56 protein-coding genes and 2 tRNA genes are annotated in these 51,228 nt (G+C 67.0%); 31 read left to right on the forward strand and 27 right to left on the reverse strand.

The window, feature by feature from the left end:
* Window positions 1-42: 42 nt before the first annotated feature.
* The 3 genes from RGD00_RS17830 to RGD00_RS17840 are packed head-to-tail and all read right to left on the reverse strand — an operon-like array spanning window position 43 to window position 2,388.
* Complete coding sequence (locus RGD00_RS17830) at window positions 43-396, reverse strand: VRR-NUC domain-containing protein (RefSeq protein WP_310458631.1); 354 nt, start codon at window positions 394-396, stop codon at window positions 43-45.
* Entirely contained in the window at window positions 393-1,775 is a 1,383-nt protein-coding gene (locus RGD00_RS17835; protein WP_310458632.1) for a DEAD/DEAH box helicase, read from the reverse strand. Before RGD00_RS17835 ends, RGD00_RS17830 begins: the two co-directional genes overlap by 4 nt.
* A 55-nt stretch (window positions 1,776-1,830) precedes the next feature.
* Window positions 1,831-2,388, reverse strand: coding sequence for a hypothetical protein (locus RGD00_RS17840; protein WP_310458633.1), 558 nt, complete (start codon window positions 2,386-2,388; stop codon window positions 1,831-1,833).
* 266 nt (window positions 2,389-2,654) lie between these two features.
* Here RGD00_RS17840 and RGD00_RS17845 point away from each other — a divergent pair, with 266 nt between their 5' ends.
* From RGD00_RS17845 to RGD00_RS17865, 5 genes are all read left to right on the forward strand, one after another.
* Window positions 2,655-3,539: an ERF family protein gene (locus RGD00_RS17845; protein ID WP_310458634.1), complete on the forward strand. Its 885-nt coding sequence runs from the start codon at window positions 2,655-2,657 to the stop codon at window positions 3,537-3,539.
* 64 nt (window positions 3,540-3,603) lie between these two features.
* On the forward strand, window positions 3,604-4,287 hold the full coding sequence (locus tag RGD00_RS17850) for a lambda exonuclease family protein (protein ID WP_310458635.1): 684 nt from the start codon (window positions 3,604-3,606) through the stop codon (window positions 4,285-4,287).
* Between the two features lie 172 nt (window positions 4,288-4,459).
* Window positions 4,460-4,780: a hypothetical protein gene (locus tag RGD00_RS17855; protein ID WP_310458636.1), complete on the forward strand. Its 321-nt coding sequence runs from the start codon at window positions 4,460-4,462 to the stop codon at window positions 4,778-4,780.
* Window positions 4,777-5,136 (forward strand): hypothetical protein, encoded by a 360-nt coding sequence (locus RGD00_RS17860; protein ID WP_310458637.1) that lies wholly within the window; start codon window positions 4,777-4,779, stop codon window positions 5,134-5,136. Before RGD00_RS17855 ends, RGD00_RS17860 begins: the two co-directional genes overlap by 4 nt.
* A 76-nt stretch (window positions 5,137-5,212) precedes the next feature.
* Window positions 5,213-5,956 carry an N-6 DNA methylase gene (locus RGD00_RS17865; RefSeq protein ID WP_310458638.1) on the forward strand — a complete coding sequence of 248 codons (744 nt, stop codon included), beginning with the start codon at window positions 5,213-5,215 and terminating at the stop codon, window positions 5,954-5,956.
* 296 nt (window positions 5,957-6,252) lie between these two features.
* Here RGD00_RS17865 and RGD00_RS17870 read toward each other — a convergent pair whose 3' ends face one another.
* Complete coding sequence (locus tag RGD00_RS17870) at window positions 6,253-6,567, reverse strand: H-NS histone family protein (RefSeq protein ID WP_310458639.1); 315 nt, start codon at window positions 6,565-6,567, stop codon at window positions 6,253-6,255.
* 89 nt (window positions 6,568-6,656) lie between these two features.
* On the opposite strand from RGD00_RS17870, the gene RGD00_RS17875 reads away from it, so the two are divergent.
* The 7 genes from RGD00_RS17875 (at window position 6,657) to RGD00_RS17905 (ending at window position 11,507) form a co-directional block, all read left to right on the forward strand.
* Window positions 6,657-7,517, forward strand: coding sequence for an ArdC family protein (locus tag RGD00_RS17875; protein WP_310458640.1), 861 nt, complete (start codon window positions 6,657-6,659; stop codon window positions 7,515-7,517).
* Between the two features lie 408 nt (window positions 7,518-7,925).
* A complete protein-coding gene (locus RGD00_RS17880) occupies window positions 7,926-9,245 on the forward strand; it encodes a TROVE domain-containing protein (protein WP_310458641.1) in 1,320 nt (439 codons plus the stop codon).
* Window positions 9,246-9,320: 75 nt separating this feature from the next.
* On the forward strand, window positions 9,321-9,800 hold the full coding sequence (ssb, locus tag RGD00_RS17885; RefSeq protein WP_310458642.1) for a single-stranded DNA-binding protein: 480 nt from the start codon (window positions 9,321-9,323) through the stop codon (window positions 9,798-9,800).
* Window positions 9,801-10,023: 223 nt separating this feature from the next.
* Window positions 10,024-10,099 (forward strand) — tRNA-Arg (locus RGD00_RS17890).
* A 249-nt stretch (window positions 10,100-10,348) separates the two neighbouring features.
* Complete coding sequence (locus RGD00_RS17895) at window positions 10,349-10,576, forward strand: hypothetical protein (protein ID WP_310458643.1); 228 nt, start codon at window positions 10,349-10,351, stop codon at window positions 10,574-10,576.
* Window positions 10,577-10,607: 31 nt separating this feature from the next.
* Window positions 10,608-10,754 carry a hypothetical protein gene (locus RGD00_RS17900; RefSeq protein WP_310458644.1) on the forward strand — a complete coding sequence of 49 codons (147 nt, stop codon included), beginning with the start codon at window positions 10,608-10,610 and terminating at the stop codon, window positions 10,752-10,754.
* Window positions 10,755-10,826: 72 nt separating this feature from the next.
* On the forward strand, window positions 10,827-11,507 hold the full coding sequence (locus RGD00_RS17905) for an MT-A70 family methyltransferase (protein WP_310458645.1): 681 nt from the start codon (window positions 10,827-10,829) through the stop codon (window positions 11,505-11,507).
* Here RGD00_RS17905 and RGD00_RS17910 read toward each other — a convergent pair whose 3' ends face one another.
* Both RGD00_RS17910 and RGD00_RS17915 read right to left on the reverse strand, forming a co-directional pair.
* The gene (locus tag RGD00_RS17910) at window positions 11,508-12,242 is read right to left on the reverse strand and encodes a BglII/BstYI family type II restriction endonuclease (protein ID WP_310458646.1); all 735 of its coding nucleotides are present in this window, start codon (window positions 12,240-12,242) and stop codon (window positions 11,508-11,510) included.
* A gap of 3 nt (window positions 12,243-12,245) precedes the next feature.
* The gene (locus RGD00_RS17915) at window positions 12,246-12,494 is read right to left on the reverse strand and encodes a hypothetical protein (protein WP_310458647.1); all 249 of its coding nucleotides are present in this window, start codon (window positions 12,492-12,494) and stop codon (window positions 12,246-12,248) included.
* A gap of 143 nt (window positions 12,495-12,637) precedes the next feature.
* On the opposite strand from RGD00_RS17915, the gene RGD00_RS17920 reads away from it, so the two are divergent.
* The 3 genes from RGD00_RS17920 (at window position 12,638) to RGD00_RS17930 (ending at window position 13,911) form a co-directional block, all read left to right on the forward strand.
* The gene (locus RGD00_RS17920) at window positions 12,638-13,294 is read left to right on the forward strand and encodes a hypothetical protein (protein ID WP_310458648.1); all 657 of its coding nucleotides are present in this window, start codon (window positions 12,638-12,640) and stop codon (window positions 13,292-13,294) included.
* A 3-nt stretch (window positions 13,295-13,297) separates the two neighbouring features.
* A complete protein-coding gene (locus RGD00_RS17925; protein WP_310458649.1) occupies window positions 13,298-13,651 on the forward strand; it encodes a hypothetical protein in 354 nt (117 codons plus the stop codon).
* Between the two features lie 122 nt (window positions 13,652-13,773).
* Window positions 13,774-13,911, forward strand: coding sequence for a hypothetical protein (locus RGD00_RS17930; RefSeq protein ID WP_310458650.1), 138 nt, complete (start codon window positions 13,774-13,776; stop codon window positions 13,909-13,911).
* 50 nt (window positions 13,912-13,961) lie between these two features.
* On the opposite strand, the gene RGD00_RS17935 is transcribed toward RGD00_RS17930, so the two are convergent.
* The 12 genes from RGD00_RS17935 to iscR form a co-directional block, all read right to left on the reverse strand.
* Window positions 13,962-14,038, reverse strand: a tRNA-Arg gene (locus RGD00_RS17935).
* Between the two features lie 174 nt (window positions 14,039-14,212).
* Window positions 14,213-15,433: a cysteine desulfurase gene (locus RGD00_RS17940; protein ID WP_310458651.1), complete on the reverse strand. Its 1,221-nt coding sequence runs from the start codon at window positions 15,431-15,433 to the stop codon at window positions 14,213-14,215.
* Between the two features lie 2 nt (window positions 15,434-15,435).
* Window positions 15,436-16,023: a Yip1 family protein gene (locus RGD00_RS17945; RefSeq protein ID WP_310458652.1), complete on the reverse strand. Its 588-nt coding sequence runs from the start codon at window positions 16,021-16,023 to the stop codon at window positions 15,436-15,438.
* 3 nt (window positions 16,024-16,026) lie between these two features.
* On the reverse strand, window positions 16,027-16,527 hold the full coding sequence (locus tag RGD00_RS17950) for a YIP1 family protein (protein WP_310458653.1): 501 nt from the start codon (window positions 16,525-16,527) through the stop codon (window positions 16,027-16,029).
* Window positions 16,527-17,831, reverse strand: coding sequence for a SufB/SufD family protein (locus RGD00_RS17955; protein ID WP_310458654.1), 1,305 nt, complete (start codon window positions 17,829-17,831; stop codon window positions 16,527-16,529). Before RGD00_RS17955 ends, RGD00_RS17950 begins: the two co-directional genes overlap by 1 nt.
* A complete protein-coding gene (sufC, locus tag RGD00_RS17960; RefSeq protein ID WP_310458655.1) occupies window positions 17,831-18,586 on the reverse strand; it encodes a Fe-S cluster assembly ATPase SufC in 756 nt (251 codons plus the stop codon). Before sufC ends, RGD00_RS17955 begins: the two co-directional genes overlap by 1 nt.
* A gap of 18 nt (window positions 18,587-18,604) precedes the next feature.
* The gene (locus RGD00_RS17965) at window positions 18,605-19,219 is read right to left on the reverse strand and encodes a hypothetical protein (protein WP_310458656.1); all 615 of its coding nucleotides are present in this window, start codon (window positions 19,217-19,219) and stop codon (window positions 18,605-18,607) included.
* Window positions 19,212-20,048, reverse strand: coding sequence for an FkbM family methyltransferase (locus RGD00_RS17970; RefSeq protein WP_310458657.1), 837 nt, complete (start codon window positions 20,046-20,048; stop codon window positions 19,212-19,214). The genes RGD00_RS17965 and RGD00_RS17970 overlap by 8 nt, the downstream gene beginning before the upstream one ends.
* A 100-nt stretch (window positions 20,049-20,148) precedes the next feature.
* Window positions 20,149-20,460: a heavy metal-binding domain-containing protein gene (locus RGD00_RS17975; protein ID WP_310458658.1), complete on the reverse strand. Its 312-nt coding sequence runs from the start codon at window positions 20,458-20,460 to the stop codon at window positions 20,149-20,151.
* Entirely contained in the window at window positions 20,457-22,016 is a 1,560-nt protein-coding gene (sufB, locus tag RGD00_RS17980; RefSeq protein WP_310458659.1) for a Fe-S cluster assembly protein SufB, read from the reverse strand. The genes RGD00_RS17975 and sufB overlap by 4 nt, the downstream gene beginning before the upstream one ends.
* A gap of 60 nt (window positions 22,017-22,076) precedes the next feature.
* Window positions 22,077-23,126 carry a cysteine desulfurase family protein gene (locus tag RGD00_RS17985; RefSeq protein ID WP_310458660.1) on the reverse strand — a complete coding sequence of 350 codons (1,050 nt, stop codon included), beginning with the start codon at window positions 23,124-23,126 and terminating at the stop codon, window positions 22,077-22,079.
* Window positions 23,127-23,266: 140 nt separating this feature from the next.
* Entirely contained in the window at window positions 23,267-23,728 is a 462-nt protein-coding gene (iscR, locus tag RGD00_RS17990) for a Fe-S cluster assembly transcriptional regulator IscR (RefSeq protein ID WP_310458661.1), read from the reverse strand.
* Between the two features lie 177 nt (window positions 23,729-23,905).
* Between iscR and RGD00_RS17995 the strand changes: the two genes are divergently transcribed.
* The 5 genes from RGD00_RS17995 (at window position 23,906) to RGD00_RS18015 (ending at window position 27,171) form a co-directional block, all read left to right on the forward strand.
* On the forward strand, window positions 23,906-24,565 hold the full coding sequence (locus RGD00_RS17995; RefSeq protein WP_310458662.1) for an alpha/beta hydrolase: 660 nt from the start codon (window positions 23,906-23,908) through the stop codon (window positions 24,563-24,565).
* A gap of 4 nt (window positions 24,566-24,569) precedes the next feature.
* Window positions 24,570-24,812, forward strand: a complete 243-nt coding sequence (locus RGD00_RS18000) for a hypothetical protein (protein ID WP_310458663.1) — start codon at window positions 24,570-24,572, stop codon at window positions 24,810-24,812.
* A gap of 32 nt (window positions 24,813-24,844) precedes the next feature.
* Window positions 24,845-25,240, forward strand: coding sequence for a hypothetical protein (locus tag RGD00_RS18005; RefSeq protein ID WP_310458664.1), 396 nt, complete (start codon window positions 24,845-24,847; stop codon window positions 25,238-25,240).
* On the forward strand, window positions 25,237-25,830 hold the full coding sequence (locus tag RGD00_RS18010) for an HD domain-containing protein (protein ID WP_310458665.1): 594 nt from the start codon (window positions 25,237-25,239) through the stop codon (window positions 25,828-25,830). Before RGD00_RS18005 ends, RGD00_RS18010 begins: the two co-directional genes overlap by 4 nt.
* A 126-nt stretch (window positions 25,831-25,956) precedes the next feature.
* Window positions 25,957-27,171, forward strand: a complete 1,215-nt coding sequence (locus RGD00_RS18015) for an NADP-dependent isocitrate dehydrogenase (RefSeq protein ID WP_310458666.1) — start codon at window positions 25,957-25,959, stop codon at window positions 27,169-27,171.
* 275 nt (window positions 27,172-27,446) lie between these two features.
* Here the strand turns inward: RGD00_RS18015 and RGD00_RS18020 are convergent, their stop codons facing one another.
* Window positions 27,447-27,746, reverse strand: a complete 300-nt coding sequence (locus RGD00_RS18020) for an Rdx family protein (RefSeq protein ID WP_310458667.1) — start codon at window positions 27,744-27,746, stop codon at window positions 27,447-27,449.
* Window positions 27,747-27,887: 141 nt separating this feature from the next.
* Here RGD00_RS18020 and RGD00_RS18025 point away from each other — a divergent pair, with 141 nt between their 5' ends.
* Together RGD00_RS18025 and typA are read left to right on the forward strand one after the other, a co-directional pair.
* Window positions 27,888-28,490 carry a YitT family protein gene (locus RGD00_RS18025; protein ID WP_310458668.1) on the forward strand — a complete coding sequence of 201 codons (603 nt, stop codon included), beginning with the start codon at window positions 27,888-27,890 and terminating at the stop codon, window positions 28,488-28,490.
* 103 nt (window positions 28,491-28,593) lie between these two features.
* Window positions 28,594-30,411, forward strand: coding sequence for a translational GTPase TypA (gene typA, locus RGD00_RS18030; RefSeq protein WP_310458669.1), 1,818 nt, complete (start codon window positions 28,594-28,596; stop codon window positions 30,409-30,411).
* A gap of 365 nt (window positions 30,412-30,776) precedes the next feature.
* Here typA and RGD00_RS18035 read toward each other — a convergent pair whose 3' ends face one another.
* The gene (locus RGD00_RS18035) at window positions 30,777-32,387 is read right to left on the reverse strand and encodes an acyl-CoA dehydrogenase family protein (RefSeq protein WP_310458670.1); all 1,611 of its coding nucleotides are present in this window, start codon (window positions 32,385-32,387) and stop codon (window positions 30,777-30,779) included.
* A 120-nt stretch (window positions 32,388-32,507) separates the two neighbouring features.
* On the opposite strand from RGD00_RS18035, the gene RGD00_RS18040 reads away from it, so the two are divergent.
* The 6 genes from RGD00_RS18040 to RGD00_RS18065 all read left to right on the forward strand — a co-directional run bounded on the left by RGD00_RS18040 (window position 32,508) and on the right by RGD00_RS18065 (window position 38,193).
* Window positions 32,508-32,810, forward strand: coding sequence for an FtsB family cell division protein (locus tag RGD00_RS18040; protein ID WP_310458671.1), 303 nt, complete (start codon window positions 32,508-32,510; stop codon window positions 32,808-32,810).
* A gap of 235 nt (window positions 32,811-33,045) precedes the next feature.
* Entirely contained in the window at window positions 33,046-34,035 is a 990-nt protein-coding gene (pdhA, locus tag RGD00_RS18045) for a pyruvate dehydrogenase (acetyl-transferring) E1 component subunit alpha (protein ID WP_310458672.1), read from the forward strand.
* A gap of 15 nt (window positions 34,036-34,050) precedes the next feature.
* Window positions 34,051-35,418, forward strand: coding sequence for a pyruvate dehydrogenase complex E1 component subunit beta (locus tag RGD00_RS18050; RefSeq protein ID WP_310458673.1), 1,368 nt, complete (start codon window positions 34,051-34,053; stop codon window positions 35,416-35,418).
* A gap of 12 nt (window positions 35,419-35,430) precedes the next feature.
* Window positions 35,431-36,744, forward strand: coding sequence for a pyruvate dehydrogenase complex dihydrolipoamide acetyltransferase (locus RGD00_RS18055; protein WP_310458674.1), 1,314 nt, complete (start codon window positions 35,431-35,433; stop codon window positions 36,742-36,744).
* A complete protein-coding gene (locus tag RGD00_RS18060) occupies window positions 36,741-37,217 on the forward strand; it encodes a CAP domain-containing protein (protein ID WP_310458675.1) in 477 nt (158 codons plus the stop codon). Before RGD00_RS18055 ends, RGD00_RS18060 begins: the two co-directional genes overlap by 4 nt.
* Before the next feature lie 67 nt (window positions 37,218-37,284).
* Window positions 37,285-38,193 carry a lysophospholipid acyltransferase family protein gene (locus tag RGD00_RS18065; protein WP_310458676.1) on the forward strand — a complete coding sequence of 303 codons (909 nt, stop codon included), beginning with the start codon at window positions 37,285-37,287 and terminating at the stop codon, window positions 38,191-38,193.
* Between the two features lie 55 nt (window positions 38,194-38,248).
* On the opposite strand, the gene RGD00_RS18070 is transcribed toward RGD00_RS18065, so the two are convergent.
* Entirely contained in the window at window positions 38,249-38,962 is a 714-nt protein-coding gene (locus RGD00_RS18070; RefSeq protein ID WP_310458677.1) for a DUF1223 domain-containing protein, read from the reverse strand.
* Between the two features lie 236 nt (window positions 38,963-39,198).
* Between RGD00_RS18070 and acnA the strand changes: the two genes are divergently transcribed.
* Window positions 39,199-41,949, forward strand: coding sequence for an aconitate hydratase AcnA (gene acnA, locus RGD00_RS18075; protein ID WP_310458678.1), 2,751 nt, complete (start codon window positions 39,199-39,201; stop codon window positions 41,947-41,949).
* A gap of 330 nt (window positions 41,950-42,279) precedes the next feature.
* Here acnA and ispG read toward each other — a convergent pair whose 3' ends face one another.
* The 6 genes from ispG to RGD00_RS18105 form a co-directional block, all read right to left on the reverse strand.
* The gene (gene ispG, locus RGD00_RS18080) at window positions 42,280-43,401 is read right to left on the reverse strand and encodes a flavodoxin-dependent (E)-4-hydroxy-3-methylbut-2-enyl-diphosphate synthase (RefSeq protein WP_310458679.1); all 1,122 of its coding nucleotides are present in this window, start codon (window positions 43,399-43,401) and stop codon (window positions 42,280-42,282) included.
* An 84-nt stretch (window positions 43,402-43,485) separates the two neighbouring features.
* On the reverse strand, window positions 43,486-44,700 hold the full coding sequence (locus tag RGD00_RS18085; RefSeq protein ID WP_310458680.1) for a helix-turn-helix domain-containing protein: 1,215 nt from the start codon (window positions 44,698-44,700) through the stop codon (window positions 43,486-43,488).
* Between the two features lie 107 nt (window positions 44,701-44,807).
* Window positions 44,808-46,031: a 5-aminolevulinate synthase gene (gene hemA / locus RGD00_RS18090; protein ID WP_310458686.1), complete on the reverse strand. Its 1,224-nt coding sequence runs from the start codon at window positions 46,029-46,031 to the stop codon at window positions 44,808-44,810.
* Between the two features lie 171 nt (window positions 46,032-46,202).
* On the reverse strand, window positions 46,203-46,799 hold the full coding sequence (locus tag RGD00_RS18095) for a 5-aminolevulic acid synthase (RefSeq protein ID WP_310458681.1): 597 nt from the start codon (window positions 46,797-46,799) through the stop codon (window positions 46,203-46,205).
* Window positions 46,800-46,911: 112 nt separating this feature from the next.
* Window positions 46,912-47,925 carry a TRAP transporter substrate-binding protein DctP gene (gene dctP, locus RGD00_RS18100; RefSeq protein ID WP_310458682.1) on the reverse strand — a complete coding sequence of 338 codons (1,014 nt, stop codon included), beginning with the start codon at window positions 47,923-47,925 and terminating at the stop codon, window positions 46,912-46,914.
* Between the two features lie 22 nt (window positions 47,926-47,947).
* Window positions 47,948-49,360 (reverse strand): amidase, encoded by a 1,413-nt coding sequence (locus tag RGD00_RS18105; protein WP_310458683.1) that lies wholly within the window; start codon window positions 49,358-49,360, stop codon window positions 47,948-47,950.
* A gap of 253 nt (window positions 49,361-49,613) precedes the next feature.
* Between RGD00_RS18105 and RGD00_RS18110 the strand changes: the two genes are divergently transcribed.
* Together RGD00_RS18110 and RGD00_RS18115 are read left to right on the forward strand one after the other, a co-directional pair.
* Window positions 49,614-50,990, forward strand: coding sequence for a M20/M25/M40 family metallo-hydrolase (locus tag RGD00_RS18110; protein WP_310458684.1), 1,377 nt, complete (start codon window positions 49,614-49,616; stop codon window positions 50,988-50,990).
* 58 nt (window positions 50,991-51,048) lie between these two features.
* Window positions 51,049-51,228: hypothetical protein (locus RGD00_RS18115; RefSeq protein WP_310458685.1), on the forward strand; the 180-nt coding region annotated here is incomplete at its 3' end.

Here is a 51,228-nt window from a genome sequence, read left to right on the forward strand (position 1 = left end):
GGTCTTTGTCGATGCTCATACGTGGGTCTCCTCTGAGAGCAGTTACCACGTCAGCGCACAAAATTTAGGATAGTCCCGAAGACCTTCTGTGACACCGGCCACGGCCTGTTCGGCCGACCGCGCAACCAGGTAAAGACCGCCCGCCTTTTCGACCGCTACCTGGAACGCCCTCTGGCCCTTCCGCTGCGTGCCCTTGTCCGTCTTGACCTCGACGAACACAGGCAAGCCCAGCACCAGCCCGACGACGTCCGAAATGCCGGTCGGCCCGAGCGACACGAACACCCCGCGTTCAGTGCGCACCCGGCCGGCGTTCTGGCGCCAGAACACGCCGTGCGGGTGGAACCGCTTCGAGAGCGCCAGGAGCACCGCGTTGTGGATGTCGGTCTCGCGGTTCATAGGGCGCGCGCCTGGCGGAGCTGTTCGTGCGCGAACGCAGCTATGTCGGCGTCACCGTTGCGCTTGGCTTTGTCATAGCGCTTGCGCATGTTGTCGACGGCTGTCTGGTGGCCGAGGTAGGCCCTCATCTGGGGGATGGTCTGGCCGAGGCGCTTGCGAAGAGCGGCAGCTTCCTGTTGCTGTCGTTCGATTTCCGCTGCTTCCATCTCTTTCAATCGCACGGACTCGGCACGCGATATGCGGGTATCGCGCGCCAGTTCCGCGCCGCACTGGGGGCACTTCGACGGGCCCGCTTCGAACACCGCGACACAGGCCGGGCATTGCCGCACCGATAGGGACTCGCCGTCCTCGGTGTGCGTGTCGTCGCCCGTCCAGGCACGCTTGCCTTTGCCCCGCCAGTTTCGCTCTTGCGTGAGTGTGCCGTGGCGCAGCGTGTTGCCGACCTGGTCGAGCACCAGGCCGAATGTCTTTCCAGGCGCCGTCCTGGCCACGCGGCCGAGCTGCTGGACCCAGACCCTGGGCGACGCGGTCGGGCGCATGGACAGCATGACGCCAAGGGTGGGCAGGTCGAACCCGGCCGAGACCTTGTCGACCGAGAAGAGCAGCCCGGCGTCCGAGAGGGCGTCGATTTTGTAAGCCGCCGCCTTGTCGCTGTCCTTGCCGGTCAGCACCTCGCACTTGTGCCCCGCTTTGCGGAACCGTTCTGCGGTGTCCACCGCGTGCTTGACGTTCACGCAGAACCCGAGCGTCGGGACGCCGACGCCGTGCTCGCGGAACAGGTCGATGGAGTTCGCGAATACCTTGCCCTCTTCGAGCTTGGTCAGGACCTGGCTTTCGTCGAACTCGCCAGCCTTCACCGACACGCCGCGCAGGTCGACCAGGTTGGGCGCGAAGTAGCGAAGGGGCGAAAGGAAGCCCTGGTCCGTAAGCCACCTGGAAGACCGACCTTGGATGTGGACCCGGAAAGTGTCGAAGTTTTCGGGACTGGGGGAACCAGTGAAGCCGATGAACCGCGCCAGCGGCGCGCACGCCATGACCCGCCCATACTGCGCAGCCGACCCGCCCATGTGGACCTCGTCTATGAGCACCAGGGCTGCCGGGTTCGCGGCCAATTCGGCGCGCCGACGGTCTGCAGCCTGGACCGTCATGACCTCGACGCCCGGGAGATGGGCGGCGCGCTTGCGCAGCTGGTTGATGACCGACGAGCGGTTCGACAGGACCCAGACCCGGCGGCCGGTTCGTGAGTAAGCCTCGGCCATGGTCTCGATGAGGACGCTCTTACCGTAGCCGACCGACGCCTCAAACAGGACCCGTTGTGCGCCCTGTTTGAGAGCGTCGCTCACCTTCGCAAGGTCTTCGGCTTGGTAGTCTCGCAGCATGAAAAAGTCCCCGGCCAGACGAGGCCGGGAGGGAGTTAGGTAAAAGCGCGGCGCTTCAGAAAAAGTTGCCGTCGAATTCTTCGGCGAAGAGATCCGCAGCGCGCGCCCGTGGCTTCGGCCCGCGCTTTCCAGGTCCTTCCTTCGCCCGCTCAGGCGACGCCGCCCAGCCCAAGGCCGACGACCGACGACCGGCCAGCAGGTCGCGAACCCGGTTGTATTCCAGGCCCGTGGCATGGGCGAGCTGGGCCCGGGTTCCAGTCACGACGCGCCCGTCGCAATGCCAGAGCGTAGCGACATCGGACACCGGCCTGTCGCCCGCGTATTCGCGGATGGCGCGACGCAGCCATGCCGCCTTCCTGGTGCGCGGCAACCGGTCAAGCAGCCGGCCGATGCCCTGCGCGACACGGCCCCGCGAAATCTCCCCCGGGCACATCCGCAGCAGCAATCCCCACGCAGTGAGAGCCTCGCGTTCGCTGAGAAAACACACGTTGTCCTTGGTGCGCTTGCCGCCGAGCGCGCCAGGGAAAATCGTGTGGCGGACGCACTTCTCCAGGGTCGGAGTTTCGGAACCGCGCGCGCAGAGCAGGTCGAAGTAGGTGTTGTTGTAATCCATGGTCTGTCCTCCCTTGCGAGGCAGATAGGGAAAAGTTTCGCCCCAGAAAAACGGTCGTTGCGGGAAGAGGGCGCAATACCACAAAGCCGGTGCAAGCCGTTTCTGTTGGGAAACGGGGCGGCCCGAAAAAGCCTGAGGGCCGCCCCATTACTTTTTTCTTCGCACCCCCTCTGTGCAGGTCGAAAAATCTCCCCACCTCGCTCCTGAAGTTTTGGGAAGGCGCCCCGTTTTCCCTACTTCAAAACAGTCATCAAGGAGGAACCAACATGACGAAACATCAAACGGTCACCATCGACCAAGACACGGGCGAAGTTTTGGAGGGCACGGCCGTCGCCGTTTCCGCGCCCCAGGCCCCTGCCCCGGCCAATCCCGTGGACGCGATGCTCTCGTTCATCGAGCGCGCCGCCACGGATCCCAGCATCGACTTGAACAAGTTCGAGCGGATGCTGGACATGAAAGAACGCCTCGACGACCGCGCCCGCGAGGACCGCAACCGCGACGCGGAACGCCAGTTCTATGCCGACCTGGTGGCCGCCCAGTCCGCGCTCCCGGTCATCGTGAAGAACCGGAAGAACACCTTCAACAACACCGCCTTTGCCGACCTCGCCGCCATCGAAGACGCCGCGATGCCGGTCATCCGTGCCCACGGCTTCTCGGTGTCCGCGAAGAGCATCCCGGGCGCGGAGGCTGGCAACCAGCGCGTGGTCTTCCGGGTCGCGCACCGCTTGGGACACGTCGACCAGTTCGAGGACGACTTCCCCCTCGACAACCAGGGCACAGGCGGAAAGGCGTCGAAGACCAACATCCAGGCGAAGGGCAGCACGGTGACGTATGCGCGCCGCTACATGCTCTGCGCCTACTTCAACATCGCTATCGCCGATGGGGATGGAGCGCCGCAGCAGCGCCAGTCGGCAGCCCCGCAAATCGCGGCGCCCACCGAGCTCACGGCCAGCCAGGTCAAAACGCTTCGCACGCTCATCGAGCAGACCGACACGGACCCGAAACGGTTCCTTTCGAGCGCGAAAGCGGAGTCGCTGGAAGACGTGAAACCCGCCGACTTCCCCCGCCTGGAAGCGCTGTTGAAGCGCAAGCTCGCGGACAAGCAGGCCGCCCAAAGCACCGCACCGGCAGAAGAAAAACCGGCCGCCTGACAGTCGCGGCCGCCCGCCCGGGCGGCCCGCCAAACCCCATCGAGCAGTCAAGGAGGAAACCAACATGTTCGATTTCACACATCTGCCCACCATCACCCTGCCGAACGGCGCCCTCGCATTCCAGGGCCTCGAACAGGGCACCCACGAATGGCTGCAAGTCCGCGCGGGCGTCGCCACTGCGTCGCGCTTCAAAGACGTGCTGACCCAGCCCCAGAGCAAAGCGGACAAGGACGCCGGCAAGCCTTCGAAGACGTCTTTGACGTATGCCTATGAACTGGCCGGGGAGATCCTGACCGGCGAGCCAGCCGAGGGTTTCTCGACGGTCCACACTCGCCGTGGCCAAGAGCTCGAACCGCAGCTACGCGCTGACTACGAAATGCTCGCGGACACCGACGTCCAGCAGGTCGGCTTCGTGAAGCGCGACCGCTTCGGCGCTTCGCCCGACGGTCTGGTGGGATCCGACGGACTGGTCGAGTTCAAGACCCATTTGCCCAAGCTGCTCATCCCCATGCTCTTGGACGGCGAGTTCCCCGAGGAGCACAAGGCTCAGACGCAAGGTCAGTTGTGGGTGACTGGTCGCCAGTGGGTCGACCTGTGCGCCTACTACCCTGGCCTTCCGCTTTTCAAAGTGCGGGCCTACCGGGATGAGGAGTTCATCGCCGTGCTGGAACAGCGCCTCGCGGCGTTCGACGCCCTGGTTTCCGACACCGTCGCCCGGATCCAAGCCTACGGCCAGCCTGTGGCGTGAAAAACTTTTGACGAGGCCGCGCAAAAAAGCGCGGCCTTTTCCTGCTTGTTTTTACGGCCCGCCAAAAATCTTTGTTTTTCTCGCAGAAATCTTCACCGGTTTTGAGACCGGGGACATATCTCACTTGTATCGGAGGCGGCAGTCGCACCCGACAAAACCAGGAGAAACCACCATGGCAACCGACCGCAAAGAGCACCTCGTCATCGAAACCGACGCCAACGGCCGCACCACTTGGAAATCCGTCCCTGGCTCGGCGGTCGCTTTCTACGCCAGCGCAGACGACGGCCTCAACGGCGCCGCCGAACTCCACGCCGCAGCGGCCGAGGCCTTTGGCCTCGAAGGCGACGACCGCGTGTTGGTTGTTAACGAAGGCTGCGTTCTTGACGTTGTCAGCGTGAAGAGCCCCGAAAAAACCCGCCGCGCTGCCGACAAGCACTTTGCCGAAATCGCCGCAGATCTGGCGGCTCGCAAAGCCAAGCGGGTGGCAGCATGAGCCCCGAAATCCAGGCCCTCATCGACCAGGCCGATGCCTCCATCGCCCAGATGGAGTCCGCCCGCCTGCGCTACACCATCGCGCGGTTCAACCACGTCGTGTTGAGCGCGTCCGACTTCGCCCTCGACTTCACGTTCGAGAACAACGGCGACGGCACCCGGACGGCCATCGCCGCCCACATGACCGCGCTGTGGAAAGCGCCACAGTTCACCAAGCAGGACGCCGAGACCCTTGCCGCCGCAGCAGCCGACGGCGCTGGACGCCCCGCCAAGGCGGTGTTCATCAACGACGCGGTGGATTTGATGGTGACCAACACCCGCCAGCACATCGAACGACTGCGCGCCCTGGCCGCTTGACCCACCCTCTCCCGCCCCCACCTCCGACCCGGCCGTTTCGGCGGCCGGTCCAAACCCCTCACCCCGGAGACATCCCATGACCGCCCAAGCATTCAAAGCCGCCGACGCATTCGCCCGCCAGTTCGAGGGCACGGCGATGCGCCCGCACGAAGCCTTCCGCGCAGCCATAGAGGTGCTGTGCTGCGTCACGCTCGCGACCGTCCCGCAGTATCAGATGGAGGAGCTGGCCAAGGAGTTCGACGAAGCCATCCGCTCTTTCGAACGGTGCGGCGTGTCGCGCGAGAAAGCCCTTACCCTCGCCAAGGACTTCATGGAGGCCTTGGCTGCGGACGGTGGCGACCGGTTGGGCGACATGGCCGCACGGCTGGGCACCCTCTACGCCGGCATGGGCCAGTTTTTCACGCCGTCCTGCGTCGCGTCGCTGCTTGCAAACTTCGTGCTGCCAGACGAAGCGACCATCCGTCGCCACGTCGCGAACGGTGGGTATATGACCGCCGAGGATCCGGCCGCCGGTTCCGGTGGATTGCTCATCGCCCTCGCGCAGCGCGTGCGCGAAGCCGGATTCGACCCGCGCTTCAACCTGTTCGTCCAAGCCACGGAGAAAGACGTCCAGGCTTGGCGCATGTGCTATGTCCAGCTTTCGGCGTATGACATCCCGGCGCGTGTCGTCCTTGGCGACAGCCTGACCTTGGATCGGTGGCGCGTGGCTTACACCCCGGCCTACTGGCGCTTCTACAAGCCGCGCCGTGACCTCGACGCGCTGCTTACGCTTGCGACGCAGCCCGCACCAGAAACCCAACCACTGATGGCCGCAGAGTGATGGAGGCCCTATGACTCTTCTTGTCGTCTATGACCCCAACAACCTGGACGCCCGCGTAGCAGCGGGCGTTCTGCTTTCTGCGCTTGGCCCCGGTCGCCGTCACCGGTCGACCCTGCCCCTGCCCCGGCTCCATCGCGTGTCCGTTCTGTTTGTAGGTGCGCCGTCCGCGCCGGTGCTTGCCGCAGCGCACGCCGAGGCCCGGGCGGTGGCCGTGGTTGCGACGCACGCGGCACAGGTCACACCGCCGGGAGTCCTTTGGGCATCGGGTCCGACGCTGGAAGCGGCGGCGCGTCGGGCTACCGGATCTTGAACTCTTCCAGGCTACGGCCGGCTGCGATGGCTTCGAGCAACCACTTAGGCCGGCGGCCCTGACCGGTCCACGTCTTGATAGGATCTTCGGGGTCCATGTATTGGACCGGCGGCTGCGCCTTGATGTCCACGCCCTGCATGGTCTGGTAGATTTCGTGAAGTGAAAAGCCACGGGCCCGGAGCATCGCGTCGATTTCCCGGCGCACTTCTTTCTTCTCTTCTTCCCGTTTCTTCTTGGCCGCAGCCAAGGCGTCTTTCGCGAGCTGCTCGAGTTCTTCGGCCGAAAGTTTGCTCAGATCCATCACACGCTCCAAAGTTTCGCAGAGAGTAAGCCTGGGTGCCCGCCCATTCAAGCCCCTGTTTCCTGGTGGCGAGGAAACAGGAGGGCCAGATGGGCACTTACGAAGACGTCACGAACCGCATCGTTCAAGCCATCGAAACCGGTGCCGCGAAACCCGACGGCTGGAAAATGCCCTGGCACACGGCCGGCGGCGGGCGGCCGGTGAACGTGCTGACGGGCCGGACTTACACCGGGGTGAACACGCTGAACCTGTGGATGGACATGCAGCAGAAGGGTTACGCGTCGCCCGTCTGGGGCACGCTGCGCCAGTGGAACGAGGCCGGGGCGAAGGTGCGGCGCGGGGAACGCTCGTCGCTGGTCGTGTTCTGGAAAGACCTGCCGAAGAAAGCCGACGGCGACGAAGAGGATGGCAAGCGCTTCGTCCTGAAAACCTCGTATGCGTTCAACGCCGCCCAGGTCGAGGGCTACGAGACGCCCGAGCCTGTGGCCGTGCCACACACCCCGACCGCAGCGCAGGCGCTGGTCGAAGCCGCCGGCATCGACGTCCAATATGGTGGCGGGCGGGCTTACTACCACCAGACGCTGGACTACGTCGCCATGCCGCGCCGGTCGGATTTCTTCACCGACGCGGGGTTCCAGTCGACGTTGCTTCACGAAGCGGCACATTGGACCGGGCACCAGAAGCGCCTTGCCAGGGAATTCGGCAAAAGGTTTGGCGACCAGGCGTATGCGTTCGAAGAGCTCGTGGCCGAGTTGGCGGCGGCTTTTCTGTGTGCGGATCTCGGGGTGTCGAACGAGCCGCGCGATGACCATGCCAGCTACGTCGCCAATTGGTTGCAGGTCCTGAAAAACGACCCCCGCGCCATCTTCACCGCTGCTTCCCAAGCCAGCAAGGCGACGGAATATTTGCTTGGTTTTGCTGGGGAAAACGCAAAAAAGCGGGCCGCCTGAGAAAAAAGTTTGGCGGTTTGTTTGGAGTGAACCCACATCTTTTCTAACTGAAAGATACGGAAACAGAAAAGGACATTCGGCGGCGTAGAAACGGTTACTTCGTTCCAAGCTTTAGGTCGGTGGTTCAAATCCACCCCATGGGGAAACCCATAGGTAGCTCAGTCTGGATAGAGCAAAAGCCACAAAAGCCCGTTTCGCTTGTTTCCCCGATGTTTTGAAGAAAGAGAGATGGCGGCGGTGTAGTCTTCGGTTACTTCGTTTGAGGAACGAGAGGTCGTTGGTTCGAATCCAACTCCCCACAACCATGCGGGGGTAGCTCAGTGGTAGAGCGCTAAAATTTCCGAGACGCCAGTTTCCCCGCCATCTCTCCGCTTCAAGCATCAGCCGCTCCAACAAGGAGGACGCGCGATGCGCATGAATACCGTTCAACACTTCCACCCCAACCACCGGACCCACGGCGGCGCGCCCGCCCAGGTCGTTTCGCCCGAGCAGCAGCTTCGCCGCTTGGTGATGGCTTCCCTGCTTTGGGAAGACAGCTTCTACGTTGACGGCAAGACGTCGACGGATCTGGTGGCCGAGGCCATCAAGCGCGTCGACCCGCAGCGCGTCGGCGACATCGCCATCGAGGCCCGCGAGCAGCAGCATCTTCGCCACATGCCTTTGTATTTGGTCGCCCACCTGGCGGCCGCCCAACCTGGCGGCACTTGGTTGAAGCACGTCATCGCGCGCGTCGTGAAACGTGCGGACGAGCTGGCCGAACTCGTGGCGTTGTATTGCCAAGTCACCGGCCAGTCGCCGAAGGCCATCGGCAAGTTGCCCGCTCAGCTGAAGAAGGGCCTGGCCCTCGCCTTCCCCAAGTTCGACGCCTACCAGCTGGCCAAGTATGACCGCGCGGGGGCCATCACCCTCACCGACGTCGCGCGCCTGGTCCACCCTGCCCACACCGACGCCATCGGCGGCCTGGTGAAGGGCACCCTGTCCGCACCGGACACGTGGGAAGTTGCCCTGTCGGGCGGCGCCGACAAGAAGGAAGCGTTCACGCGCCTTCTTCAAGAGGGCAAGCTGGGCTACCTGGCGCTGTTGCGGAACCTTCGCAACATGACCGAGGCGAACGTCGACCGGTTGCTGGTGCAGGACGCCATCCTCGCCCGGAAGGGCGCAGGCAACGTGTTGCCATTCCGCTTCGTGGCAGCGGCGCGCGCGTGTCCGTCGCTTGAACCGGCCCTGGACCAGGCGCTGGTGAACAGCATCGCGGAAGCCGCCAAGCTTCCAGGCCGGACCATCATCTTGGTGGACGTGTCCGGGTCCATGGACGACAAGCTGTCGGGCAAGTCGGACCTCACCCGCATGGACGCGGCCGCCGCCCTCGCATCAGTCCTGCCGTGTGAAGATCTGCGGGTCTTCACCTTCTCCGACCGCGTGGTCGAGGTGCCCGCCCGGCGCGGTATGGCGGGCGTTGACGCGGTCATCAGGTCGCAGCCGCACGGCTGCACATACCTGGCGCAGGCCGTTCAGGCCGTGAACCAGCACGCCGACTACGACCGCCTCGTCGTCATCACGGACGAGCAAGGATCCGACGGCGCCCTTCCCCCGGCAAAGGGCAAATTCGGCGGCTACCTGGTGAACGTCGCGGCCTATGAGAACGGGGTGGCCCACGGCAAAACCTGGACGCAGGTGTCGGGCTGGTCCGAGGGCATCATCAAGTTCATTGCCGCCTGTGAACGGTGAAAAAAGACCGCCGCATCGTTTGGAGATGCGGCGGTTTTTACCCAGTTCATCAGCAAGGCAAAAGGAGAGAAGCACATGGCCGGTTCAGTCAACAAAGTCATCATCGTCGGCAACCTGGGGCGCGACCCCGAGGTGCGCACCTTCCAAAACGGCGGCAAGGTCGTGAACCTGCGCATCGCCACCAGCGAGAGCTGGCGCGACAAGCAGACCGGCGAGCGCAAAGAGCGCACCGAATGGCACAGCGTTGCCATCCACGCCGAGGGCCCGGCCAAGGTCGCCGAGCAGTATCTGCGCAAAGGCTCCACGGTCTACATCGAGGGCCAGCTGGAAACCCGCAAGTGGCAGGACCAAAGCGGCGCCGACCGCTACTCCACCGAGGTGGTGGTGCGTCCCTACGCGGGCAACCTGACCCTCCTGGGCGGGCGCGGCGACCCGGCGGCGGGTGACGACCGCCGTGCCGCCGAGCCCGGGCCCACATACCAAACAGGCCGCCAGGCCGGTTCCAATGGTGCGGCGGTCACCGGTTCCTACCTGGACGACGAAATCCCCTTCTGAGGCGCACTCCTACGGGCCGTGACTGACGGCCTCAATGCCCATCCTGCCAGCCCCGCGCCGAGGTCATGGAATATCAGGGGTAAGGTTGGGAACCAGCGCATAGGCGGCGAAAAGCCTACCGGCCCGGCGGACTTCCGGGAAGCATTCGGCCAGGTCGGCGCAAGCCGGTGCTGGCGCCGGGACCGAAACCGGCACCGGCCGGGCGGTATATCCCGGAAGCATTGTTCCGCTGGCTCAACGGATAGAGCGCGGCCCTGCGAAGGCCGAGATTCCAGGTTCGATTCCTGGGCGGAACGCCAAGCCCTGGCCGACGAGGGGTTCGACGTCGGCTTGGTGGTCCGCAGCCATGGTGAAATGCGGAGACGCAATCGGAGTCCTTGCGTCTCAAAAGAAGAGGCGGTTCAACCGCAGGATTTCAAGGGCGGTTCTTCGGAGCCGCCCTTTTCCTTATCAGATGTCGGCCAGTTTACCGGTGCGTATCGCCACCGTTAGGCGGCGCAACGGTGGACATACACACCATTAAATCCCCCACATCAAAGGAGGCACCCATGTTCTGGGCAGGTCGTGTCAACGCCGTTCTGGCAATCATCACCTTCGTCGGCCTCGTCGTCGTATGGTCCGTCCAAGGCCCCGGCGCGGCAGCGGGTTGGCTCATCGTCATGGTCCTGGTGCGCATCGGGCTCCGGATCCTCGACACGGTCTGGACGGCCATCACCGGCAATCCACTCATCTACCAGGTCAAGATGCTCGACCGGGACCGTGGCAACGATGTGTGAACCAACCTGGCGTAGCATCGGGGTCGTCCTGATGCCTATCGTGGACATCCGCTATGTGCGCAAGGCGCGGGCGAACGAAAACGCCCCGCCGCCGGGGCCACCTCGCCGCCTGCCCGCGCCCGAGTTTCTGGCGCTCGCAAACGGCGACCCGGAAGAAGAACCGCCCCCGGCCGCCTGACGGCCGGAATCGGATTGAGAATCTGCCTTTTGCGTGCAAGAAAGGACGAAACACAAAATGAGGGAGGCGGGCATGACTGCGGCCAAAGACCTTGAAGCCTTCCTGGGCAACGACAAATTCTCGACGGTCATGGCCGACCCGCCTTGGCGTTTCCAGAACCGCACAGGCAAAATAGCGCCTGAACACAAGCGGTTGGCGCGCTACCCTACGATGGAACTTGAAGAGATTTGCGCCCTGCCGGTGGCGAAGCACCTGGAAAGCCGGGCGCACTGCTATCTCTGGGTGCCGAACGCGCTGCTGCCCGAAGGGCTTCAAGTGCTGAAAGCCTGGGGATTCGAATACAAGTCCAACATCGTCTGGGAAAAGGTGCGCTATGACGGTGGCCCGGACGGGCGCGGCGTGGGCTTTTACTTCCGGAACGTGACGGAAATCCTGCTCTTCGGCACGCGCGGCAAAGACGTCCGCACGCTGGCGCCTGGACGCCGGCAGGTGAACTTCATCGAACAGCCCGAGCCGAAGGAGCCCGACGGCGACCTGTTGAAGACCCGCAAGCGCGAGCACTCCCGCAAACCAGACCAGCAATACGACATCATCGAGAGCTGCAGCTGGGGCCCTTACCTGGAACTCTTCGGGCGCGGCAGGCGCAAAGGCTGGACGGTCTGGGGCAACCAGGCGGACGACGACTACAAGCCCAGCTGGCCGACGTATGCACACAACAGTGGCACGGACGCGTCGCGCACTGCGGCCGAGTAGCTATTCCACGATCACGCCCACAGGCAAGCCAATCAGCAGGAGTGGGCACGGGTTGCCCACCCCGCGCCTGATCCGGTCTTCCAGCTTGGACCAGTGCGTTGTTGCAGCACCGAACTTGTCTGCCACGAAATGCTTTGCAAAGGCCTCCGCGAACGGAACCTGCGCATCGACTTGTTTTTGGACCGCATCCCGCTGACGCCGGGTGCGGTCTTTCATTTTGAACGCCTCGACCATTTCTTCCTCACCGACGAAGCCGTGCTTCACGATGCAGCGCTGAACCAGGCCAAGCATCGACGCTTGCAGAGAGGCGCCACGCGTGATGAGAACGCCCACCGAAATCGCCGACTGGGCATGGAGGCGCTGGAAGTTCTCGAGGTCCCTGTCAAAGAAAGGGTCCTTGTTGTTCCATTCGATTTCCAGCGCGATTGTGCCCCCGTCTGCTCGTCGGACGTGGTCGATTTCGTGGCTGTTCGCAACGGTCTCAACCCCGTCGACAATGAGGCGGAAGTCGAAGTTGTGCTTTGGCCAGCCAGCGGTGTAGAGGCGCCGCCGTAGGCGCTGCGTCGACTGTGCTTCGCCTCCTCCGGATCCGACCAGCTCTTCGACCGGAATCCTTACATCAAGCAGCGCTTCTTCAAGCTCCGCCGCGACTTCCGGGAAATCGACTGTGAGAATAGCACCTGCGTGGTTGCGGATGGCGACGTCGAATCCGGCGGCAATGAGGCGTTGGAACATGCGCTACTCTGTGAACAGGGCCTTGTCCCAGCTGGCTATCAGCTTGTCCCCGAGGTTGTCCATGTGCGGGTCATGGACAATGAGCCAAGCCATCGCCGGGTCTTTCGACAGACCCGCAATAAAGCGCCCGTAATCCGGGACAGATTCCAAAAGCACACCGTAGCCACGATGGTGGTAGCGGCCCTTATATTCGTCCATCCACTCGCCAATCCCGATTTTCTTGACAGCTTTCTCGAACGCCTTCGGTGACACCACCTTGCCTCCTTACCTGTTGCTTTGCCTCGCTAATACCGTCGCAAGACTTTTAAGTTTTCGCAACCGTGCATTGTTTGGAGCGCGCGTTTTTCTTCCCTAACTGACCTTCGAGGCAGTGGCAAAAGGGAGGAAACCAAGCCATGAAAACCTTCGAGGAAATCGACCCACACCTTCAAATCATCAACGACATCGACCAGCACAAAGACTCCGGTGCGCTCGACCGCCGCAGGGCAATCAGCGGACTGGTCTACCGGCTCGCGGATGAACTCATTGCGGGCCACCCCGCACCACGTTCCGACGACCCAGGCTATTTCACGCGCATCGACGGGCTTGTTCCTGCTCTTGCCAATGAACTGGTCCGCCAGCACGACATGGCCATCGCCCACCGCACCCACCTGGCCGAGCGCCTGGAAGCGGACGGCGGCGAGAACGGTGCCAAGGCTGCGGCCATCCTGCGCGAGATGAATGCCGTGGCAGACAGCAAGGCGGCTCTCTTGCGTGCTCGTGGAGATAGCTACCAGCCAAGTGGCGAGACGTCGGACGAAGTTGCCCTACCGAAGCGCCAGGTCACCGCCTTCGAGGCAGCCCTACGCAAAAGAGGTAACGAGATCCGTGTGGCACGCGCTGCGCGACAAGCGGAGGAAGCGGCCGAGTTGCGCGGCTTCTATGAGGGGCGAAACCAGGCGTGGCGCTTGCTGATGGAGAACCAGAAGCGCCACCCGGACACCATCAAGGTGTCGCGTGCCTTCCTGGGCGACTTCCAGCGCGACCTTCTTCACATGCAGAAGGAGAGCTGAACCATGTTCGGAATCATACCAACCCCGGACGAAATCGCCGAGATGCGTTCGAACGCTCGCGACTTGGCCGATATGATTTGCGCTCAGTCCCGACAGCTCGGTGAGGATGATGGTCAGGGCCGACTCTTCACCAGCTACGTCGAAGAGCTTGGCGGCCCCAATGGGCCGAAGGCGGCGGCAATCATGCGGGCAATGGTCCAGGCCGCGAACAACCACGAGTCGCAGGGGGACATGCCCGAGCGGATGTATGACTTCCTGAAAGCCAACTACGACCGCATGAAAGCGGAAGGCGGGCCAGGCCCTCGGATGGAAGACGCGGTGGAACTCTACAACCGCACCGTCAAGGTAGAGGGCTGACCATGCGCGGAGGCGGAAGACCAACCAGCAACACTCGGCCCGTGCAGCCGCCACCACCGAAGCGCGGACACACCCCAAGCCCGGACGCCAAGCTGCCACCGGATCCGCCGCCACCAAAGCCGATGACGAGACAGGACACCATCACACTGACGCGCGATGAGTTGGAGGCCTTGGTCCAAAAGGAAGTCAGGAAGGCCTTGGCCGAAGACGCATCCGAGCGGCGATTTCACTCCATCTGGGGCGACGACTACCGCCCATGACACCAAACGCAAACGCCACCCCAAGGGGCGGCGTTTTGCTGTGGAGGAAGTGGCGGTCCCAGCACGATTCGAACGTGCGGCCTCTACCTTCGGAGGGTAGCGCTCTATCCAGCTGAGCTATGGGACCGTGGTTTCTGTGCGAGTTTCTGTGCGGAGCCTCGCGTCGAGTGTCTTTCTTCCTTACTTTCTTGGCCCCCGGAGCAATAGCCTTCTGCCTTCGGAGGGCAGCACTCTATCCAGCTGAGCTACGGGTGCCTGCGCGGGGGTATATCGGCTTGCGGTCCGGGCCGCAACGGGGAATTCAGGCGAAAAGTTCGTGGCAGAGTTCGAGGGCCGAGACCAGCGCGTCCACCTCGGATCTTGTGTTGTAAAGGCCGAAGGACGCACGGCAGGTCGCCGTCAGGCCCAGATGCGCCAGCAGCGGCATCGCGCAATGCGTGCCCGCCCGCACCGCCACCCCGCGCTGGTCGAGCACGGTGGAGATGTCATGCGCATGCGCCGCACCTTGCAGGGTAAAGCTGAAGATCGCCCCCTTGCCGGCCGACTGCCCCTGCACGTTCAGCCAGTTGAGCCCCGCCAGCCGGTCGCGGGCATAGTCGCGCAGGTCGCGTTCGTGGGCGGCCACATTGGCCATCCCCAAACCCATCAGATAGTCCAGCGCCACGCCCAGGCCGATCTGCTGCACGATGCCGGGGGTGCCGGCCTCGAACTTCATCGGCGGGTCGGCATAGGTCACGGTGTCGCGCGAAACCTCGCGGATCATGTCGCCGCCGCCGAGGAAGGGGCGCATTTCCGCCATCCGTTCCGGCGCGATCCAGATCGCCCCCGACCCCGAGGGGCCATAGAGCTTGTGCCCCGTGATCGCATAGAAATCGGCGCCGATGGCGGTCAGGTCCACCGGCATGTGCACCGCCGCCTGGCTGCCGTCGACCAGCACCGGCACGCCTCTGGCGCGCGCGCCCGCGCAGATCGCGGCCACATCCACCACGGTGCCGAGGACGTTCGACATATGCGTCACCGCCACCAGCCGCGTGCGCGGGCCGATGGCGTCGATCACCGCCTGCGGGTCCAGATCGCCCTTCGCGTCGACCTCGACCCATTTCAGCACCACCCCCTGACGTTCGCGCAGGAAATGCCAGGGCACGATATTGGCGTGGTGTTCCATCACCGACAGCACGATTTCATCCCCCGGCTGCAACCGCGGCGCGGCCCAGGCATAGGACACGAGGTTGATCCCCTCGGTCGCGCCGGTGGTGAAAACGATGCCGTCCTCGGCCGGCGCGTTCAGGAAGCGGGCGATGGTGCCGCGGACGGATTCGTATTTCTCTGTCGCGAGGTTCGACAGGTAATGCAGGCCCCGGTGGACATTGGCATATTCCTGTTCATAGGCGCGCGTCATGGCGTCGATCACCACCCGCGGCTTCTGCGCCGAGGCGCCGTTGTCCAGATAGACCAGCGGCTTGCCGTTCACCTGCCGCGACAGGATCGGGAAATCGCGGCGGACCGCATCGACATCATACATCGTCATACCCCCGGCGGGGCGCCGATGATCGCCCCCAGAAACATCGCCAGAACGATGGCCAGCACGAAAAAGGCAAGCACGATCGCCAGAAACACCCGGCCCAGCACCGGAAAGCCGTGCAGTTCGGCGACAAAGCAGGTCAGCAGCCAGAAGAAAAGGCCCATCCCCAGAATGCCGATGATATTGGCCAGCGGCGGCAGGATCAGCGCAGAGACCAGTTGCAGCACTTGCAGGCACAGCAGCACGAACTGCAACCAGACCACCAGCAGCAGCGCATCGGCGAACCGCCCCTGCCCGCCGCGCCAGCGCCCCAGATGATGCACCAGCCCGGCGGTGACGACCAGCACCCCGCATTGCAGCATCGCAAAGGGCACCGGGCCGGGCAGGATCCCCTGCGCGGCCCCCTGCCCGCCCGTCAGCATCGCCAGCGTCAGATGCGCCAGCAGCGACGACAGCGCCGCGATCAGCGCCAGCGCCATCCAGCGCGCGGGCATCGGCAGGCCCATCGCCATCAGCCGGCGCGCCACGCCGCGCGGGTCGGCCAGCGTGTCGCGCAAGAGCGCGGTCAGAACGGGCAGCGAAAGCTCCATGCGTCAGTGTCCTTGCGGTTGGCCCGCGCGCCCGGCCTCTGCCAGCGCGCTGAGCCACAGAAACAGGAAAACGGCCCCCACCGCCAGCCCCACCACGATCTGCGCCGCGCCGGGGCCGACGAAGCCCGCCACCAGCCCCTGGAACAGCATCAGCGGCGAAACCGCCAACAGCGACCAGAACAGCGCCAGCCGCGCACCGAACCCGCTGCCCCGCCCGCCGAAGGCCCGCGCCGCCAGATGGCTGAGCGCGGCCAGAAGATAGGCGAACAGCGGGAACAGGAACATCGTGCTCATCAACGCGCCGCCGAGCCGCGCGTCGAGCGGCGTCGAGGGATCCAGATGCGCCGCCCGTGCCAGCCCCGGCCATTGCGCGACGAAGATCAGCAGGCAGGCGGCCATCAGCACCGCCAGCGCCCGGTCCTCGCGCACGCCTTCGGCCAGATGGGCGCGCATCACGCCCCGCGGGTCGCGATAGGTGGTCAGGATGCGCGCCGCGACCGACATCAGCCGTTCCTGCGTTCCAGCCAGCGCCGCAGGCGGGACCGCAGTTCCTCGGCGATGTCCGTGTTTTCCACCTCGTCGATGGCCTCGGCCAGGAACGCCTCGATCAGCAGCTGTTGCGCCGCGCGCAAAGGCACCCCGCGCGAACGCAGGTAATAAAGCGCCGTCGCGTCGATCGCGCCCGAGGTGGAGCCATGGCTGCATTTCACGTCGTCGGCGTAGATTTCCAGTTCCGGTTTCGCCAGGAACTGGCTTTCCTCGTCCAGCAGCAGGCTCTGGCTGATCTGATAGCCGTCGGTTTTCTGCGCCTGCGCATGGACATGGATCTTGCCCTGGAACACGCCCACCGCGCCGTGTTTCAGCACCTTCTTGAACACCTGCCGGCTTTCGCAGCGTTCCGCGCCATGGATGACATAGACGGTATCGTCGTGCAGGAACGCGCCATCCCCCACCGCCGCGCCCGCGACATGGGCGATGGCATCGGGGCCGGTCAGGTCCACCACCGCTTCATTGCGCGTCAGCCGCCCGTTCGCCGTCAGGGTAAAGGACTTGAACAGCGACCGCGTACCGAGCCGGGCGAACATATGCGTCACCGCACGGCGGTCGCGGTCGCGGCCCTGCACGCGGACATGGTGGAACCGCGCGCCATCGGCCACGTCCACCTCTGTCACGGTGTCGAACCGCGCGGCGCCGGGGCCGTTTTCCAGAAGCGTCAGGTCCGCCCCCGGTTCCAGCCGGATGACATGGTGCAGCATCACATCGGACGTGTCGCGGGTATAGCGGTAGATCAGCGACACCGGCCGCGCCGCCTGCCCGGTGACGCGGATCAGCACGCCATCGCGGGCATAGGCCGTGTTCAGCGCCGCGAAGGGCCGCGCCACCGGGGTCTGCCCCCGGGCCTCCAGCACACCGTAAAGGTCGCGCGCCCAATGGATGTCGGTCGCCCCCGCATCGGCCAGACGGGCGATTTCCACCCCCGCCATCACCGGATCGTCCGACGCCGCCGCATCGAACACGCCATCGACAAAGACCAGCCGCAGGCGGTCCACATCCTCGAAGGCGGGTTTTTCGTCGCGCAGCTGGAACGGGGTCGAGGGCAGCGCCGTAGCCGCGTTCAGCGTCGCCGGGTCGGTATAGCGCCAGTATTCGTCCCGCCGCAGCGGCAGGCCCATGCCCGCCAGCCGCGCCGCCGCCGCCCCGCGCGCCGCCGTCAGCCACTGCCCCGCGGGCCCCGGCTGCGGCAGGGCGGCAAGGCGCGTCTCCAGCGCCTCTTGCCGCTGTTTCATCTGAACCGCTGCAAGCGCCATCACGCGACCTCCGCCAGGATACCGGCATAGCCGTTGCGTTCCACCTCCAGCGCCAGATCCGGCCCACCCGATTTCACGATCCGGCCCCCGGCCATGATATGCACCACATCGGGTTTGATATGGTCCAGAAGCCGCTGGTAGTGCGTGATCACAAGGAAGGCCCGCCCCGCATCGCGCAGCGCGTTCACGCCATCGGACACCAGTTTCATCGCATCCACGTCGAGCCCGGAATCGGTTTCGTCCAGAATGCACATCTTGGGTTCCAGCATCGCCATCTGGAGGATCTCGTTGCGCTTCTTCTCGCCGCCCGAAAAGCCCACGTTGACCGGGCGTTTCAGCATCTCGGCGTCGATCTTCAGCGTCCTGGCCTTTTCCCGCACCAGTTTGAGGAAATCGCCCGCGCTCATTTCAGCCTCGCCGCGCGCCTTGCGCTGCGCGTTCACGGCGGTGCGCAGGAAGGTCATGTTGCCGACGCCCGGGATTTCCACCGGATACTGGAACGCCAGGAACAGCCCCGCCGCCGCCCGCGCCTCGGGCTCGATCTCCAGCAGGTCCACGCCGTCGAGCGTGGCGCTGCCCTCCGTCACCTCATAGCCGTCGCGGCCCGACAGGACATAGGACAGCGTGGATTTTCCCGAACCGTTCGGGCCCATGATCGCATGCACCTCGCCTGCGTTCACCACCAGGTCGACCCCGTTCAGGATCACCTTGTCGCCTTCGGCCAGTTTCACGTGCAGGTTCTTGATTTCCAGCATCTTTCGTCCTTTCCGGCGTCACACCGGACGCATGTAGAAGTTCATCACCCATCCCAGCCTATCGACGGGAAAGGGCGTCGGTTCCAGGTCGAACCGCGCCATGCGCCCGATCATCATCGCGGGCCGCAGGAAGGGTTCGACCGCATGATAGGCCTTGCGGCCGCGGTAGTCGTCCACCAGCGCCACCACCGGCCGCGTGATGCGGAAGGCGGTGGTCAACAGACAGGCGACACGAAACCGCCCGTCGATCAGCACCACATCGGGGTGCAGGAAATCCGGCCGGTCCCAGACGGAAATCGGATAGCCCGGCCAGCGGCGGAACGCGCGTTCATCCGCCGGGCGGCCCCATTCGACGGTGGGGCCGATATCGGCATGGTGCAGGCGGACATCGGCGCGCGGCGGCTCGACCGCGAACCAGTCCTGCAACCGCGCCACATGCGCCGGGTCGCTTTCGACGGAAAACACCGTCTTGCCCGGCATTTCCGCCGCCAGCACGGTCGATCCGCCCGCGCCGTATTCCAGAATCACCCCCGCCTCGGCAAAGGCCCCGGCGACATGGGCGGCCTCGGGTTCCGGCATGGTCAGCACGGGGCGCTGCGGCAGCGCATCGGCCTCGGGGGCGGGGTCAGCCATGGCGCGCCTCCTCCTCCGCCGGGGCCTGCGGCAGGAACTCGGCATAGCCCGCCGCCAGCCCCTTGCGCCCGCCCCCCCGCGCCGAAAGTTCGTCGAGGCACCACAGCACCAGATCGTCGCTGCCGAACACTCCCGCCGCCAGCAGCGCCAGATGCGCAAGCTGGTCGTCGCCCAAGACCGCGCGGTCCTCGAGGCAGCGGATATAGACCGCATCGCCGTCGATCAGCTGCGATCCGATGGCCCGCGCATCCACCTTGCCGCGCTGCGAATGGTGCAGCATGCGCGCCTTCTGGTGCAGGAAGCGGTGCAGCACGAACCCCTGTTCGCGCAACGCCCGGTCCAGTTCCCACAGCGCCGGTTCGCCCTCGTAGAGGCGATAGAACCGCATCTCGGCCACCACCGCCACCGCCTCGGACAGCCGGTCGCGCGCGCCCTCCAGCACCGCGACCTCCGCCCCCTGCGCATCCACCTTCAGCAGGTCGAGCCGGGGCAGATCCGCCATGTCGTCCAGCCGCCGGGTCTGGATCGGCTGCACCGTTTCCGTGCCCAGATGGCGGCGGAAATGGCCCAGATACCCCACCGCCCGCGCCGACAGCGGAAAAAGCGAGGACATTTCCGACGCCGGATAGGCATGGAACATCGCCGCCCGCCCGTCGCCCACCGCATGGGGCAGCACCCGCACCGCCGGATCGTCGCCGGGCAGGCGCGCAAAGGCGGCGGCGTTCGGCTCGAACCCCCAGACCTCGGCCAGCCCCGCCTGCACCAGCGCGCCATAGACCGGCTTGCCAAGCGGGTTCGCCCCCACATCGGCAATGCGCAGCCGGCGCAACGGTTGCAACCGCCGCCCGAGCCAGTCGATTTTCCGGTCCCTTCCGCGCATCGCCCTCACGCGCCCATGCCTCTGCGGTCCCGCAGGAACCGCTGCCCGTTCAGCCTATCCGCACCGCCGTGCCCGAGGCAGAGACCATCAGCATGTTGTTGATGACCTCGTAATCCAGATCGACACCGATCACGGCATTCGCCCCGCGCCCGGCCGCGCGTTCCTCCATCTCGCGCAGCGCGGTTTCCCGCGCCTTGGCGAGTTCCTTCTCATAGGCGCCCGAGCGGCCACCGAGGATGTCGGTGATGCCCGCGAACAGGTCGCGCACGATATTCGCGCCCAGAATCGCCTCGCCGGTGACGATGCCGAAATATTCGGCGACGCTGTAGCCCTCGACCGACGGGGTGGTGGTGACGATCATCCGACCGACCCTTCCAGCGAGATCGCCACAAGGCTCTGCGCCTCCATGGCGAATTCCATCGGCAGGGCCTGCAACACCTCCTTGCAGAAGCCGTTGACGACCAGCGCCACCGCCTCTTCCTCGTCCATCCCGCGCGACCGGCAGTAGAACAGCTGATCCTCGTCCACCTTCGAGGTCGTCGCCTCGTGTTCCACCCGCGACGATGCGTTGCGCACCTCGATGTAAGGCACGGTATGCGCGCCGCAGCGGTTGCCGATCAGCAGGCTGTCGCACTGGGTATAGTTGCGGCTGTCGGATGCCTTGGCATGCATGCTGACCAGCCCGCGATAGGTGTTCTGCGCCCGGCCCGCGCTGATGCCCTTGGACACGATGCGCGATTTCGTGCGCTTGCCCAGATGCACCATCTTGGTGCCGGTATCGGCCTGCTGCGCGTTGTTGGCGATGGCGATGGAATAGAATTCCCCCTGCGCATCGTCGCCGCGCAGGATGCAGGAGGGGTATTTCCACGTGATCGCCGACCCGGTTTCCACCTGCGTCCACATCACCTTGGACCGGTCGCCCCGGCAATCGGCGCGCTTGGTGACGAAGTTGTAGATCCCGCCCCGGCCCTCTTCATCGCCCGGATACCAGTTCTGCACCGTGGAATATTTCACCTCGGCATCCTCCAGCACCACGATTTCCACCACCGCGGCGTGCAGCTGGTTGGTGTCGCGCTTGGGCGCGGTGCAGCCTTCCAGATAGCTGACATAGGACCGCTTGTCGGCGATGATCAGCGTGCGTTCGAACTGCCCGGTGTTTTCCGCGTTGATGCGGAAATAGGTCGACAGTTCCATCGGGCAGCGCACGCCCTCGGGGATATAGACGAAGGACCCGTCGGAAAACACCGCCGAATTGAGCGTGGCGAAATAGTTGTCCGACTGCGGCACCACGGTGCCGAGGTATTTCTTCACCAGATCGGGATAATCGCGGATCGCCTCGGAGATCGGGCAGAAGATGACGCCGGCCTTCTTCAGCTCCTCCTTGAAGGTGGTGCCGACCGAAACCGAATCGAAAACCGCATCGACCGCGACCTTGCGCCCCTCTGCCGCCGTGGCCTCCGCCCCCTCGACCCCGGCCAGAACCATCTGCTCCTTCAGCGGGATGCCCAGTTTCTCGTAGGTCGCCAGGAGCTTGGGGTCCACCTCGTCGAGGCTTTTCGGCTTGACCGACATGCTCTTGGGCTTGGCGTAGTAATACTGGTCCTGATAGTCGATCGACGGATAGTTCAGCATCGCCCAGGTGGGCTCTTCCATCGTCAGCCAGCGGCGATAGGCGGCCAGACGCCATTCGGTCATCCATTCCGGCTCGCCGTTCTTGGCGGAAATCAGGCGCACGATGTCTTCCGACAGGCCCTTGGGGGCATATTCGGTCTCGATATCGGTTTCCCAGCCGTATTTGTACTTGCCGGCCATCGCCTGCACGGTCTCGACCGTCTCGCGGTCGACACCTTCGCGCAGGTCGTTCGGCGGCCCCGCCTGCCCGATGTCGTCGAGCCCCGTCTTGTCCAGCGCAGCCATCGGCCATCCTTTCCTTCAAGGGGCGTCCCGCCCGGCCCCCGCCGGCCCGGCCGCCCGAACCTAACCCTGCCGCTGCCGGAATTTCCGCCAGCGGTCCAGCCACGCTTCGGCAAAGCGCAGCACGTCATCCTCTGTCACCTGCGGCCCCAGCGAGACGCGGATCGCGCTGCCGGCCACGGCCTCGTCGAATCCCATCGCCCGCAGCACGCGGCTTGCCCGCACCTTGCCGCTGGAACAGGCCGACCCCGCCGAGATGGCGAATCCGGCAAGATCCATCTGCATCACCTGCGTTTCGCCCTTCCATCCCGGTGTCGCGAGGCAGAGCGTGTTCGGCAGGCGCGGCGCAGCTTGCCCGACAAAAATAGTCTCATTGCACTCGGCTGACAATGCCGACTCTAGAATATTTCTAATCTGGCCCACCCGGTCCCAGACACCTTCGGAAAGATCGCGTGCGGCGGCCTCCGCGGCGGCGCCGAAACCGGCGATGCCGATGACGTTTTCCGTCCCGGCGCGGCGGCCCATTTCCTGCCCGCCGCCCTTCATCTGCGCGGCAAGGTCGAGGCCGCGGCGGATCACCAGCGCGCCTATCCCCTTGGGGCCGCCCAGTTTATGCGCGGAAATCAACCCGATGTCGATATCCAGCCAGTCGAAGGCGACAGGGATCTTGCCGAAGGCCTGCGTCAGGTCGCTGACCGCCAGCCCCGCCGGCAGATCCTGGATCACGCCGGTTTCCGAATTCGCCAGTTGCAGCGCGGCTGCCGCCGGATCGGGCACCGCGACGCGCCCGTCGCGGTCCACCGGCAGGTCGGCGCGACACCAGGCCGCAACCGCGTCATGCTCGATCTGCGCGCAGCGCAGCCCCCGCCCCGCCAGCGCCAGCGCCGCCGCCTCGGTCGCGCCCGAGGTAAAGACGACATCCGCCGCCTGCGCGCCAAGCGCCACGGCCACCTGCGCCCGCGCGCGCTCGACCAGCGCCCTGGCCGCACGCCCCTCGGCATGGACCGACGACGGATTGCCCGCCACCTCCATCGCCGCGACCATCGCCGCCCGCGCCTCGGCCCGCAGCGGCGCGGTGGCATTCCAGTCGAGATAGACCCGCGCGCCCGTCACCCTGACACCTTCCCGCAGAGGCCAGATCACAGCCCCCGGCTTCATCTTGCCAAAAATACTCCGGGGGCGCCGGTTGGTGCGCCACTGGTTCGAGAACCAGCCGGCGCGGGGCAGCGCCCCGGCGCCCACCCGTCCACCCGTTACTCTTCGTCCACCACCCGGAACAGCGACGGCACCGCCGGGCAGGGCGTCAGCGCATTGCCCACCACATCCGACAACCGTGTCTGGTGCAGGTAGACATAGACATGCGCCGACAGCCCCTGCCACAGCCGGTTGGTCAGCGACTGCGCCTTGGTGCCCGAAAGCGCGCCGGTCGCCCCCGCCCCGGTGTGCAGCGCCGAAACCGTCTCGTCCACCGCCTCCAGCACCTCGGACACCCGGATCGCATCGGCCGACCGCGCCAGCCGATAGCCGCCGCCCGGGCCGCGCACGGATTCCACCAGCCCCGCCCGGCGCAGCTTGACGAACAGCTGTTCCAGATAGGGCAGCGAGATGTCCTGCCGCTTGGAAATCTCGGCCAGCGACACGCGTTCGGCCTTGTCGTTCATCGCCAGATCGGCCAGCGCCACCATCGCATAGCGCCCCTTGGTCGACAGCTTCATCCCGTCCTCCCCGTCCGCCCCGCGCATCCCCGCCGGGCGCCATCCCCGGCAACCGGCCATTGACGCGCGCCAGAAGGGGGCTTAACTCACTTGGCGCCCGGTCGGAAGAGGTCCGATCGTCTCATCTTCTCCGCGGACCCGCCCGCCGCGGCCCTGCCAAGGAAAGACACAAGGTCGATGCCCGAGGTTATCTTCCCCGGCCCCGAAGGCCGACTTGAAGGCCGCTACCATCCCCAGAAGGACCGCGACGCGCCCATCGCCATCATCCTGCACCCGCATCCGCAGTTCGGCGGCACGATGAACAACCGCGTCGTCTACAACCTGCACTACGCCTTCTACAATCTGGGCTTCACGGTGCTGCGGTTCAACTTCCGCGGCGTCGGGCGCAGCCAGGGCGAATACGATCAGGGCATCGGCGAGTTGTCGGATGCCGCCTCGGCGCTCGACTACCTGCAATCCATGAACCAGAACGCCAAGCATTGCTGGGTGGCGGGGTTCAGCTTCGGTGCGTGGATCGGGATGCAACTGCTGATGCGGCGGCCGGAAATCACCGGCTTCATCTCTGTCGCGCCGCCGGCGAACATGTACGATTTCAGCTTCCTCGCGCCCTGCCCGGCCTCGGGGCTGATCATCAACGGCACCGCCGACCGCGTGGCGCCGCCCAAGGACACGACCAGCCTCGTGAACAAGCTGCACGAGCAGAAGGGCATCACCATCACCCATACCCAGATCGAGGGCGCCGGCCATTTCTTCGAGGACGACGAGGCGCATATGAAACCGATGATCGGCACGGTGTCGCAGTACGTCCGCCGCCGCCTGACCGAGGGCACGCGCTGACGCCATGGCGCTGGTCGACGATCTCGCCGATGCGCTGGCCACCGAGGTCATCGCAGCCATTGCCGAAACCGGCGACGACCGGTTGCACGAACGCGTCGCCAAGGCCATCGGCGCCATGTCGCCCACGCTGGAAGAGGTTTTCATGACCTCGATGCGCCTGCGGCTGGCCGAACGCCGCGGGCGCCTGTTCTTCGAAGCCGAACTGGCCCGCCTGCGCGCGGCCCGTGCGGCCAGCGTGCCGGAGTGACCGGCCCGCGCGCTGCGGCGGCCGTTGTGGGGATGGCCCTCGCCCCGCCCGCCGCCTTCGTGGCGCTGGCAGCGCTTGGCGAATGGTCCTGGGCAAGCTGCTTTCACGCCACGCCGCAGCCCTTCGGCCCCGCCATCGGCAGCATGCTCGGCCTTTTCGCCCATCCGCTTCCCCTCGCCGGGTTTGCGCCCTTCCCGGCGCTCGCTGCGCTCTGGCTCTGGCGCCGGCCGCGCCGGGCCGCGTTTCTGGTCTGGCTTGCGCTTTGCGCGGCGCTGCTGTGGATGCTGCTGCCGCCCGGATCGCTGCACGATTGCGACCGCAAGGGCACCGACACCTTCGTCATCCCGCTGCTTCTTGCGGCCGTCGGCTGGCTGGCCATCCTGATCGCCCTCGCCCTCACCCGCCCCGCCCGCAGGACCGCCGCATGACCGACCGCCTTTCCGCCCAGTTCGCCTTTCTGACCGAGGCCGACCGGCTGAAATCCGTGCTGCGTGCCAACACGCTCTGCGACGGATCGCGGGCCGAGAATTCGGGCGAACACAGCTGGCACCTCGCGCTTTACGCGCTGGTGCTGGCCGATCAGGCGGGGCCGGGGGTGAACATCGACCGGGTGATCCGCATGCTGCTGATCCACGATCTGGTGGAAATCGACGTGGGCGACGTGCCGATCCATTCCGCCGACGGCACCGCGCATGGCTCGGCCGCGGTGCAGGCGGCAGAGGCGCGCGCGGCGGACCGCATCTTCGGCCTGCTGCCCGCCGATCAGGCCGCCGGCCTGCGCGCGCTGTGGGCGGAATTCGAGGCCGCCGAAACCCCCGATGCCGTCTTCGCCAAATCGCTCGACCGGGTGCAGCCGGTGGCGGGCAACATCGCGGCGGGCGGCGGCACATGGGCCACCTTCGGCGTGACCTGGCCGCAACTGGAATCCCGCGTCGGCAGCAAGATCGCCCGCGGCGCGCCGCAGATCTGGGGCTGGCTGCGCGCCCGCGCCAAACCCTGGTTCGACGCCCGCGGCTGATCTTTGCCGCCGACCGCGCGGCAGGCCGCCGCAGCGCCAGTATACAACGGCATACAACACTTCCCTTCCGCGCGGCGATGGGCTATAGCCCCGCCATCGAATCCCCCAACCGAAAGGGCCAGGCGCATGACCAAGATCAAGGTGGCGAACCCCGTCGTCGAACTCGACGGCGACGAGATGACCCGGATCATCTGGGACTTCATCAAGAAGAAACTGATCCTGCCCTATCTCGACATCGACCTGCACTATTACGACCTCGGCATCGAGGAACGCGACCGCACCGACGACCAGGTGACCGTCGCCGCCGCCAATGCGATCAAGCTGCACGGCGTGGGCGTGAAATGCGCCACCATCACCCCCGACGAGGCGCGGGTCGAGGAATTCGGCCTCAAGCAGATGTGGAAATCGCCCAACGGCACGATCCGCAACATCCTCGGCGGCGTGATCTTCCGCGAACCGATCATCTGCAAGAACGTCCCCCGCCTCGTGCCCGGCTGGACCCAGCCGATCGTCGTCGGCCGCCACGCCTTCGGCGACCAGTACCGCGCCACCGACTTCCGCTTCCCGGGCAAGGGCAAGCTCACGATCAAGTTCGTGGGCGAGGACGGCACCGTGATCGAGAAGGACGTGTTCGACGCACCCGGCGCCGGCGTGACCATGGCAATGTACAACCTCGACCAGTCGATCATCGACTTCGCCCGGTCCTCGATGAACTATGGCCTGCTGAAGGGCTGGCCGGTGTATCTGTCGACCAAGAACACCATCCTCAAGGCCTATGACGGCCGCTTCAAGGACCTGTTCCAGAAGGTCTACGAGGAAGAGTTCGCCGACAGGTTCAAGGCCGCCGGCATCACCTACGAACACCGGCTGATCGACGACATGGTGGCCTCGGCGCTGAAATGGTCGGGCGGCTATGTCTGGGCCTGCAAGAACTACGACGGCGACGTGCAGTCCGACACCGTGGCGCAGGGCTTCGGCTCGCTCGGGCTGATGACCTCTGTCCTGCTGACGCCCGACGGCAAGACGGTCGAGGCCGAGGCCGCTCACGGCACCGTGACCCGCCACTTCCGCGAACACCAGAAGGGCAAGGAGACCTCGACCAACTCCATCGCCTCGATCTACGCCTGGACCGGGGGCCTGAAGCATCGCGCGAAACTGGACAACAATCCGCAACTGACGCGTTTCGCCGAAACGCTGGAACGGGTGACGGTGCAATGCGTCGAGGACGGGTTCATGACCAAGGACCTCGCGCTGCTGGTCGGGCCGGACCAGAAATGGCTCAGCACGATGGGCTATCTGGAAAAGGTGGACGAATACCTGAACAAGGCGCTGGCCGGCTGATTTCCCGCCGCAGGTCAAACGGGGGGCGTGCCGCAGCGCGCCCCCTTTTTTGCGCGCATGCCGGGGCAGGCCCCGGCCTACGGGTCCAGCGCCCCCGCCCGGCGGTGGTGGGGGCGGAGGTTGCGGGAGCCTCCGGCGGGGATATTTAAGGACAGAAAATGGACAGGGGGGCGCCTTCTTCACTTTCTGTCCGAAAATATCCTCAGGGGGTGAATTGGCGCAGCCAAGAGGGGGCAGAATGCCCCCTGCCCGGCCTGCCAGATGCTCCGCGCGCCTCACTCGGGCGTGCCGCGGTCCACATGGCCGAGGTCGCGGTCGGGCCAGACGCGATCGCGGATGATCCGCTTCAACTGGCGCGAGTCGGGAAAGCCGCCCTGCGCCTTGCGGTCCCAGACCGTCTCGCCATCCACGGTCACGGTGAACACCCCGCCCGTCCCCGGCACCAGCGTGACCGAGCCGAGATCCTGCCCGAAGCTGTGCAGCAGTTCCTGCGCCATCCAGGCGGTGCGCAGCATCCAGTTGCATTGCGTGCAATAGGTGAAGGTGATCGCAGGGCGGCGGGGCGTGTCGGTCATGGTGGCCTCGGGCGGTTGGACGGGCGCAGGCTAGCCCCCGCCGCGCGCGGGCGCAAAGGGGATCGGGTGCCGATCTTGCCGCATTGCCTGGCCGCCCCGGCCGTGCTGCAACGGGCCATGCCCGCAACCCGAGGCCCCCTCATGACCGACCCCAGGACACATTCGCCGTTCGAGGATGCGCAGGGCATCGCCTATGGCGGCATGATGGCCGCCTTCGGGATCGTGATCCTGACCCATCTGGGGCTGGTGACGGGGCAGACGGCGGGGCTGGCGGTGCTGATCTCGTACATGACCGGCTGGGCCTTCGGGCCGGTGTTCTTCGTCATCAACCTGCCCTTCTACTGGCTGGGCTGGCGGCGGTTCGGCATGGCCTTCACCGTCAAGACCTTCGCCGCGGTGGCGCTGGTGTCCGTCCTGTCGGCGCTGCTGCCGCGCCATGTCGGCTTCGCCACGCTGCATCCCGGGGTGGGGGCGGTGCTGTTCGGCATGGCCTCGGGCTCCGCCCTGCTGGCGCTGTTCCGCCACGGGGCCTCGCTCGGCGGCGTGGGGATCGTCGCGCTCTGGGTGCAGGACCACAGCCGGCTGCGCGCGGGCTGGGTGCAACTGGGCTTCGACGCGGTGCTGTTCGCGGTGGCGCTGGCGGTGCTCGACCCGGTGACGGTGGGCTGGTCGTTTCTGGGCGCGCTGGTGGCCAATCTGGTGATCGCCCTGAACCACCGCCGCGACCGTTATATCGCCGCGTGACCCAAGCGCCCCGGACCCGCCGGCACGATCCCGGGCGGTTTCGGGCTGGCGTTCGGGCCGCAGGCGCGTTAAGCCGCGCGCAATCCCGAGCAAAGGCCCACATATGGACATCCGCAATATCGCGATCATCGCGCACGTCGACCATGGCAAGACCACGCTGGTCGACGAGTTGCTGAAACAATCCGGCACCTACCGCGAAAACCAGGCCGTGGCCGAGCGGGTGATGGACAGCAACGACATCGAGCGCGAACGCGGCATCACCATCCTGGCCAAGGCGACCTCGGTCGAATGGAAGGGGGTGCGGATCAACATCGTCGACACCCCCGGCCACGCCGATTTCGGCGGCGAGGTGGAACGGATCCTCAACATGGTCGATGGCGTCTGCCTGCTGGTCGACGCCGCCGAAGGGCCGATGCCGCAGACGAAATTCGTGACCTCCAAGGCACTTGCGCTCGGGCTGCGGCCCATCGTGGTGCTGAACAAGGTCGACAAGCCAGACGCCGAACCCGACCGCGCGCTGAACGAGGTGTTCGACCTGTTCGCCAATCTCGGCGCTTCGGACGAACAGCTGGATTTCCCGCATCTCTATGCCTCGGGCCGCTCGGGTTGGGCGGATGCGGATCTGGACGGGCCGCGCAAGGATCTGTCCGCGCTCTACGACCTGATCCTGCGCCATGTCCCCGCCCCGCGCCAGCAGGCCCGGGTGGACGAACCCTTCCGCATGCTGGCGACGACGCTGGCCGCCGACCCGTTCATCGGCCGCATCCTGACCGGGCGGATCGAATCGGGGCGGCTGAAGACCGGCGACACGCTCAAGGCGCTGACGCGCACGGGCGAGCGGATCGAACAGTTCCGGGTCTCGAAGATCCTCGCCTTCCGCGGCCTGTCGCAGACCCCGATCGACGAGGCCGGGGCGGGCGACATCGTGACCATCGCCGGCATGACCAAGGCGACCGTGGCCGACACGCTCTGCGCGCCCGAGGTCGATACCGCGCTGCCCGCGCAGCCCATCGACCCGCCGACGATTTCCGTCACCTTCGGCATCAACGACAGCCCGCTGGCGGGGCGCGACGGCAACAAGGTGCAGTCGCGCGTGATCCGCGAACGGCTGCTGAAAGAGGCCGAATCCAATGTCGCCATCAAGGTCGAGGACACGCCGGGCGGCGAGGCCTTCATCGTCTCGGGCCGGGGCGAATTGCAGATGGGCGTGCTGATCGAGAACATGCGCCGCGAGGGGTTCGAGCTGTCCATCAGCCGCCCCCGGGTGATCATGCGCGAGGAGGACGGCCAGCGGCTGGAGCCGGTGGAGGAGGTCATCGTCGATGTGGACGACGAATTCACCGGCGCGGTGATCGACAAGCTGACCGGCGAGCGCAAGGGCGATCTGGTCGAGATGAAGCCCGCGGGCGTCGGCAAGACCCGGATCGTGGCGCATGTGCCCTCGCGCGGGCTGATCGGTTATCACGGCCAGTTCCTGACCGACACGCGCGGGACCGGGGTGCTGAACCGCATCTTCCACGGCTGGGTGCCGCACAAGGGCCCGATCCAGGGCCGGCGGCAGGGCGTGCTGATCTCGATGGAGAACGGCGTGTCCGTGGCCTATGCGCTGTGGAACCTGGAAGAGCGCGGCAAGCTGTTCATCGGCGCGCAGGAACAGGTCTATGAGGGCATGGTCATCGGCGAGCATTCCCGCGACAACGATCTGGAAGTGAACCCGCTGAAGGGCAAGAAGCTGACCAACATCCGGGCCAGCGGTACGGACGAGGCGGTGCGGCTGACGCCGCCGGTCCGCATGTCGCTGGAAGAGGCGATCGCCTATATCGACGACGACGAACTGGTCGAGGTGACGCCGAAGATCATCCGCCTGCGCAAGCGGTATCTCGACCCGCACGAACGCAAGCGGCAGGCGAAGGCGGGCTGACCTCTTCCCGAGGGGCCGGGGACGCTCCCGCCCCGCGGCGGCGGCCTGACGGCCGCCCCCGCGCGTTGGGCCGGGCGCCGCTGCGCGGCGCGGGCGGGCCCTTTGCCCGGCGGCGGTGCGGGGGGAAAGCGCGGTGGCGCGCCGCGCGGGGATATTTATGGACAGAAAGTGAGCAGGTTGTGTGTACGGCCCGGCGGTCGCTCGGGTGACACGCACGGCGCCGGGGGCTTCGCGCCCCCGGACCCCCGCGGGGTATTTTTGAAAAGATGAAGCCGCACACGCATTTCCGTTTCAGGAAATACCTCTCTCGTCTTTCACCGTGAAAGAAATATCCCGGGGTCCGGGGCAGCGCCCCGGCGCCGCCCTCAACCCAGCCGGGACAGGATCGCAGCCGTGTCGAGCCCCGCGACCGTGCCCGGGGCCATGCCGCGGTCGCCGGTCAGGCGGGTGGCGACATAGCCCTCTGCCACCGCCGCCACGCCGCCGCGGATCAGGACCGAGGCGGTCAGCAGCAGCGCCAGCCGTTCGGCGAAGAACCGCGCCTCGGCCTCCGGCGGCAGGGCGGGCCAGCGGGCACGCAGATCGGCGAGCGCCGCGTCATAGCGCGGATCGGCCCCGCGCGCGGCGTCGAGTTCCGCCGTCAGCGCCGCCGCGGCGGCGGTATCGCGGGCCAGCGAACGCAGGATGTCGAGGCAGATGACATTGCCCGAGCCTTCCCAGATCCCGTTCAGCGGCGCCTCGCGGTAGAGGAGCGGCAGGGGCGTATCCTCGACATAGCCCATGCCGCCCAGGACCTCCATCGCCTCGGCCACCACCACCGGGCAGCGCTTGTTGGCGTGGAACTTGGCCAGCGCCACGCCGATCCGCGCCAGCGGGCGTTCGCCGGCATCGAACGCCCGCGCCACATGCAGGCCGAGCGCCAGCGCCCCTTCCCAGTCGAGCGCGAGGTCGGCCAGCACCGCCCGCATCAGCGGCTGGTCGATCAGCCGGCGCTGGAACACCGTCCGCCCCCGGCACCACCATGCGGCCTCTGCCAGCGCCGCGCGCATCAGCCCTGCCGGCGCGATGGCGGTGTCGAGCCGGGTATGGTGCACCATTTCTATGATGGTGCGCACGCCGTCGCCTTCCTCCCCCAGTTGTTCCGCCCAGGCCCCGTGGTATTCGATTTCCGCCGAGGCATTGGCGCGGTTGCCGAGCTTGTCCTTGAGCCGCATCAGATGCACCGCGTTGCGGTCGCCATCGGGCAGCCAGCGCGGCACGACGAAACAGGTCAGCCCTCCGGGCGCCTGCGCCAGCGTCAGGAACCCGTCCGACATCGGCGCCGAGCAGAACCATTTGTGCCCCGTCAGCCGCCAGCCCGCGCCATCGCGCAGCGCCCGGGTGGCATTCGCGCGCACGTCCGAACCACCCTGCTTTTCCGTCATCGCCATGCCCATCGTCGCCGCCCCCTTGTCGGCCACGGGCCGCGGGGCGGGGTCATAGGCCCGCGCCGTCAGCCGGGGATGCCAGAGCGACGACAACCCCGCATCCGCCGCCAGCGCGGGGACGGCGGCATAGGTCATCGTCATCGGGCAGCAGCAGCCGGGCTCGATCTGGCTCAGCGCATAGACGAGGCTGGCGTGGGTGGCATGGCCGCCGGGGCGGCCTTCCCAGGCCACGGCGGCATAACCGGCGGACAGGCCCAGATCCATCAGCCGGTGCCAGGCCGGATGGAACTCCACCTCGTCCAGCCGCCGGCCGCCCCGGTCGAAGGCGCGCAGTTCCGGCGGATGGCGGTTGGCCGCGCGGCCGGCCGCGCGCATTTCCGCCGTACCCGCCAGCGCGCCGAATTCCGCCAGCGCGGCGGCATCCGCCCCCGCCCGCCCGGCCCAGTGGCGCAGGGCAGGATCGCCCGCCCACAGGTCGCCCGCCTCGGGTACGGGCTGGTTCGTCACCTCATGCGTCGGCAGGTCTGCCGCGGGGCGGGCTGTCGTCATGGCGCATCCTCCGTCCCGCGCAGGATAGCACCGAAACCGCCGCGCGCGACGGGATTCCCTTTGCCCCGCGGTTGTGGCACAATGCCGCCAACGGGCCCCGAGACCCGAGAGAGGCAGAGCATGTCCAGACCCGCCGCCCGGCCCGGCTATGGCGCCGCGATCTTTTTCGTCCTGGCCTTCGTGCTGGGCAGCTATTTCACCTTCGCCGCGGTGCAGGGCGACTATGGCCTGTTCCGCCGCGTCCAGATCATGGCCGAGGCCGACACGCTGGAGGCCGAAAAGACCCGGCTGGAGGCGGAACTCGCGCGGCTCAGCAATCTGACCACGCGGCTGTCGGACCATGGGCTGGACCTCGACCTGCTGGACGAACAGGCGCGCGATGTCCTGGGCCTGATCCGGGCCGACGAGGTGGTGATCCACTAGGATCCCGCCGCCCGGGCCATCACCCGGAAAACCCGGGCAGACCGGTTTCCGCGCGTCCGCAGGCCGGGGCAACTTCAGCCGTATCGCGATGGCGAAAGCACGCGCCTTCGTCGAACCGGGCGGGAGGAGATCGGATGCCGATCCGCGCCCCGCCCACGATTTCCGCTTGCCGCCGCCGTAAGGGCTGGACTAGTTTAACGCTAAACTATTCCGCCTGCGACGGGAGGGCATGGCCGTGGCCACACGGAAAGCGACTGCAACGCCGAACATCTCGGCCGACGAACTGCGCAAATACTACCGCGAGATGCTGCTGATCCGCCGGTTCGAGGAAAAGGCCGGCCAGCTTTACGGCATGGGCCTGATCGGCGGGTTCTGCCACCTTTACATCGGGCAGGAAGCCGTGGTGGTGGGGCTGGAGGCCGCGGCCAAGGACGGCGACAAGCGCATCACCAGCTACCGCGACCATGGCCACATGCTGGCCTGCGGGATGGACCCCAAGGGGGTGATGGCGGAACTGACCGGGCGCATCGGGGGCTATTCCAAGGGCAAGGGCGGCTCGATGCACATGTTCAGCCGGGAAAAGCATTTCTACGGCGGCCACGGCATCGTCGGCGCGCAGGTGCCGCTCGGCGCGGGGCTGGCCTTCGCCGACCGCTACCTGGGCAACGACAACGTGACCTTCACCTATTTCGGCGACGGCGCGGCCAACCAGGGCCAAGTCTACGAGACCTACAACATGGCGCAGCTGTGGAACCTGCCGGTCGTCTTCGTGATCGAGAACAACCAGTACGCCATGGGCACCTCGGTCAAGCGGTCCACCAAGTCCCCCAGCCTGTGGGAACGCGGCGCGGCCTACGGCATCAAGGGCGAGGCGGTGGACGGCATGGATGTGCTGGCCGTCAAGGCCGCGGGCGAAAAGGCCACCGCCGCCTGCCGCGCGGGCGAGGGGCCCTATATCCTAGAGGTCATGACCTACCGCTATCGCGGCCATTCGATGTCGGACCCGGCGAAATACCGCACCCGCGAAGAGGTGCAGAAGATGCGCGACGAACGCGACCCGATCGACCATGTGCGCGACCTGCTGATCGCGGGCGGGCACAGCACCGATGACGACCTCAAGGCCATCGACAAGGAGATCAAGCAGATCGTCAACGACGCCGCCGACTTCTCGCGCGAAAGCCCGGAACCGCCGGTCGACGAACTCTGGACCGATATCTACGCCTGAGCGGAGGACGAACCGATGGCAACCGAAATCCTGATGCCCGCGCTGTCCCCGACGATGGAGGAAGGGACGCTGGCGAAATGGCTGGTGAAGGAGGGCGACACGATCACCTCCGGCCAGATCATCGCCGAGATCGAGACCGACAAGGCCACGATGGAATTCGAGGCGGTGGACGAGGGCGTGATGGGCAAGATCCTGATCGCCGAGGGCACGGCGGGGGTGAAGGTCAACACCCCCATCGCCGTGCTGGTCGAGGAAGGCGAGGCCGTGCCGGAGGCAGGCGCGGCCGAACCGGCGGCGGCAGAGCCGGAAGCGGAAGCGAAGGCCGAGCCCCCCGCGAAACCCGCAGCCGCCCCCGCATCCCCTGCCCCCGCCGCCGGCCCCGACTGGCCCGAGGGCACGCCCACGAAAACCATGACCGTGCGCGAGGCCCTGCGCGAGGCGATGGCAGAGGAAATGCGCGCCGACCCCGCCGTCTTGCTGATGGGCGAGGAGGTCGGCGAATATCAGGGCGCCTACAAGATCAGCCAGGGCCTGCTGGACGAATTCGGGCCGCGCCGGGTGGTGGACACGCCCATCACCGAACACGGCTTTGCCGGGATCGCGGTCGGCGCCTCCTGGGGCGGGCTGCGGCCCATCGTGGAATTCATGACCTTCAACTTCGCCATGCAGGCGATCGACCAGATCATCAACTCCGCCGCCAAGACGCTCTACATGTCGGGCGGGCAGATGGGCAGCCCCATCGTCTTTCGCGGCCCGAACGGTGCGGCGGCGCGGGTGGCGGCGCAGCACAGCCAGGACTATGCCGCGTGGTACGCGCAGATCCCGGGGCTGAAGGTGGCGATGCCCTATTCGGCCGCCGACGCCAAGGGCCTGCTGAAATCCGCGATCCGCGACCCGAACCCGGTGATCTTCCTCGAGAACGAGATCCTCTATGGCCGGTCGTTCGAGGTGCCGGTGCTGGACGATTTCACCGTCCCCTTCGGCAAGGCCAAGATCTGGCGCGAGGGCACGGATGTGACCATCGTCAGCTTCGGCATCGGCATGGTCCATGCGCTCGACGCGGCGGAACAGTTGGCCAGGGACGGCATTTCCGCCGAGGTCATCGACCTGCGCACCCTGCGGCCCATCGACTACGACACCGTGATCGCCAGCGTGCAGAAGACCAACCGCTGCGTGACGGTCGAGGAAGGCTTCCCCGTCGGTTCCATCGGCAACCATCTGGCGGCGGTGATCATGCAGCGGGCTTTTGATTACCTCGACGCGCCGGTCATCAACTGCACCGGCAAGGACGTGCCGATGCCCTATGCCGCGAACCTCGAAAAACTCGCCCTGATCACCCCTGCCGAGGTGGTCGAGGCGGTGAAATCCGTCTGCTACCGGTAAGGAGGGCACGCGATGGCCACCGAGATCCTGATGCCCGCGCTGTCCCCCACGATGGAGGAAGGCACGCTGGCCAAATGGCTGGTTAAGGAAGGCGACACCGTGAAATCCGGCGATGTGATCGCCGAGATCGAGACCGACAAGGCCACGATGGAATTCGAGGCGGTGGACGAGGGCGTGATGGGCAAGATCCTGATCGCCGAGGGCACGGCGGGGGTGAAGGTCAACACCCCCATCGCCCTGCTGGTCGAAGAAGGCGAGGCCGTACCGGAGGCAGGCGCCGCGAAACCGGCCGCGGCTGCGCCGGACGCGCAGGCGAAAGCCCCCGCGGCACCGGCCAAGCCCGCAGCGACCGCCCCCGCCCCGGCGGCGGCAAAGGCGGACGGCAAGCGCGTCTTCGCTTCGCCCCTCGCCCGGCGGATCGCAGCCGACAAGGGGCTGGATCTGTCGGCCATCAAGGGCACCGGCCCCGGCGGGCGGATCGTCAAGGCGGATGTCGAGGGCGCAAGTGCCGCCCCGGCGCCCGAAGCCGCAGCCGCAGCCGCAGCCCCGGCGGCGGCACCGGCCCCCGCCGCCCCGGCGGCCGCCATGGCCACCGGCCCCACCGCCGCGCAGGTGGCCAAGATGTACGAGGGCCGCGCCTACGAGGAACTGACGCTCGACGGCATGCGCCGCACCATCGCCGCCCGGCTGACCGAGGCGAAACAGACCATCCCGCATTTCTACCTGCGCCGCGACGTGAAGCTGGACGCGCTGATGGACTTCCGCGCCACGCTGAACAAGCAGGTGGAATCGCGGGGGGTGAAGCTGTCGGTCAACGATTTCGTCATCAAGGCCGCCGCGATGGCGCTGCAACAGGTGCCCGATGCCAATGCCGTCTGGGCCGGCGACCGGATCCTGCGGCTGAAACCCTCGGACGTGGCCGTGGCCGTGGCGGTCGAGGGGGGGCTGTTCACCCCGGTGCTGAAGGACGCGCATCAGAAGTCGATTTCGGCCCTGTCGGCAGAGATGAAGGACCTCGCAGCGCGCGCACGTTCGAAAAAGCTGGCTCCGCACGAATATGTGGGCGGGTCCATGGCGATCTCGAACCTCGGGATGTTCGGAATCGACAATTTCGATGCGGTGATCAACCCGCCCCACGGGTCCATCCTCGCCGTCGGCGCGGGGGTGAAGAAGCCGGTGGTGACGGCCGATGGCGGGATCGGCGTGGCCACGGTGATGTCGGTGACGCTTTCTGTCGACCATCGGGTGATCGACGGCGCGCTCGGGGCGGAATTCCTGCAGGCCATCGTGGGGCTGTTGGAAAACCCGCTGTCGATGCTGGCATGATCCGCCGCGCCGCCCTTGCGCTGCTGCTGGCCGCCGCCCTGCCCGGGACGGCGGCGGCAGCCTGCACGCTGGCCCCGCAATCCGCCCAGGCCGAAGCCGAAACCCTGCGCGCCGTCAACGCCGCGCGGGCCGATGCCGGGGCCGCGCCGCTGACGCTCGATCCCCGGGTGACGGCGGCGGCGCGCCGGCAGGCCTGCGACATCGCGGCCATGGGGCAACTGACGCATCGCGGGCGCGACGGGTCGAACGTCATGGGCCGGCTGCGCGCGGCGGGCTATCCCCCGCGCTATGCGTCGGAAAACGCGGGCGCCGGGCTGCGGTCGGCGGCAGAGGCGGTGGCGGCCTGGCTCGGATCGCCGCCGCACCGCAAGAACATGCTGAACCCGAACGCCCGGCACATGGGCCTGGGCGTCGTGCCCACGGGCGGCAACCTGCGCACGGTCTGGGTGCTGGCGCTGGCGGCGGGGGGCTGAACACCCCCCGTGCCTTGCCGCCGGGGCCCGCAGGCGGTATCTGTGGGGCCCCAATCCGGCAGAGGCGATGCCCGAGACCCCTGAACATACGCTGACCCACCGGGTGCAGGACCGCATCCTGCGCGCCCTGATCGGGGGGCTTCTGTACCTGCCCTACCGCTGGCGCGTGCCGCTGTGCGGCTGGGTCATGGCGCGGGTGGTGGCGCCGCTGGCCGGCTATCGCCGCCGCATCCGCGAAAACCTGCGCCTGATCCTGCCCGACCTGCCCGCGGCCGAACGCCGCCGGCTGGAACGCGCGGTGCCCGACAACATGGGCCGCACCATCATCGAGATCTATTCGGGCCCCGAATTCGCCGCCCGCGCCGCCGCCACCACCCCGCGGGGCGAAGGCATGGCCGCGCTGGAGGCCGCGCGCGCGGCGGGGCGGCCGGTCATCCTCGTGACCGGGCATTTCGGCAATTACGACGCCAGCCGCGCCGCCCTGATCGCGCGGGGCTACCGGGTCGGCGGGCTCTACATGCCGATGAAGAACCCCTATTTCAACGCGCATTACGAAACCGCCATCGGCCGCATCGGCACACCGCTGTTCCCGCGCGGGCGGCAGGGGCTGGCCGCCATGGTGCGGTTCCTGCGCGAGGGCGGGATGCTGGGCATGGTGGTGGACCAGCGCATGAGCCACGGCGCCCGGCTCACCTTCTTTGGCCACGCGGCGCTGACCGCCCTGTCGGCGGCGGAAATGGCGCTGAAATACGATGCGCTTCTGGTGCCGACCTATGCGATCCGCAAACCGAACGGGCTCGATTTCGACATCGTGGTCGAGGCGCCGATCCCCGCCGGTACGCCCGAGGCGATGACCCAGGCGCTGAACGACAGTCTGGAGGCGCTGGTGCGCCGGCATCCCGATCAATGGTTCTGGGTGCACCGGCGCTGGAAGATCCCGGCGCAGCGCGCGGCGGAAATCGGGGCCGGCCGCTGACCCGCGCCCGGCCGAGCCAAAATCTTTCGGCGAAAAATTTCGGCGTCTTCCGGCCCTAGCGCAGCCGCGCCGCCGCGACGATGGGCCCCGGCCCCGGTTCCTGAAGGATCACCACCACGGGGTCCTCGCCCTCGGCCCGCGCCTCGATCGACAGCGGCGCCTCGCCCGTCCATTCGCCAAGCGCATCCCACTGGGTGACGATGTTGTGGTAGGTCGCGGTGTGGCCGGCGTTCTCGCCCCGCTCGATCGTCATGGTTTCCGCGGGGCGATAGCGGACCATCTGCACCATCAGCGCCCGCGCCAGCGGCGCCGCCGTATCGGCCGCGATCCGCACCATCTTGCCCGCCCGTTCCAGGTGCAGCGTGACCGGGCCGGACTCTGCCCCGTGGCGGGTGATCTGTTCGTCGATGACCGCGGTCTGAAGGCCCTCGATCCGTTCTGCCCCCTCGATGATCAACTGCGGGGTGTAGATCATCTTGGCCCCGATGGCCCGGGCATAGCTTTTCTGCCGCGCGGTATGGCCCGGCCGCGCAAAAGGATCGGCCCAGCCGAGGTAATCCCAATAATCGACATGCAGCGCCAGCGCGATCAGGTCGTCGCGCCCCGCCAGTTCGGCGAAATAGGCATCCGCAGGCGGGCAGGCGGCGCAGCCCTGGGCGGTGTAAAGCTCGACCACAACCGGGCCCGCCGATTGCGCCGCAAGCGACCCGGCCGAAGCCGCACAAATCGCCACCGCGGCGCCGATAAGGGCGCTGAACCTCGCGTGCATTCTCGTTTCCCGGTCTTTTCCGTTCCTCGTGTCTAGCCCAAGGGGGGGGCGGTCGCCAATCAATGAATTGCGAGATATGGTGACAGTGCCCGTCACGCCGCCGCCATCGTGCACGGACGGGCGGGGCCGCCCCGAAAGGGGCTGGATTCTTGGCATACTATTGCATACAACACGCGCGATTCCCCTGCCCGGGCCACATGCAGGGGGCCAGCCAAGTCAATCGCCAGGAGGCACAGATGACCGTCACCGTGGGGCATGACAGCCAGAAAACCCGTCAGACGCTGAACGTCGGCGGCAAGACCTACGCCTATTATTCCATCCCCGCAGCCGAAACCGCAGGCCTGGGCGAATTCGCCCGCCTGCCCGCCAGCCTCAAGGTGGTGCTGGAAAACATGCTGCGGTTCGAGGACGGGCGCACCGTCCATGTCGACGACATCCGCGCCTTTTCCGACTGGGGCAAGAACGGCGGCAAGAGCAGCCGCGAGATCGCCTATCGCCCCGCCCGCGTGCTGATGCAGGATTTCACCGGCGTGCCGGCGGTCGTCGATCTGGCCGCGATGCGCGACGGGATCAAGGCGCTCGGCGGCGATGCGAACAAGATCAACCCGCTGGTGCCGGTGGATCTGGTCATCGACCACTCGGTCATGATCGACGAATTCGGCACCCCGCGCGCGTTCCAGCTGAACGTGGATCGCGAATACGAGCGGAACATGGAACGCTACCAGTTCCTGAAATGGGGCCAGACCGCGTTCGACAACTTCCGCGTCGTGCCGCCCGGCACCGGCATCTGCCACCAGGTCAACCTCGAATACCTCGCCCAGACCGTCTGGACCGACAAGGACCAGAACGGCGATGAAATCGCGTATCCCGACACGCTGGTCGGCACCGACAGCCACACCACCATGGTGAACGGCCTTGCCGTCCTCGGCTGGGGCGTCGGCGGGATCGAGGCCGAGGCCGCGATGCTGGGCCAGCCGGTGTCGATGCTGATCCCCGAGGTGGTGGGCTTCAAGCTGACCGGCAAGATGGTCGAGGGCACCACCGCCACCGACCTCGTGCTCAAGGTCGTGCAGATGCTGCGCAAGCACGGCGTGGTGAACAAGTTCGTGGAATTCTACGGCGAGGGGCTCGACCACCTGCCGCTGGCGGACCGCGCGACCATCGCCAACATGGCCCCCGAATACGGCGCCACCTGCGGCTTCTTCCCCATCGACGCCGAGACCCTGCGCTACCTGCGCCAGACCGGCCGCGACGAGGACCGCATCGCGCTGGTCGAGGCCTATGCCAAGGCCAACGGCATGTGGCGCGGCCCGGACTATGCGCCGGTCTACACCTCGACGCTGGACCTCGACATGTCCACCATCGTCCCGGCGATCTCTGGCCCGAAACGCCCGCAGGACTACCTGCCGCTGACCGACGCCGCGCGCAGCTTCTACAAGGTCGTGGCCGATTACCGCGGCATCGACGTTTCGCCCGCGGCGCGCGAAATGGCCGCCGAAGGCCCCGCCCCGGTCGCGCCCCCCACCGACGCGCGCAAGACCGTGGCGGTCGAGGGCAAGGACTATACAATCCGCGACGGTTCCGTCGTCATTGCGGCGATCACCTCCTGCACCAACACCTCGAACCCCTATGTGATGATCGGCGCCGGCCTCGTGGCCCGCAAGGCGCGCGCGCTCGGCCTGACCCGCAAGCCCTGGGTCAAGACCTCGCTCGCGCCGGGATCGCAGGTCGTGTCGGAATATCTCGAGGCCGCGGGCCTGCAAGAGGATCTGGACGCCATCGGCTTCAACCTCGCCGGCTATGGCTGCACCACCTGTATCGGGAACTCCGGCCCGCTCGGCGATCCGGCGATCTCCAAGGCGATCAACGACAACGATCTGGTAGCGACCGCGGTCCTGTCGGGCAACCGCAACTTCGAGGGCCGCATCTCGCCCGACGTGCGCGCGAACTTCCTCGCCTCGCCGCCGCTGGTCGTGGCCTATGCCATCGCGGGCGATCTGAACATCAACCTGACCCGCGACCCCATCGGCCAGACGCCGGACGGCAAGGATGTGTTCCTCAAGGACATCTGGCCGACGAACAAGGAAATCGCCGATCTGGTCCACAAGACCGTGACGCGCGAGGCGTTCCAGAAGAAATACGCCGACGTGTTCAAGGGCGACGCCAAATGGCAGGCGGTCGAAGTGACCGAAAGCGAAACCTACGACTGGCCGCCGACCTCGACCTATATCCAGAACCCGCCCTATTTCCGCGGCATGGCGAAAGAGGCCGGCGTGATCTCGGATCTGGACGGCGCGCGGGTGCTGGCGCTTCTGGGCGACATGATCACCACCGACCACATCAGCCCCGCGGGGTCCTTCAAGGCCACCACGCCCGCCGGGAAATACCTGGTCGAACGCCAGGTCCCGGTGTCGGAGTTCAACAGCTACGGCGCGCGGCGCGGCAACCACGAGATCATGATGCGCGGCACCTTCGCCAATATCCGCATCAGGAACGAGATGCTGGAAGGCGTCGAGGGCGGCTATACCAAGGGGCCGGACGGCGAACAGACCTCGATCTTCGACGCCTCGATGGCCTGGCAGGCGGCGGGCGTGCCGCTGGTGATCTTCGGCGGCATCGAATACGGCGCGGGCTCCAGCCGTGACTGGGCGGCCAAGGGCACGGCGCTTCTGGGCGTCAAGGCGGTGGTCGCCGAAAGCTTCGAGCGCATCCACCGCTCCAACCTCGTCGGCATGGGCGTGATCCCGTTCGAGTTCACGGGCGGCGACACCCGCAAGACGCTCGGCCTGAAAGGCGACGAGACGGTCGAGATCCACGGCCTCGCGGGCGACCTGAAGCCGCTGTCGCTGGTGCCCTGCACGATCCGCTATGCCGATGGCAGCATCCGGACGATCCAGATCAAGTGCCGGATCGATACGGAAATCGAGATCGACTACGTGAAGCACGGCGGCGTGCTGCACTACGTGCTGCGCGCGCTGGCGGCCTGATCCCCGCAGGCCAGCCCCGAAAGACCGCGCCCCGGCCCCTGCGGCCGGGGCGTTTTCATATCGCGCGCCCTGCCCCTCTGGCGGCGCCGGGGGCCAGCCCCCGGACCCCCGGGATATTTATGGACAGAAAATGAACAGGCGCCCGCTTCCGTTACAGGAAGGGCGCTTGCGACTTCACCTTTTCGATAAATACTCCCGCCGGAGGCTCCTGCTCTCTCCGCCGGGCCAAAGGTGGGGAAAGCGCACAACCGCGCCGCGCAGCGGCGCCCGGCCCAACGCCCGGTGGCGGCCGCAAGGCCGCCGCCGGGGGGCGGGAGCCTCCCCGGCCCGCTATTCCGCGGCGTCGCGGGCGGCCTCGATCTCGGCGGCCTTCTGTTCCACCAGTTCGACGATATGGTCGACCATCTGGTCGTTCGACATCCGGTGGCTCTGCCTTCCGGCAAGATACACCATGCCGTTGCCCGCCCCGCCGCCGGTAAAGCCGATGTCGGTCATCAGCGCCTCGCCCGGCCCGTTCACCACGCAGCCGATGATGCTGAGGCTCATCGAGGTCGTCACATGCGCCAGCCGGTCCTCCAGCGCCGCCACCGTCTTGATGACGTCGAACCCCTGCCGCGCGCAGGAAGGGCAGGAGATGATCGTCACCCCCCGGTGCCGCAGGCCGAGCGACTTCAGGATCTCGAACCCGACCTTCACCTCTTCCACCGGATCGGCCGACAGCGACACCCGGATCGTATCCCCGATCCCGGCCCAGAGCAGATTGCCGAGCCCGACGGCCGATTTCACCGTGCCCGACACCAGCCCGCCCGCCTCGGTGATCCCCAGATGGATCGGCGCGTCCGTCGCCTCCGCCAGCGCCTGATAGGCGGCGGCGGCGAGGAACACGTCCGACGCCTTCACCGAGATCTTGAATTCGTGGAAATCGTGGTCCTGCAACAGCTTGATATGGTCGAGGCCCGATTCCACCATCGCATCCGGGCAAGGCTCGCCGTATTTGTCCAGCAGGTGGCGTTCCAGGGAACCCGCGTTCACCCCGATGCGGATGGAACAGCCGTGGTCCTTCGCCGCCCGCACCACCTCTGCCACCCGTTTCGCATCGCCGATATTGCCCGGGTTGATGCGCAGGCAGGCGGCGCCCGCCTCTGCCGCCTCGATCGCGCGGCGGTAGTGGAAATGGATGTCGGCCACGATCGGCACCGGGCTTTCCGCCACGATTTCCCGCAGCGCCCGCGTGCTGTCCACATCGGGGGTGGAGACGCGGACGATATCGGCCCCGGCGACGGCGCAGCGTTGCACCTGTTCGATCGTCGCCTTGACGTCCGAGGTGATGGTGTTGGTCATCGTCTGCACCGAGATCGGCGCATCGCCCCCCACCAGCACCTTGCCGACGCGGATCTGGCGCGACCTGCGCCGGTCGATGTTGCGCCAGGGGCGGACGGGATTGTGGCTCATGGCTGGGGCCCTCGCATGCCGGCCCCGCGGTCGGGGCGCGTGGGGCCACAGATAACCGCCCCCTCCCCCGGGGGCAAGGCAGGGTCAGTCGGCGTTCACGCCTTCGTTCGCGGGGCCTGCCTGCGCCACCGCGATGACGCGCGCCAGATCGGGGTCGCGCGAAAGATCGGCCAGCGCAAAGCTCGAGGTCAGCGCCTCGGGCGTCAGGGCCACGTTCTTGACCACCTGCGCACCCGGGGCCGCGGGGCCGTAGGTTTCGCCGTTGACCGCGAAATAGACCGACCCCGAGTTCCCCGCCCGCAGCACCGCCGGCTTTTCGCCCTGCGGCACCACATAGCGTTCGCCCGCGTCGAGGATCTTCTCGAACATCACCGTGCCGTCCGCCGCCTGCACCCGCACCCAGGACGGGCGCACCGCGACGATTTCCACCGCCGGCGCGGCCTCTGCCACGACCTTGACGATCTGCTGCGCCAGCTCCTCCGGTGTGGGGTTCGCGCCGGGGACGGGCTTGCCTTCCAGATGCGCCAGCGCGCCGTTGGACTTCGGGTCGATCGCCGCGATGGGCCCGTCGCGCGCCACCAGCACCGGCGTTTCCAGCGCCTGCGGACGGTAGAGCCGGCCGAGCGCCTCGACATCCGGGCCGCTGGCGGGGCGGGCCGCCTCGGCCTCTGCCACCTGCAAGGTCATGCCGGTGCCGACATTGCCCAAGGGGTCGATGTCGGCCACCACCGAGGGCGCCTGTTCCACCGGGGCGACCTGCACGCGCTGCACCTCGCGCAGCACGGACCAGCCGCCATAGCCGATGCCCACGATCAGCGCCGCCAGCACGAGGACGGAACCGACGGCCCCGGGTTCGATCCGGTTGAGGATGCTTTCGCCGCGCGGCACGAAGCTGGCATTGGGATCGCCCAGGGGGTCGCCGTTATGCGGGCGGGGCCGCGCCTTGGGCGGCGCGCTGCGCTGGATCGAGGCGGCGGGGGACATGCCATGCGCGACCGAGAAATTCGCCTCGGCGCAGAACTTGGCATAGGCCCATTCCGGGTCCATCCCCAGATAGCGCGCATAGGACCGCACGTAACCGGCGACGAAGCCCGGGGTTTCGAAGGCCGACACATCGGCATTCTCGATCGCGGCGATATAGGTGGCCTTGATCTTGAGTTCGCGCTGCACGTCCAGCAGCGACTTGCCCAAGGTGGCGCGTTCGCCCCGCATGAGGTCGCCCAGACGCAAGTCGAAGTCATCGAAACCCTTGGGTTTCTCTTCGACTTCTGCCGAAGGTTTTGCCCTTCGCCACTGCATGCGCCTGCCCCATTTCCGGTTATGACCCGAGAGCCGACCGACTCGGGTGCGTTCCTTGCCGAAGAGCTAACACATTCCTTGGTGCTTGTGCACCCGCAGAAGCACCATCAGGCCGAAGCTTCGGCACGATTCAGCGCACAATGCGACCACAGGCTGTCCATCGCCTTCACAAGATGGTCAATCTGCTTGGGGTCGTGCACCGGCGAGGGCGTGAAGCGCAGCCGTTCGGTGCCGCGCGGCACGGTGGGGTAGTTGATCGGCTGCACATAGATGCCGAACTGTTCCAGCAGCATGTCCGACAGCATCTTGCAATGCACCGGATTGCCGACATGCACCGGCACGATATGGCTGCCATGGTCGATCAGCGGCAGGCCGAGGCCCTTGAGCCGCATCTTGAGGATCCGTGCGGCCATCTGGTGGCGGTCGCGCAGCGCCTGGTCGCCCTTCAGATGCCGGACCGAGGCCGCCGCCCCCGCCGCCACCACCGGCGGCAGCGAGGTGGTGAAGATGAACCCCGGCGCATAGGAACGGATGGCATCGACCATCCGGGCCGAGGCCGCGATATAGCCGCCGAAGACGCCGAAGGCCTTGCCGAGCGTGCCGTTGATGATGTCGATGCGGTGGGCGAGCCCGTCGCGTTCGCTGACGCCGCCGCCGCGGGGCCCGTACATGCCGACGGCATGCACCTCGTCCAGATAGGTCAGCGCGCCGAATTCCTCTGCCGCGTCGCACAGCGCCGCCAGCGGGCCGAAGTCGCCGTCCATCGAATAGACCGATTCGAAGGCCACCAGTTTCGGCGCGGCCGGATCGTCGGCCGCCATCAGTTCGCGCAGATGGGCCACGTCGTTGTGGCGGAACACGCGCCGGGCGCCGCCGTTGCGCCGGATGCCCTCGATCATCGAGGCGTGGTTCAGCGCGTCGGAATAGATGATGAGGCCCGGGAACAGCTTGGGCAGCGTGCTCAGCGTCGCGTCATTGGCGACATAGGCCGAGGAAAAGATCAGCGCGCCTTCCTTGCCGTGCAGGTCGGCCAGTTCGGCCTCCAGCGCCTTGTGATAGACGGTGGTGCCGGAAATGTTGCGCGTGCCGCCCGACCCGGCGCCGGTGGCGTCCAGCGCCTCGTGCATCGCGGCCAGAACCACCGGATGCTGGCCCATGCCCAGATAGTCGTTGCCGCACCAGACGGTGATTTCCCGTTCCGTCCCGTCGGGGCGGCGCCAGATCGCCTGGGGGAAGTGGCCCTTGCGACGCTCGATATCGATGAAGGTGCGATAGCGCCCTTCCTCATGCAGCTTGTTCAGGGCGGCATCGAGCGCGGCATCGTAGTTCATCGTCATCACTCCCTAGCGTTCTCTGGAACAATTCTCATTCCAGCTGGGTCGTGCCTTGATATAGCTCAAATCGCCATCAGACCAGTGGTCAAAATGCCGCTTTTTGAATGTATCTCAAGTCGCCCTGCGTGGGGACAGGCCCCGAGACGCGGCCGGCGGCACGATTCGGGGTCAGTCGGCGATCACGACGATGCAGTCCACCAGCGGCCCCGCGGCGCCGAGGCGGGCGCAGTCGGCCAGCGCGCGAGTGGCCGCATCGCCCCCCTTGCCGATGCCCCAACTGCCGGTAGAGGGCGACACCGCCAGCGCCTTGGCCCGGCGGACCGAACGGTATTTGTCGGCGAAGGCCTCGGTCGCCGCGGCCGACAGTTGCAGGCGGCCCTTTTCCCAGCCGGCGGGGCGCACCTCTGCCACCACCTCGCAGGGGCGGGCGTTCGCGGCGCGCTTTTCGCCGCAGATGCGCATCGCGGCGCGGCGGGCATTGTCGATGTCGTGGAAATTCGCCGCCACCGCGGCGGACGGCCCCCGGATCCCTTCGGTGGGTGAAACCGCGACGGCGGCGTAATAGGTCACGTCCTTCAGCGCCTGTTCCAGCAGCGCGCGGTCGGCGGCGGGCACGGCGGCGGATTTCGTCAGCGTGACGGCGGCGGGCTTCACCGGGTATAGCTGCGCCGCCGCGGTTTCGCTCGGCACGGGCCCCGCCGCGGCGGACCATGCCGCCATCCCCGCCGCCAGCGCCACCGCGCCGATCCAGATCCCCTTGCGCATGCCCTGCCCTTTCATCCTGCCGGTCCCCCCGCCCTTCTAGCGCAGGGCGGCGCGGCTTGACAGGGGGCGGCGGCCCCGCCCGCACTTCCACGGGCGGGTGTGGCCCCGGGGCTTACTGCCCCGCGCCCGCGTTGCGCATCGCCGCCAGCAGTTCGGAACCCTTCAGCCCCGCGGCATCCATTTCCGCTGCCCATTCCTCGGCCGCCGCCGCCAGCCGTTCCAGCCACAGCGCCTTCTGTTCGTCGGACAGTTCGTTGATCGTCAGATCGCCCCTGGCGCTCAGTTCCTGCCGGATCCGGGCGTCGTCGTTGTCGGTAAAGGCGCAGAACTCCCGCTCCACCGAAAGGCCGGCGTTCAGCACCACCTCCTGCACCTCGGGCGGCAGGGCGTCGAACGACCGCTCGCCCATGGCGACGAACCAGCTCGTGACGCCGAACTTGATCCCGCCGACCTCGTTCCTCAGGATCCCGCCGAGCTTGTAGGCGTCGGTGCTGGAATAGGGGAACAGCGCCCCGTCCACGGTACCGCGGTTGACGGAATCGTAAAGCTCCGACGCGGTGATGCTGATCGCCACGCTGCCCACGGCGCGGACCGACTTGCCGAGCGCCGCACCCGCGGCATAGATCTTGGTCCCCGCCGCCTCTTCAAGCGAGGCGACCTTCTTGGTCGCGGTCATGTAGCGTTGCGGCGCCGTCGTCGTGACGAACACCATCTTCAGCCCCTGCGGCGCATATTCGGCCACGTCCAGCGGCCCGCCCGGCTTGGCCAGTTCCTGATATTTCGCCGAAGCCTCGCAGGTGGAATCGTAGAAGCCGGGGAATTCCGTCACCGCGGTCAGCGGGAACTTGTCGGCCATGTAGACCGGCACGATCATCGCCATGTCGGCGATGCCCGATTTCAGCAGCCCATAGGTGTCGCGGCCCAACTGGTTGCCGGGATAGACCTCGAACTGCACCCGGCCATTGGTCTGTTCCGTGATCGTATCGAGCACGCGCTTGATGCCCAGTTGCCAGGAGAAATGCGTCTCGGGCAGCGGATGGGCGACCTTGAGGGTGATCGCGTCCTGTGCCGCGGCGGGAACGGCCAGCGCAAGGGCCGCAACCGCGGCGAGTAGGGCGGATTTCATTGGTACCTCCATGTTTGCAGTGTCAGACGCCGCGCGCGGCGAGGGTTTGCAGGGCGGAAAAGCCGCTGGCGCGTTCGATGATCTCGCCTGCGGCCAGCAGGATGTCCTCGCGGAACCAGCGGGCGACGAGTTGCACCCCCACCGGCAGCCCGCCCGCCAGCCCCGTCGGCACCGCCAGCCCCGGCAGGCCGAGCGTGGCGACCGTGGTCAGGCACGACAGGTCGCGCAGCATCGCGCGATAGCGGTCGGGGCCCTGCAGATCCTCGTCCTGCGGGATGCGGTGGCGCCAGGACACCGGCATCAGCATCAGCGGACAGTCGGCGAAGCGCAGCGACCAGTCGCGCGCGATGACATGCTTGCGCTGATAATCGGCCAAAGCCTCGTCCACCGTGCGCGGGGGCGACAGCGCCATGATCGTGTCGAAAACCTTGCGCGCCATGTCGTCGCCCGCCGCCTGCACCCCGGCCCGGCCGCGGCGCGCGTCGTCCACCGCCATGCGCTGGCGCATCTCTTCCAGTTCGTCGAAATGCGGCGGTGCCGCCTCTTCCACGATGCAGCCCGCCGCCGCCAGCGCCGCCGCCGCCTGATCCAGCGCCCCGGCCACCGCCGGATCGGCGCCCCGGTCGCCCCACCGGCGGAACAGCGCCACCCGCAGCGGCGCGGGGACGGGCCGGTCCAGCGGCGCGGGCGTCCATTGCGGGTCGCGCGCATCCGGCTCGGCGAACACCCGCAGCGCCAGCCGCGCATCCCGCACCGTCCGCGTGACCGGCCCCCAGACCGAGGTCAGCTGATGCGTCAGGCTCCGCTCGCCCCCCTCGCTGGCATTGTAGACGGCGACGCGCCCGATCGTGGGCCGCAGCCCCACCACGCCATTGGCCCAGGACGGCAGCCGGATCGACCCGCCCCGGTCCGTCGCCACATGCACCGGCCCGAGGCCGAGCGCCGCCGCCACCGCGGCCCCGCCGCTCGACCCGCCGGCAGAGGCCGCGGCGTCGAACGGGTTCAGCGTGCGGCCGTAAAGCGCGTTGTCGGTGAAACCGCGCATGGAAAAGCAGGGCGCGTTGCTCTTGCCGATATAGATCGCACCGGCATGGCGCAGATGGGCGACGGCGGGCGCATCCTCTGCCGCGACATTGGCCTGCAACGCGGCGGCGCCCAGATCGGTCACGCGGCCCGCCACATCGGTGTCGAGCTTCACCGTGAAGGGCACCCCATGCAGCGCCCCCACCGGATCGCCCGCCGCCAGCCGCCGGTCGGCCGCGCGGGCCGCGGCGCGGGCGTCGTCATCCTCGACCGAGGTCAGCGCGTTGTGGGCGGCGTTCACCGCCGCGACGCGGGCCAGCACCGAATCGACCGCCTCGACGCAGGATACCTCGCGCCGGCGGATCCGGTCGGCCAGATCCGCCGCATCCATCGCCCAAAGCGGTTTGGCCATCGCCCGTTCCCCCTGTTGCCCCCGGGCGCGCGCCCGGGGCCGCCCCGGCGACCGCCGCCGGAAGGCCTGTCATTGCGTGATCCGCCGCGCGCGCCGGCTGGCAAGGCTTGCGGCAGGGCCACGCTAGGGCGGCACTTTCCCCGCGCCAACTTCCATTTCCCGAACCCCCGCTTTCCCGCCGTGCAAACACGGGGCTGGCACCCGGCGGCGGGCCGGGTAAACTCCCCCCGCGCATGACCTGAAGGAGACGCCGATGCCCGCCCTCGCCCCCGTCCTCGCCCGTATCGACGCCGATCTCGACGCGGCGGTGGCGCGGCTGTTCGACCTGCTGCGCATCCCCTCGATCTCGACCGACCCGGCGCATGCGGACGACTGCCAGCGCGCCGCCGACTGGCTGGTGGCGGATCTGACGACCCTCGGCTTTCGCGCGGAAAAGCGGGCGACACCGGGCCATCCGATGGTGGTGGCGCATCATGACGGCGCGGGCCCGCATCTGCTGTTCTACGGCCATTACGACGTGCAGCCGGTGGACCCTATCGACCTGTGGTCCCGCGACCCCTTCGACCCGGGCGTCGAGGATACCGCCAGGGGCCGCGTCATCCGCGCCCGGGGTGCGGCCGACGACAAGGGCCAGCTGATGACCTTTGTCGAGGCGTTCCGCGCCTGGAAGGCCACCCACGGCACCCTGCCCTGCCGCATCACCGTGTTCCTGGAGGGAGAGGAGGAATCGGGCTCCCCTTCCCTCATCCCGTTCATGCAGGCGCATGCGGGCGAACTGACCGCCGATCTGGCGCTGATCTGCGACACCGGCCTGTTCGAGGGCCGCGTGCCCGCGATCACCACCATGCTGCGCGGGCTGGTGGGCGAGGAAATCACCCTGCGCGGCCCCGACAAGGACCTGCATTCCGGCATGTACGGGGGCGCCGCCATCAACCCGATCCGGGTGCTGACGCGCATTCTGGGGGGCCTGCACGACGATACCGGCCGGGTGACGGTGCCGGGCTTCTACGAGGGCGTGGACGAACTGCCCGATGCGATCCGCGCGCAATGGCAGGGGTTGGGGTTCGATCACGCGCGGTTCCTCGGCGACGTGGGCCTGTCCACCCCGGCCGGAGAGGTCGGGCGCACACCGCTGGAAATGATCTGGTCGCGCCCGACGGCGGAAATCAACGGCATCTGGGGCGGCTATACCGGCGCGGGGTTCAAGACCGTGCTGCCCGCCGAAGCCCATGCCAAGGTCAGCTTCCGTCTGGTGGGCGACCAGAACCCGGATGCGATCCGCACCGCGTTCCGGTCTTGGGTCCGCGCCCAACTGCCCCCCGACTGCACCGCCGACTTCGCCCCCCACGGCGCCAGCCCGGCGAGCCGCATGGACATCTCCGCCCCCGCGTTCGAGGCCGCCCGCGCCGCGCTGACCGAGGAATGGGGCGTGCCCGCGGCCTATGTGGGATCGGGCGGCTCGATCCCCATCGCGGGCTATTTCAAGTCGATCCTCGGCATGGACGCGATGCTGATCGGCTTCGGCCGCGACGACGACCAGATCCACTCCCCGAACGAGAAATACGACATGGAGTCGTTCCACAAGGGGATACGGTCATGGGCGCGGGTGCTGGATCGGTTGGCGGGGTGAGGGGGTACCGCCCCCTTCTTCGCCCGCCCCTGCGTCATGCGGGGGACAGGTGGCGGCAATGCGGATATTACCGACCTTCGCCTTTGCAAGATCTGTTGCCAACCGTAAGATTATCGTCGTTCGCCTCCAATATCACGGCTTTGCACCTAAAAGCTCGCTTTTAGGGCGTGTTGACAAAAGGGATTCACCGGGCGCGGTGATCGTGATTCAAGCTGGTATCTGCAATGGAGACCAGCGT

The organism is Ruixingdingia sedimenti, assembly GCF_031432425.1.
Taxonomy (GTDB): Bacteria; Pseudomonadota; Alphaproteobacteria; order Rhodobacterales; family Rhodobacteraceae; genus Ruixingdingia; species Ruixingdingia sedimenti.

Bases quoted from the DNA above. Each gene is read 5' to 3' on its own strand.
- RGD00_RS17850 (WP_310458635.1), top strand. From the start codon at position 3,604: ATGTTCGATTTCACACATCTGCCCACCATCACCCTGCCGAACGGCGCC.
- RGD00_RS17950 (WP_310458653.1), bottom strand. From the start codon at position 16,527: ATGTCGGTCGCGGCGCGCATCCTGACCACCTATCGCGACCCGCGGGGC.
- RGD00_RS18035 (WP_310458670.1), bottom strand. From the start codon at position 32,387: ATGACGACAGCCCGCCCCGCGGCAGACCTGCCGACGCATGAGGTGACG.
- RGD00_RS18110 (WP_310458684.1), top strand. From the start codon at position 49,614: ATGCCCGCCCTCGCCCCCGTCCTCGCCCGTATCGACGCCGATCTCGAC.
- RGD00_RS17910 (WP_310458646.1), bottom strand. From the start codon at position 12,242: ATGTTCCAACGCCTCATTGCCGCCGGATTCGACGTCGCCATCCGCAAC.
- RGD00_RS18025 (WP_310458668.1), top strand. From the start codon at position 27,888: ATGACCGACCCCAGGACACATTCGCCGTTCGAGGATGCGCAGGGCATC.
- RGD00_RS17920 (WP_310458648.1), top strand. From the start codon at position 12,638: ATGAAAACCTTCGAGGAAATCGACCCACACCTTCAAATCATCAACGAC.
- iscR (WP_310458661.1), bottom strand. From the start codon at position 23,728: ATGAAGCTGTCGACCAAGGGGCGCTATGCGATGGTGGCGCTGGCCGAT.
- RGD00_RS17875 (WP_310458640.1), top strand. From the start codon at position 6,657: ATGGGCACTTACGAAGACGTCACGAACCGCATCGTTCAAGCCATCGAA.
- RGD00_RS17955 (WP_310458654.1), bottom strand. From the start codon at position 17,831: ATGGCGCTTGCAGCGGTTCAGATGAAACAGCGGCAAGAGGCGCTGGAG.
- RGD00_RS17835 (WP_310458632.1), bottom strand. From the start codon at position 1,775: ATGCTGCGAGACTACCAAGCCGAAGACCTTGCGAAGGTGAGCGACGCT.
- acnA (WP_310458678.1), top strand. From the start codon at position 39,199: ATGACCGTCACCGTGGGGCATGACAGCCAGAAAACCCGTCAGACGCTG.
- RGD00_RS17940 (WP_310458651.1), bottom strand. From the start codon at position 15,433: ATGTATGATGTCGATGCGGTCCGCCGCGATTTCCCGATCCTGTCGCGG.
- typA (WP_310458669.1), top strand. From the start codon at position 28,594: ATGGACATCCGCAATATCGCGATCATCGCGCACGTCGACCATGGCAAG.
- RGD00_RS17840 (WP_310458633.1), bottom strand. From the start codon at position 2,388: ATGGATTACAACAACACCTACTTCGACCTGCTCTGCGCGCGCGGTTCC.
- RGD00_RS18060 (WP_310458675.1), top strand. From the start codon at position 36,741: ATGATCCGCCGCGCCGCCCTTGCGCTGCTGCTGGCCGCCGCCCTGCCC.
- hemA (WP_310458686.1), bottom strand. From the start codon at position 46,031: ATGAACTACGATGCCGCGCTCGATGCCGCCCTGAACAAGCTGCATGAG.
- RGD00_RS18020 (WP_310458667.1), bottom strand. From the start codon at position 27,746: ATGACCGACACGCCCCGCCGCCCTGCGATCACCTTCACCTATTGCACG.
- RGD00_RS17905 (WP_310458645.1), top strand. From the start codon at position 10,827: ATGACTGCGGCCAAAGACCTTGAAGCCTTCCTGGGCAACGACAAATTC.
- RGD00_RS18000 (WP_310458663.1), top strand. From the start codon at position 24,570: ATGGCGCTGGTCGACGATCTCGCCGATGCGCTGGCCACCGAGGTCATC.
- RGD00_RS17830 (WP_310458631.1), bottom strand. From the start codon at position 396: ATGAACCGCGAGACCGACATCCACAACGCGGTGCTCCTGGCGCTCTCG.
- sufB (WP_310458659.1), bottom strand. From the start codon at position 22,016: ATGGCTGCGCTGGACAAGACGGGGCTCGACGACATCGGGCAGGCGGGG.
- RGD00_RS17945 (WP_310458652.1), bottom strand. From the start codon at position 16,023: ATGGAGCTTTCGCTGCCCGTTCTGACCGCGCTCTTGCGCGACACGCTG.
- RGD00_RS18070 (WP_310458677.1), bottom strand. From the start codon at position 38,962: ATGCACGCGAGGTTCAGCGCCCTTATCGGCGCCGCGGTGGCGATTTGT.
- RGD00_RS18065 (WP_310458676.1), top strand. From the start codon at position 37,285: ATGCCCGAGACCCCTGAACATACGCTGACCCACCGGGTGCAGGACCGC.
- ispG (WP_310458679.1), bottom strand. From the start codon at position 43,401: ATGAGCCACAATCCCGTCCGCCCCTGGCGCAACATCGACCGGCGCAGG.
- RGD00_RS18040 (WP_310458671.1), top strand. From the start codon at position 32,508: ATGTCCAGACCCGCCGCCCGGCCCGGCTATGGCGCCGCGATCTTTTTC.
- RGD00_RS18010 (WP_310458665.1), top strand. From the start codon at position 25,237: ATGACCGACCGCCTTTCCGCCCAGTTCGCCTTTCTGACCGAGGCCGAC.
- RGD00_RS18005 (WP_310458664.1), top strand. From the start codon at position 24,845: ATGGCCCTCGCCCCGCCCGCCGCCTTCGTGGCGCTGGCAGCGCTTGGC.
- RGD00_RS17975 (WP_310458658.1), bottom strand. From the start codon at position 20,460: ATGATCGTCACCACCACCCCGTCGGTCGAGGGCTACAGCGTCGCCGAA.
- sufC (WP_310458655.1), bottom strand. From the start codon at position 18,586: ATGCTGGAAATCAAGAACCTGCACGTGAAACTGGCCGAAGGCGACAAG.
- RGD00_RS17860 (WP_310458637.1), top strand. From the start codon at position 4,777: ATGAGCCCCGAAATCCAGGCCCTCATCGACCAGGCCGATGCCTCCATC.
- RGD00_RS17870 (WP_310458639.1), bottom strand. From the start codon at position 6,567: ATGGATCTGAGCAAACTTTCGGCCGAAGAACTCGAGCAGCTCGCGAAA.
- ssb (WP_310458642.1), top strand. From the start codon at position 9,321: ATGGCCGGTTCAGTCAACAAAGTCATCATCGTCGGCAACCTGGGGCGC.
- RGD00_RS18050 (WP_310458673.1), top strand. From the start codon at position 34,051: ATGGCAACCGAAATCCTGATGCCCGCGCTGTCCCCGACGATGGAGGAA.
- RGD00_RS17930 (WP_310458650.1), top strand. From the start codon at position 13,774: ATGACGAGACAGGACACCATCACACTGACGCGCGATGAGTTGGAGGCC.
- RGD00_RS17855 (WP_310458636.1), top strand. From the start codon at position 4,460: ATGGCAACCGACCGCAAAGAGCACCTCGTCATCGAAACCGACGCCAAC.
- RGD00_RS18095 (WP_310458681.1), bottom strand. From the start codon at position 46,799: ATGCGCAAGGGGATCTGGATCGGCGCGGTGGCGCTGGCGGCGGGGATG.
- RGD00_RS17880 (WP_310458641.1), top strand. From the start codon at position 7,926: ATGCGCATGAATACCGTTCAACACTTCCACCCCAACCACCGGACCCAC.
- RGD00_RS17865 (WP_310458638.1), top strand. From the start codon at position 5,213: ATGACCGCCCAAGCATTCAAAGCCGCCGACGCATTCGCCCGCCAGTTC.
- RGD00_RS18055 (WP_310458674.1), top strand. From the start codon at position 35,431: ATGGCCACCGAGATCCTGATGCCCGCGCTGTCCCCCACGATGGAGGAA.
- RGD00_RS17900 (WP_310458644.1), top strand. From the start codon at position 10,608: ATGCCTATCGTGGACATCCGCTATGTGCGCAAGGCGCGGGCGAACGAA.
- RGD00_RS17925 (WP_310458649.1), top strand. From the start codon at position 13,298: ATGTTCGGAATCATACCAACCCCGGACGAAATCGCCGAGATGCGTTCG.
- RGD00_RS18085 (WP_310458680.1), bottom strand. From the start codon at position 44,700: ATGCAGTGGCGAAGGGCAAAACCTTCGGCAGAAGTCGAAGAGAAACCC.
- RGD00_RS18015 (WP_310458666.1), top strand. From the start codon at position 25,957: ATGACCAAGATCAAGGTGGCGAACCCCGTCGTCGAACTCGACGGCGAC.
- RGD00_RS17995 (WP_310458662.1), top strand. From the start codon at position 23,906: ATGCCCGAGGTTATCTTCCCCGGCCCCGAAGGCCGACTTGAAGGCCGC.
- RGD00_RS18105 (WP_310458683.1), bottom strand. From the start codon at position 49,360: ATGGCCAAACCGCTTTGGGCGATGGATGCGGCGGATCTGGCCGACCGG.
- dctP (WP_310458682.1), bottom strand. From the start codon at position 47,925: ATGAAATCCGCCCTACTCGCCGCGGTTGCGGCCCTTGCGCTGGCCGTT.
- RGD00_RS17965 (WP_310458656.1), bottom strand. From the start codon at position 19,219: ATGGCTGACCCCGCCCCCGAGGCCGATGCGCTGCCGCAGCGCCCCGTG.
- RGD00_RS17895 (WP_310458643.1), top strand. From the start codon at position 10,349: ATGTTCTGGGCAGGTCGTGTCAACGCCGTTCTGGCAATCATCACCTTC.
- RGD00_RS17845 (WP_310458634.1), top strand. From the start codon at position 2,655: ATGACGAAACATCAAACGGTCACCATCGACCAAGACACGGGCGAAGTT.